This is a genomic window from Leptospira bourretii (genome assembly GCF_004770145.1).
GTDB classification, from domain to species: Bacteria; Spirochaetota; Leptospiria; order Leptospirales; family Leptospiraceae; genus Leptospira_A; species Leptospira_A bourretii.
Map to the genome: position 1 here is coordinate 57,672 of NZ_RQFW01000001.1, position 56,547 is coordinate 114,218.

General features: G+C 38.5%; 64 protein-coding genes (2 of these 64 running past the window's edge). 29 read left to right on the forward strand and 35 right to left on the reverse strand.

The window, feature by feature from the left end; genetic code table 11:
• On the forward strand, positions 1-1,127 hold the 3' portion of the coding sequence (locus tag EHQ47_RS00260) for a M61 family metallopeptidase (protein ID WP_135776289.1). 652 nt of this gene lie to the left of the window's left edge; 1,127 of the gene's 1,779 nt are visible here — the last part of the coding sequence; the start codon falls outside the window, past its left edge; its stop codon occupies positions 1,125-1,127.
• Positions 1,128-2,087 (forward strand): magnesium transporter CorA family protein, encoded by a 960-nt coding sequence (locus EHQ47_RS00265; RefSeq protein ID WP_135776290.1) that lies wholly within the window; start codon positions 1,128-1,130, stop codon positions 2,085-2,087.
• A 3-nt stretch (positions 2,088-2,090) separates the two neighbouring features.
• On the opposite strand, the gene EHQ47_RS00270 is transcribed toward EHQ47_RS00265, so the two are convergent.
• Genes EHQ47_RS00270 through efp form a run of 5 tightly spaced genes read right to left on the reverse strand, consistent with a single transcriptional unit; the run spans position 2,091 to position 6,585 of the window.
• A complete protein-coding gene (locus EHQ47_RS00270; protein ID WP_135749306.1) occupies positions 2,091-3,914 on the reverse strand; it encodes a hypothetical protein in 1,824 nt (607 codons plus the stop codon).
• 7 nt (positions 3,915-3,921) lie between these two features.
• On the reverse strand, positions 3,922-4,659 hold the full coding sequence (locus EHQ47_RS00275; RefSeq protein WP_135749307.1) for an SDR family NAD(P)-dependent oxidoreductase: 738 nt from the start codon (positions 4,657-4,659) through the stop codon (positions 3,922-3,924).
• A 5-nt stretch (positions 4,660-4,664) separates the two neighbouring features.
• Complete coding sequence (locus EHQ47_RS00280) at positions 4,665-5,399, reverse strand: SDR family oxidoreductase (RefSeq protein WP_135749308.1); 735 nt, start codon at positions 5,397-5,399, stop codon at positions 4,665-4,667.
• Positions 5,396-6,016, reverse strand: coding sequence for a methylthioribulose 1-phosphate dehydratase (mtnB, locus tag EHQ47_RS00285; protein ID WP_135749309.1), 621 nt, complete (start codon positions 6,014-6,016; stop codon positions 5,396-5,398). The genes EHQ47_RS00280 and mtnB overlap by 4 nt, the downstream gene beginning before the upstream one ends.
• 2 nt (positions 6,017-6,018) lie before the next feature.
• A complete protein-coding gene (gene efp / locus EHQ47_RS00290; RefSeq protein WP_135694383.1) occupies positions 6,019-6,585 on the reverse strand; it encodes an elongation factor P in 567 nt (188 codons plus the stop codon).
• 68 nt (positions 6,586-6,653) lie between these two features.
• Here efp and EHQ47_RS00295 point away from each other — a divergent pair, with 68 nt between their 5' ends.
• From EHQ47_RS00295 to EHQ47_RS00310, 4 genes are all read left to right on the forward strand, one after another.
• Positions 6,654-7,718: a KamA family radical SAM protein gene (locus EHQ47_RS00295; RefSeq protein ID WP_135776291.1), complete on the forward strand. Its 1,065-nt coding sequence runs from the start codon at positions 6,654-6,656 to the stop codon at positions 7,716-7,718.
• Entirely contained in the window at positions 7,702-8,250 is a 549-nt protein-coding gene (locus EHQ47_RS00300; protein WP_135776292.1) for a hypothetical protein, read from the forward strand. The genes EHQ47_RS00295 and EHQ47_RS00300 overlap by 17 nt, the downstream gene beginning before the upstream one ends.
• A gap of 87 nt (positions 8,251-8,337) precedes the next feature.
• Positions 8,338-8,544, forward strand: a complete 207-nt coding sequence (locus EHQ47_RS00305; RefSeq protein WP_004787999.1) for a hypothetical protein — start codon at positions 8,338-8,340, stop codon at positions 8,542-8,544.
• Between the two features lie 3 nt (positions 8,545-8,547).
• Positions 8,548-9,333, forward strand: coding sequence for a hypothetical protein (locus EHQ47_RS00310; protein ID WP_135694378.1), 786 nt, complete (start codon positions 8,548-8,550; stop codon positions 9,331-9,333).
• A 54-nt stretch (positions 9,334-9,387) separates the two neighbouring features.
• Here EHQ47_RS00310 and msrB read toward each other — a convergent pair whose 3' ends face one another.
• Positions 9,388-9,933 carry a peptide-methionine (R)-S-oxide reductase MsrB gene (gene msrB / locus EHQ47_RS00315; protein WP_135776293.1) on the reverse strand — a complete coding sequence of 182 codons (546 nt, stop codon included), beginning with the start codon at positions 9,931-9,933 and terminating at the stop codon, positions 9,388-9,390.
• A gap of 71 nt (positions 9,934-10,004) precedes the next feature.
• On the opposite strand from msrB, the gene EHQ47_RS00320 reads away from it, so the two are divergent.
• Together EHQ47_RS00320 and EHQ47_RS00325 are read left to right on the forward strand one after the other, a co-directional pair.
• A complete protein-coding gene (locus EHQ47_RS00320) occupies positions 10,005-11,666 on the forward strand; it encodes an ATP-binding response regulator (RefSeq protein ID WP_135776294.1) in 1,662 nt (553 codons plus the stop codon).
• Between the two features lie 58 nt (positions 11,667-11,724).
• Positions 11,725-13,308 (forward strand): DEAD/DEAH box helicase, encoded by a 1,584-nt coding sequence (locus EHQ47_RS00325; RefSeq protein ID WP_135776295.1) that lies wholly within the window; start codon positions 11,725-11,727, stop codon positions 13,306-13,308.
• Here the strand turns inward: EHQ47_RS00325 and EHQ47_RS00330 are convergent.
• From EHQ47_RS00330 to EHQ47_RS00340, 3 genes are read right to left on the reverse strand one after another with little or no spacing between them, the layout of a single operon-like run.
• Positions 13,287-14,357, reverse strand: coding sequence for an SAM-dependent methyltransferase (locus tag EHQ47_RS00330; protein ID WP_135776296.1), 1,071 nt, complete (start codon positions 14,355-14,357; stop codon positions 13,287-13,289). The genes EHQ47_RS00325 and EHQ47_RS00330 overlap by 22 nt on opposite strands.
• A 13-nt stretch (positions 14,358-14,370) precedes the next feature.
• Positions 14,371-15,192, reverse strand: coding sequence for a DUF1295 domain-containing protein (locus tag EHQ47_RS00335; RefSeq protein ID WP_135749316.1), 822 nt, complete (start codon positions 15,190-15,192; stop codon positions 14,371-14,373).
• A 39-nt stretch (positions 15,193-15,231) separates the two neighbouring features.
• Positions 15,232-16,041, reverse strand: a complete 810-nt coding sequence (locus tag EHQ47_RS00340) for an SDR family NAD(P)-dependent oxidoreductase (protein ID WP_135776297.1) — start codon at positions 16,039-16,041, stop codon at positions 15,232-15,234.
• 92 nt (positions 16,042-16,133) lie between these two features.
• Between EHQ47_RS00340 and EHQ47_RS00345 the strand changes: the two genes are divergently transcribed.
• Positions 16,134-17,156 (forward strand): zinc-dependent alcohol dehydrogenase family protein, encoded by a 1,023-nt coding sequence (locus EHQ47_RS00345; protein WP_135749318.1) that lies wholly within the window; start codon positions 16,134-16,136, stop codon positions 17,154-17,156.
• Between the two features lie 305 nt (positions 17,157-17,461).
• Positions 17,462-19,216 carry an alginate export family protein gene (locus EHQ47_RS00350; RefSeq protein ID WP_135776299.1) on the forward strand — a complete coding sequence of 585 codons (1,755 nt, stop codon included), beginning with the start codon at positions 17,462-17,464 and terminating at the stop codon, positions 19,214-19,216.
• Positions 19,217-19,407: 191 nt separating this feature from the next.
• Here the strand turns inward: EHQ47_RS00350 and EHQ47_RS00355 are convergent, their stop codons facing one another.
• From EHQ47_RS00355 to EHQ47_RS19780, 8 genes are all read right to left on the reverse strand, one after another.
• Positions 19,408-20,391: a BtrH N-terminal domain-containing protein gene (locus EHQ47_RS00355; RefSeq protein ID WP_135749320.1), complete on the reverse strand. Its 984-nt coding sequence runs from the start codon at positions 20,389-20,391 to the stop codon at positions 19,408-19,410.
• A gap of 12 nt (positions 20,392-20,403) precedes the next feature.
• Positions 20,404-20,718 carry a hypothetical protein gene (locus EHQ47_RS00360; RefSeq protein WP_135749321.1) on the reverse strand — a complete coding sequence of 105 codons (315 nt, stop codon included), beginning with the start codon at positions 20,716-20,718 and terminating at the stop codon, positions 20,404-20,406.
• Positions 20,715-21,107, reverse strand: a complete 393-nt coding sequence (locus EHQ47_RS00365) for a hypothetical protein (RefSeq protein ID WP_244290152.1) — start codon at positions 21,105-21,107, stop codon at positions 20,715-20,717. The genes EHQ47_RS00360 and EHQ47_RS00365 overlap by 4 nt, the downstream gene beginning before the upstream one ends.
• Positions 21,104-21,493 (reverse strand): hypothetical protein, encoded by a 390-nt coding sequence (locus EHQ47_RS19770; protein ID WP_135749322.1) that lies wholly within the window; start codon positions 21,491-21,493, stop codon positions 21,104-21,106. The genes EHQ47_RS00365 and EHQ47_RS19770 overlap by 4 nt, the downstream gene beginning before the upstream one ends.
• Positions 21,494-21,555: 62 nt before the next feature.
• A complete protein-coding gene (locus tag EHQ47_RS00375) occupies positions 21,556-22,368 on the reverse strand; it encodes a ZIP family metal transporter (RefSeq protein ID WP_135749323.1) in 813 nt (270 codons plus the stop codon).
• Complete coding sequence (locus EHQ47_RS00380; RefSeq protein WP_135749324.1) at positions 22,369-22,959, reverse strand: DUF6935 domain-containing protein; 591 nt, start codon at positions 22,957-22,959, stop codon at positions 22,369-22,371.
• An 81-nt stretch (positions 22,960-23,040) separates the two neighbouring features.
• Positions 23,041-23,292, reverse strand: coding sequence for a hypothetical protein (locus tag EHQ47_RS19775; RefSeq protein ID WP_244290153.1), 252 nt, complete (start codon positions 23,290-23,292; stop codon positions 23,041-23,043).
• A gap of 27 nt (positions 23,293-23,319) precedes the next feature.
• A complete protein-coding gene (locus EHQ47_RS19780) occupies positions 23,320-23,496 on the reverse strand; it encodes a hypothetical protein (RefSeq protein WP_244290154.1) in 177 nt (58 codons plus the stop codon).
• Between the two features lie 152 nt (positions 23,497-23,648).
• On the opposite strand from EHQ47_RS19780, the gene EHQ47_RS19785 reads away from it, so the two are divergent.
• Both EHQ47_RS19785 and EHQ47_RS00390 read left to right on the forward strand, forming a co-directional pair.
• A complete protein-coding gene (locus EHQ47_RS19785; protein ID WP_244290155.1) occupies positions 23,649-23,984 on the forward strand; it encodes a hypothetical protein in 336 nt (111 codons plus the stop codon).
• Between the two features lie 53 nt (positions 23,985-24,037).
• Positions 24,038-24,427 carry an LA_2478/LA_2722/LA_4182 family protein gene (locus tag EHQ47_RS00390; protein ID WP_135749325.1) on the forward strand — a complete coding sequence of 130 codons (390 nt, stop codon included), beginning with the start codon at positions 24,038-24,040 and terminating at the stop codon, positions 24,425-24,427.
• Between the two features lie 2 nt (positions 24,428-24,429).
• Here the strand turns inward: EHQ47_RS00390 and EHQ47_RS00395 are convergent, their stop codons facing one another.
• Complete coding sequence (locus EHQ47_RS00395) at positions 24,430-25,401, reverse strand: amino acid--tRNA ligase-related protein (RefSeq protein WP_135749326.1); 972 nt, start codon at positions 25,399-25,401, stop codon at positions 24,430-24,432.
• Between EHQ47_RS00395 and EHQ47_RS00400 the strand changes: the two genes are divergently transcribed.
• Positions 25,373-25,774: a hypothetical protein gene (locus EHQ47_RS00400; RefSeq protein WP_238839242.1), complete on the forward strand. Its 402-nt coding sequence runs from the start codon at positions 25,373-25,375 to the stop codon at positions 25,772-25,774. The genes EHQ47_RS00395 and EHQ47_RS00400 overlap by 29 nt on opposite strands.
• On the opposite strand, the gene EHQ47_RS00405 is transcribed toward EHQ47_RS00400, so the two are convergent.
• Positions 25,743-26,159, reverse strand: coding sequence for a DUF4279 domain-containing protein (locus EHQ47_RS00405; RefSeq protein ID WP_135749327.1), 417 nt, complete (start codon positions 26,157-26,159; stop codon positions 25,743-25,745). The two genes, EHQ47_RS00400 and EHQ47_RS00405, sit on opposite strands and share 32 nt — an antisense overlap.
• A gap of 58 nt (positions 26,160-26,217) precedes the next feature.
• On the opposite strand from EHQ47_RS00405, the gene EHQ47_RS00410 reads away from it, so the two are divergent.
• From EHQ47_RS00410 to EHQ47_RS00430, 5 genes are all read left to right on the forward strand, one after another.
• Entirely contained in the window at positions 26,218-26,943 is a 726-nt protein-coding gene (locus tag EHQ47_RS00410) for a response regulator transcription factor (protein WP_004788085.1), read from the forward strand.
• Between the two features lie 10 nt (positions 26,944-26,953).
• The gene (locus EHQ47_RS00415; RefSeq protein ID WP_135749328.1) at positions 26,954-27,238 is read left to right on the forward strand and encodes a DUF883 family protein; all 285 of its coding nucleotides are present in this window, start codon (positions 26,954-26,956) and stop codon (positions 27,236-27,238) included.
• Positions 27,239-27,574: an LBF_4227 family protein gene (locus EHQ47_RS00420; protein ID WP_135776300.1), complete on the forward strand. Its 336-nt coding sequence runs from the start codon at positions 27,239-27,241 to the stop codon at positions 27,572-27,574.
• A gap of 4 nt (positions 27,575-27,578) precedes the next feature.
• Positions 27,579-27,824, forward strand: coding sequence for a hypothetical protein (locus EHQ47_RS00425; protein WP_135776301.1), 246 nt, complete (start codon positions 27,579-27,581; stop codon positions 27,822-27,824).
• A 302-nt stretch (positions 27,825-28,126) separates the two neighbouring features.
• On the forward strand, positions 28,127-28,654 hold the full coding sequence (locus EHQ47_RS00430; protein WP_135776302.1) for a Uma2 family endonuclease: 528 nt from the start codon (positions 28,127-28,129) through the stop codon (positions 28,652-28,654).
• Between the two features lie 115 nt (positions 28,655-28,769).
• Here the strand turns inward: EHQ47_RS00430 and EHQ47_RS00435 are convergent, their stop codons facing one another.
• Both EHQ47_RS00435 and EHQ47_RS00440 read right to left on the reverse strand, forming a co-directional pair.
• A complete protein-coding gene (locus tag EHQ47_RS00435) occupies positions 28,770-29,390 on the reverse strand; it encodes a hypothetical protein (RefSeq protein WP_244290156.1) in 621 nt (206 codons plus the stop codon).
• Positions 29,387-29,620, reverse strand: coding sequence for a type II toxin-antitoxin system Phd/YefM family antitoxin (locus EHQ47_RS00440; protein ID WP_135776303.1), 234 nt, complete (start codon positions 29,618-29,620; stop codon positions 29,387-29,389). Before EHQ47_RS00440 ends, EHQ47_RS00435 begins: the two co-directional genes overlap by 4 nt.
• A 133-nt stretch (positions 29,621-29,753) precedes the next feature.
• On the opposite strand from EHQ47_RS00440, the gene EHQ47_RS00445 reads away from it, so the two are divergent.
• The 4 genes from EHQ47_RS00445 to EHQ47_RS00460 all read left to right on the forward strand — a co-directional run bounded on the left by EHQ47_RS00445 (position 29,754) and on the right by EHQ47_RS00460 (position 31,662).
• Complete coding sequence (locus EHQ47_RS00445; protein WP_004788034.1) at positions 29,754-30,077, forward strand: ArsR/SmtB family transcription factor; 324 nt, start codon at positions 29,754-29,756, stop codon at positions 30,075-30,077.
• A 4-nt stretch (positions 30,078-30,081) separates the two neighbouring features.
• On the forward strand, positions 30,082-30,549 hold the full coding sequence (locus tag EHQ47_RS00450) for an SRPBCC family protein (protein WP_135776304.1): 468 nt from the start codon (positions 30,082-30,084) through the stop codon (positions 30,547-30,549).
• 48 nt (positions 30,550-30,597) lie between these two features.
• A complete protein-coding gene (locus EHQ47_RS00455; RefSeq protein ID WP_135776305.1) occupies positions 30,598-31,194 on the forward strand; it encodes a YdeI/OmpD-associated family protein in 597 nt (198 codons plus the stop codon).
• Between the two features lie 96 nt (positions 31,195-31,290).
• Complete coding sequence (locus EHQ47_RS00460) at positions 31,291-31,662, forward strand: DoxX family protein (protein ID WP_135749333.1); 372 nt, start codon at positions 31,291-31,293, stop codon at positions 31,660-31,662.
• A 118-nt stretch (positions 31,663-31,780) separates the two neighbouring features.
• On the opposite strand, the gene pnuC is transcribed toward EHQ47_RS00460, so the two are convergent.
• From pnuC to queA, 8 genes are all read right to left on the reverse strand, one after another.
• Positions 31,781-32,437 carry a nicotinamide riboside transporter PnuC gene (pnuC, locus tag EHQ47_RS00465; protein WP_135776306.1) on the reverse strand — a complete coding sequence of 219 codons (657 nt, stop codon included), beginning with the start codon at positions 32,435-32,437 and terminating at the stop codon, positions 31,781-31,783.
• A gap of 15 nt (positions 32,438-32,452) precedes the next feature.
• Positions 32,453-34,606 carry a hypothetical protein gene (locus tag EHQ47_RS00470; protein ID WP_135749927.1) on the reverse strand — a complete coding sequence of 718 codons (2,154 nt, stop codon included), beginning with the start codon at positions 34,604-34,606 and terminating at the stop codon, positions 32,453-32,455.
• Positions 34,607-34,656: 50 nt separating this feature from the next.
• Positions 34,657-35,334, reverse strand: coding sequence for a class I SAM-dependent methyltransferase (locus tag EHQ47_RS00475; protein ID WP_135749336.1), 678 nt, complete (start codon positions 35,332-35,334; stop codon positions 34,657-34,659).
• A complete protein-coding gene (locus EHQ47_RS00480) occupies positions 35,334-36,488 on the reverse strand; it encodes a hypothetical protein (RefSeq protein WP_135776307.1) in 1,155 nt (384 codons plus the stop codon). The genes EHQ47_RS00475 and EHQ47_RS00480 overlap by 1 nt, the downstream gene beginning before the upstream one ends.
• Before the next feature lie 58 nt (positions 36,489-36,546).
• On the reverse strand, positions 36,547-38,802 hold the full coding sequence (locus tag EHQ47_RS00485; protein WP_135749338.1) for an aconitate hydratase: 2,256 nt from the start codon (positions 38,800-38,802) through the stop codon (positions 36,547-36,549).
• A gap of 111 nt (positions 38,803-38,913) precedes the next feature.
• Positions 38,914-39,444: a FlgO family outer membrane protein gene (locus EHQ47_RS00490; RefSeq protein WP_135749446.1), complete on the reverse strand. Its 531-nt coding sequence runs from the start codon at positions 39,442-39,444 to the stop codon at positions 38,914-38,916.
• Positions 39,404-40,423 (reverse strand): hypothetical protein, encoded by a 1,020-nt coding sequence (locus tag EHQ47_RS00495; protein WP_135776308.1) that lies wholly within the window; start codon positions 40,421-40,423, stop codon positions 39,404-39,406. The genes EHQ47_RS00490 and EHQ47_RS00495 overlap by 41 nt, the downstream gene beginning before the upstream one ends.
• A 52-nt stretch (positions 40,424-40,475) precedes the next feature.
• On the reverse strand, positions 40,476-41,516 hold the full coding sequence (gene queA, locus EHQ47_RS00500; protein WP_135749340.1) for a tRNA preQ1(34) S-adenosylmethionine ribosyltransferase-isomerase QueA: 1,041 nt from the start codon (positions 41,514-41,516) through the stop codon (positions 40,476-40,478).
• A gap of 63 nt (positions 41,517-41,579) precedes the next feature.
• Between queA and EHQ47_RS00505 the strand changes: the two genes are divergently transcribed.
• The 7 genes from EHQ47_RS00505 to EHQ47_RS00535 are packed head-to-tail and all read left to right on the forward strand — an operon-like array spanning position 41,580 to position 48,808.
• Positions 41,580-42,875 (forward strand): glycosyltransferase family 87 protein, encoded by a 1,296-nt coding sequence (locus EHQ47_RS00505; RefSeq protein WP_135776309.1) that lies wholly within the window; start codon positions 41,580-41,582, stop codon positions 42,873-42,875.
• Between the two features lie 22 nt (positions 42,876-42,897).
• Positions 42,898-43,941 carry a glycosyltransferase family 4 protein gene (locus tag EHQ47_RS00510; RefSeq protein WP_135776388.1) on the forward strand — a complete coding sequence of 348 codons (1,044 nt, stop codon included), beginning with the start codon at positions 42,898-42,900 and terminating at the stop codon, positions 43,939-43,941.
• On the forward strand, positions 43,938-44,525 hold the full coding sequence (locus EHQ47_RS00515; protein WP_135749342.1) for an LIMLP_18675 family protein: 588 nt from the start codon (positions 43,938-43,940) through the stop codon (positions 44,523-44,525). Before EHQ47_RS00510 ends, EHQ47_RS00515 begins: the two co-directional genes overlap by 4 nt.
• Positions 44,526-44,540: 15 nt before the next feature.
• Positions 44,541-45,827, forward strand: a complete 1,287-nt coding sequence (locus tag EHQ47_RS00520) for a hypothetical protein (RefSeq protein ID WP_135776310.1) — start codon at positions 44,541-44,543, stop codon at positions 45,825-45,827.
• An 11-nt stretch (positions 45,828-45,838) separates the two neighbouring features.
• Entirely contained in the window at positions 45,839-47,335 is a 1,497-nt protein-coding gene (locus tag EHQ47_RS00525; protein WP_135749344.1) for an MBOAT family O-acyltransferase, read from the forward strand.
• Positions 47,336-47,337: 2 nt separating this feature from the next.
• Complete coding sequence (locus EHQ47_RS00530) at positions 47,338-48,483, forward strand: hypothetical protein (protein ID WP_135776311.1); 1,146 nt, start codon at positions 47,338-47,340, stop codon at positions 48,481-48,483.
• A complete protein-coding gene (locus tag EHQ47_RS00535) occupies positions 48,470-48,808 on the forward strand; it encodes a nucleotide pyrophosphohydrolase (RefSeq protein ID WP_135776312.1) in 339 nt (112 codons plus the stop codon). The genes EHQ47_RS00530 and EHQ47_RS00535 overlap by 14 nt, the downstream gene beginning before the upstream one ends.
• Here EHQ47_RS00535 and EHQ47_RS00540 read toward each other — a convergent pair.
• The 6 genes in view from EHQ47_RS00540 to EHQ47_RS00565 are tightly spaced (at most 7 nt apart) and all read right to left on the reverse strand, a layout consistent with a single transcriptional unit that may run on beyond the window.
• Complete coding sequence (locus EHQ47_RS00540) at positions 48,805-49,521, reverse strand: hypothetical protein (protein ID WP_135776313.1); 717 nt, start codon at positions 49,519-49,521, stop codon at positions 48,805-48,807. The two genes, EHQ47_RS00535 and EHQ47_RS00540, sit on opposite strands and share 4 nt — an antisense overlap.
• 7 nt (positions 49,522-49,528) lie before the next feature.
• Complete coding sequence (locus EHQ47_RS00545; RefSeq protein ID WP_135749348.1) at positions 49,529-51,283, reverse strand: Kelch repeat-containing protein; 1,755 nt, start codon at positions 51,281-51,283, stop codon at positions 49,529-49,531.
• Complete coding sequence (locus tag EHQ47_RS00550) at positions 51,276-53,129, reverse strand: Kelch repeat-containing protein (protein ID WP_135776314.1); 1,854 nt, start codon at positions 53,127-53,129, stop codon at positions 51,276-51,278. The genes EHQ47_RS00545 and EHQ47_RS00550 overlap by 8 nt, the downstream gene beginning before the upstream one ends.
• Positions 53,116-54,630: a Kelch repeat-containing protein gene (locus tag EHQ47_RS00555; protein ID WP_135749350.1), complete on the reverse strand. Its 1,515-nt coding sequence runs from the start codon at positions 54,628-54,630 to the stop codon at positions 53,116-53,118. The genes EHQ47_RS00550 and EHQ47_RS00555 overlap by 14 nt, the downstream gene beginning before the upstream one ends.
• A complete protein-coding gene (locus tag EHQ47_RS00560) occupies positions 54,614-55,915 on the reverse strand; it encodes a caspase family protein (RefSeq protein WP_135776315.1) in 1,302 nt (433 codons plus the stop codon). Before EHQ47_RS00560 ends, EHQ47_RS00555 begins: the two co-directional genes overlap by 17 nt.
• Positions 55,916-55,920: 5 nt before the next feature.
• On the reverse strand, positions 55,921-56,547 hold the 3' portion of the coding sequence (locus tag EHQ47_RS00565; protein WP_135749352.1) for a methyl-accepting chemotaxis protein. It continues 954 nt past the right edge of the window; 627 of the gene's 1,581 nt are visible here — the last part of the coding sequence; its start codon lies off the right edge, out of view — the gene reads right to left on this strand; the stop codon is at positions 55,921-55,923.

A 56,547-nucleotide genomic window follows, 5' to 3' on the forward strand; every position in this document is an offset into this window, starting at 1 on the left:
TAGCCGATGACTTAAAACGAATTACAGAAACACAAATTGAATGGATGATGGAAAGCCCAAATCCATATTATCTTTTTGTATTAAACTTAAGTTTGCCTGCTTATGGAGGTCTGGAACATAGAGCATCCAGCATCAATTATTTTAATCCCGAACTGATCACCGATGAAGAAGAGTATAAAAGACTACTAGAACTTTTGTCCCACGAATACTTTCATCTTTGGAATATCAAACGAATTCGGCCCATTGCCCTTGGCCCCTTTGATTATCAAAAACCCAACCTCACTCGTGAGTTGTGGATTGCCGAAGGGTTTACAAGTTTTTATGACGTTTATTTTCTTTTCCATTCAGGATTTCTTTCTAAGGAAGAATATATTTCTAAACTCCAATCGGATATTTTTGCTTTGGAAGACAACGACGCAGATTCTTGGATGAGTTTAGAAGAATCATCTTTCACAGCATGGACAAAGTATTACAAACGAAATGGGAATAGCCATAACATCACAGTCTCTTATTACACAAAGGGTGGTGTCCTTGCCTTATGTATGAATCTTTTTTTATTGCAAGAATCCAAAGAAAAGAAAACCATCCGTCATGTTTTCCATAAACTCAATGAAGTATTTGTCAAAACGAAACAGAGAGGCTTCACCAAACAAGAGTTTTTTGACACAGTAAAAGATGTAACAGGAGTGGATTTAAAAACAGAATTTAACGAATATTTGGAATATCCAAAACCAATTCCAGTCGATCTGTATTTGGACATCATTGGAATACGAAGAATTCAGACTGATCTTGTTGGAGACACAGGATTCAAAACCAAAGAAAAAAATGGGAATTTATACATTCAGAAACTCCTCCACAAATCAGATATGGACTCGCTGAATCTAATGTTAGATGATGAAATCCTTGCCATCAATGGGAAAAGGGCAACACAAACCACCCTGCAAAACTTGGAAAAAAATCTACGGCCTGGAGAAAAATTTCATGTCATCCTTTCCCGCGCAGGGAAAATCAAAGAATCTATGATCACAGCTTCCGGATATTATAAAACCAGAAAATTTGTGTTCGCAGAAGACTGCACGGATGACAGAAAAGAACTAAGAGAATTTTTCTTAAGGAATATTGTTTAAATGCCCGCACTTTTTAATTATATTTTAACTCCTTCTAGTAAAGAAGAAGTACTTCTCGATAGGCCTCTTCCTCTCTCCCATAGACATCCCAAACATTGGATTCATATTACAGCAGAAAATGAAGAAAAACTTATGTTTCTCTTTCAGAAACATGATATCCATCAATTGACCATTGAAGATATTTTAAATCCATCCAGTCGGATCAAACTGGAGATTTTTCCCAACTATATTTTTTTTGTATTTCGTGGATTCCATTTTGAGAGGAACCAACTCACCCAAAAGAATTTTAACTTTATTTTAACCCCAAACCAAATCATTTCTTTGACCCTTGATTATCGAGATAGTATTGGCGATATCATTGACCAATGGAAAGTGAATAACAAAATTTTGGCTCGTGGCTATGAATTTGTCGTACACAAAATTTTAGATATTGAAACTGATCATACGTTAGCCATCACTCAAAAAATCGAAGAACGAATCGAACATTTTGAAGATCAAATTTTTGGTAATTCAAAATCATTAGATATCAGTAATGTTTATAGTTTGAGGGCAAGTCTTCTTTCGATCAAAAAAGGGATGTTACAAAACGAAGAAGTATTAGAAGACTTAGAAAAAATCAAAAATAGTTTTTTTAGCGATGAAGCCGATGCTTTTTTTCGGGATGTGCGAGACCACTCATTACGCATTTTAGAACTTGTAGATAGTAACATTGAATCTATTTCCTCAGCACTTGAAGCCCATATTGCTATTTCTACTCGCAAAACCAATGAGATCATGAAGATACTCACCATCATGACTGCCATCATGTTACCGATGTCACTCGTTGCAGGAATTTACGGAATGAATTTCCGCCATATTCCTACTCTCGAATGGGAATATGGGTTTCTTACCGCACTGGGATCAATGGGGTTTTTAGGAATTCTAATGTTACTTTATTTTCGAATCAAACGTTGGTATTAACTTTCAAATGAGTCCACGAATTTGGACAAGGATTTCTGGATCTTCCACTGGTGGTTCCAACTCACCTCTTGTCCACTGATTGAATAGTTCCTTCAAACGTTTGTTAAGCGAATCAAATTCTGGTGAGTTTGGAAAAAGAATGATGGAGTTTGATTTCACCGATTTCCCAGTAGTAGATATAAAAGCAAAATCTGGGATCATTTTTTCCAAGGTTTCTGCTGAAAATGCAGGATAATTGGACCCTAACCAGTCCACTGAAGGTAAACAATTTTTTTCGAAATAAGCATCGCTTAATGCAGAAACCAACGCTCGTTTGAGTTGTTGTTTTCGTTCCTTTTCAATTCGTTCTTCTCGTTCTCGAAGTTTCTTTTTAAAGAAATTTTCTCTACGTTTTTGATATAAAAACTGACGATCCATTTGAGAGTAAGTAAGGATTGATTTTGCTTTCGCATAACCAGAATTAACGATTGGTGACACACCCAAAAAGTAAAAAAGTTTATAGAACCAAGGAATGTATTTAAAATACACGGATTGTAAATTTTTCCCGTATGTTTTTACAAAATCATCATCCTTAAATAACGGTTTTAACTCTTTTTCGTTTAATTCGATGATGGCTTTGAGATATAAAATATGTTCGGTCGTAAAACGATAGTTTTGGAAAATCAGCTGATTGATGTCTTTGATATTGTTTTGGTTATTATTCACAAAAACAGCGATTTTTGCGTCTTGGTCATGCCATTCCGCTGAGAGAACTTTGGGATTTTTTCTAAGTAAATCTATGATAATGGTATCATGTTCGTTATCTTTTTCTAAATTGATGCGGAGTAACCTTGAATCAAAATCGAATTGGCTATCCAACATCTTCATATACACTTTCAGGAGTCGGTCGACTTCCCGCTTTTTTTCTATTTCAGCGTACTTCGCTGCCATCTCGGCAACTTTTCGTAAGTTGTGAACCAATGGATAAAATCCATTTTCTTTTAGGATTTCCTTAAACCCATACAACATTTCAATTTTGGATCGGATTAAATCAATTTCGTTGGGTTCTACATTCCCACCACTCACTGGTGTTGCAATCAGGATTCGATCAAAGGCCAATCTGATTTCTGTATCAAAAGCTTTTGCCAAAGGTTCCACTTTGGTCATTAAATACTCATTTGCAATATGTAGAAAATTGGCAGCTTCTATCTCAGGGACTGAATAAAAACCCACATGAGGAAGAACAATGGTTTTGGGATCTGCTTCTAATTCGTCAATGATGAGGCCACGAGAGCGTTTCAACATTTCAGCTGACGGTTGTAAGGGGAACTGTTTTGGTTCCAAGATTCGATCCAATTCATCACCAGACCCATCTTCCTCTTTATAGTCGATGTCTGCCAATTTGTTTAGAACATTACGCCATGTATCTTCTGTTAGAATTCGTTTGGCTTGGATGTATTGGTATAAATGTTCAGTAGACCTTGCTATGAGTAATTTGTATGGCTCTTCCAGAGGCATTCCACCAGGAAGTCCTACAAGAAAATTTACAAATCGTAATTCACCCACATCAGAATCATATTTGATTTCAAAAAGTTGAGTGGTAAGGCCATAGTCAATGAGTTGCCACATAGCATCAAGTGCCGTCTCACGATCCATTTTTAGTTTTTCAAAATTGGAGTCGGTTGGTCGGAATAAATGTCCGGCTTCAATATTTTCTCTGGAACTTTGGATTTCTACCGTCTTCATAATCGACAGAGCTTCTTTTTGTAAGATGATCCCGGAAGACCTTCCTAAGGTTTCCTTAGTCGTCAGCTGTAAAAAATGATCATGCGGAATTGATATTCTCATATTTTTGTTAAATGGCGGTGAGTCCGCCATCGACAGTCCAATTGGATCCAGAGATATAACCGGATTCTTTTTGAAGAAGGAAATTGACCACACGGGCAATTTCCGAAGGTTCCGCAATTCTCCTAACAGGTGTTTTATCGATAATTTTAGCCCAATGATCGCTGACTTGGTCTTCTTGGATCCCCATATTTGTATCGACATATCCTGGACTTAGGGCATTGGCAGTGATTCCAAACTTTCCCCACTCATCAGCAACCGAACGGATAAATCCAACTAACCCATGTTTGGAGGAAGAATAAGCAACCGAATTGGCCGAACCGACTATGGATAAGGAAGAAGCGATCGCAACAATCCTTCCAAAATTTTGTTTTTGAAAGATTGGCAAAAGAAACTTGGATAATAGAAATAAACTATTTAAATTGATTCGGAAAATAGACTCCCATTCTTCGATAGAGACATCAGTGATGGGGTGATAGGGTCCACCAAATCCTGCATTGTGTACGAGCCCATAAAGATCACCAGCACCAGAACTCTCTTCTATGATTTTTTTGAGACTTCTTTCCACCACAAAAGGAGTTTCTGCTAAATCCACTTCACGGTAAGTCTCTTGGAGGATGGGAGATTTTGGCCTGACCTTGTCGAGATTCCAGACAGAAAACCCCGCAAGGACAAGGGTACGAACGATTTCTCTTCCAATCCCTCCACTGCCACCGGTCACGAGTACAATCGATTCCTTAAATTCCATGGGAACTATAAGATTCCTTTTCTTGGGGTAATGGATAAGTCATCTACAAAGACAGATTTAGGCAAGTGGGAAATACTCCACAAATACTCGGAAATGTCCGAAATCGAAACCATATCATTCTTGTCAAACTGGGGTCTCGTGTCCCAAATATCCGTGGCAACGGCACCAAGGCTTACATGGACCACCTTCGTTCCAAACGGTTTCCACTCTTCCCGAAGAGCACGAGCGATTCCAAGAACCGCATGTTTGGAAGCACAATAGGCCACGGATTCGGGGAATCCTTGTTTTCCTGCAGTGGATCCTAAAAATACAAAGGTAGAATTTTGAAACAAAGGCAAATGGGAAGCAAAGGCCTTTGCAAGTAAAATCAGAGAATGAACATTCAATTGAAAATGCGAGGCAAGGACCTTTTCTTCTAAACCAGCAATTGGGCCAAAAACCCCATCACCCAAGGCAAAATAAACAACGAGATTTGTATTCTGCAAAGAGGTTGCGTCTATCTTTGTTTGTGATCCATATTTAGAAGTTAAGGATACTTGAAATCTTTCTAAGTCATTTGGATTTTTGGCATCCAAAACAAAAGTCCCATGATCCTTGTCAGGAAATTCTGAAAGATCCAAACTTCCCTTTCTAGAAAAACCAAAAAGAGCAACCGATGGATCTTCTAAAAAACGTTTGTGAAGCCCTTGCCCAATTCCGGAACCAATTCCAAAAATATAAACATGGGCATCCTGCTTCATATCCGTCTTGCCATCACTTGCAAAAGAAAATGTACCGCTTCTAAATGTTTGTTTGCTTCTGCCACAGACTTTCCCCAAACCGTGGGACCGTGTCCTTCAATGAGGAGAAAGGGAACTTGCGGTTTTCCTTTGGTTTCAAAGTAACGTTTGATTTCCGAAGCAATGGTCGGAACGTGAGTGTGGTTATAAAAAACAGGAAACTTGAGGTTTGGTTTTTCGTCCCAAATCCCAAAGGCTTTGATGATTTCAATCGGAGGGAGTGGGACGTCTCGAAAACCTTCTTCTTTCCCAATTCCAAATTCTAACAAATTAGAATCCAAAGTATGGACATGGAGGGCAGCCCCCGCATCGTCCATTTTAGAATATGCCACCTGATGGATGCTAGTTTCTGCTGAGGGTTTTAGTCCTTCATTTGCAGAAACCAAAGATCCATCTTTGACGGCTACACAAACAAAATCTTTGTCTGTGAGTTCTCCCTTATGTTTTCCAGAAGCCGTGATCCAAAAATTATCTCCATCGCGAGCGGAGAGATTCCCAGCAGTGGCATACATCCACTGCCTTTCATAATAGGTATGGGAAAGTTTGGTCAGTTCCGTTAAGGAAGGGTGAGAATCCAAATCTATTTGTTCACGCGCTCCACGTAAGTCAAATCTCGGAGGTCAATTTTAACAGTGTCCCCTTGTTTGATAAAGATAGGAACTTGGACTTCTCCACCAGTTTCCACTGTCACTCGTTTGAGTGCCAGACCAGTGGTATCTCCTTTGAGACCATCCTCTGCATAAGTTACTTCCAATATAGCAAAGTTAGGAGGTGTGACCCCAATTGGTTTGTCATTATAAAATGATACTTCTACTGGAGTTTCTTCTTTCATAAAAGGAAGGATGTCTTCCACATAATCTTTAGAAACTGGGATTTGTTCGTAATCGTTGACGTCCATAAAAATGATTTGGTCACCGTCTGCATAACAGTACTGCATTTTACGGCGTTCCAAATCCACACTTTCTAATTTTTCAGCGGCTTTGAAGGTTCTTTCAATGGAAGAATCACGGACAATGTTTTTTAGTTTGGTACGGATGAATGCAGAACCCTTTCCTGGGTTCACAAACTCGGTTTTGACGACGGAATAAAGCTCGTTTTCAATCTTGAGGATCATTCCTTTTTTTACTTCTGTAATGCCTAAGTTCATAATTTCGTTACTCGTAAACAAAATCCGAGGGACTTGGCCATGTGTCAACCGAAGTATGGTCATAAGCGATGACTTGGTCCGATTGGAAATGGCAATTACAAAACCGAATCACTACTTTGGCTGATTTGGAAGAAAAACTGACTCTTACCGAAGAAGAGAGGGAAAGTTTTGCACCGGCCCTAGCCGATTTTAGTTTTGCTGTCACTCCTTATTATTTAAAACAAATCGATAAAGACAATCCCCATTGTCCGATCCGTAAACAGGTCATCCCTCGTGCGGGAGAATTGAAAAAAAATCCCAATGAAGTGGAAGACCCGCTCGCAGAAGAAAGATATATGCCCGTCAAAGGGGTGACCCACCGTTATCCTGACCGTGCCATCTGGTACATTTCGCATGTATGTGCCGTTTATTGCCGATTTTGTACAAGAAAAAGAAAAGTATCTGACCCAGAAGAAACTCCCAATCGAAACGAATGGGAAAAGGCTCTCGCATACTTTCGCGGACATTCGGAACTTCGTGAGATCATTTTGTCTGGCGGAGATCCCCTCACTCTTTCCGATTCTTCCCTTGATTATCTTTTAGGGGAATTAAAATCCATCCCTCACCTCAACCAAGTGAGGATTCACTCCCGCCACCCAGTCACCATGCCCATGCGATTGACTGAGGAACTTGCGGCTGTGTTTGCCAAACATTTCCCTCTGTATATGGTGACCCATTTCAATCATCCAAATGAAATCACAGAAGAAACTAAAATGTATGTTATGCGAATGATAAAAACGGGGCATATTTCGATTTTTAACCAATCGGTTTTGTTATCTGGAATCAACGATGACGAAAAAATTTTATCAGAACTGAACTATAAACTAATCTCCATCGGAATCAAACCTTATTACCTCCACCAATGTGATGAGGTGTTTGGGAGTTCCGATTTTGTTGTACCCATCGAACGAGGGATTGAAATCTATCGAAAATTGCGAGGTTACCATTCTGGAATCACAATCCCTAGTTATGTAAAAGACCTCACTGGGGGTGGCGGCAAAGTCCTTCTTTCTCCAGACTATCTACAAAAGAAAACAAAAGATGGGTATCTTTTCCAAAATTATTTAGGAGATGAATATGAAGTCGGCCATTAAAATCATTTTTATTTTTTCATTAATGATTATGGTGGGCTGCCAATCGGAGAAACAAATCCTTTTGGAAAATAAAGAAGAACCTTTAAAACAAAAACCCGAACCGAAAAAATCTAACCTAACAAAAGAACTACGCCTCACCTATCATGCCGTTTGGGTGGCAAAAGAAAATTTTGAACTCCTCAAGTCTGGATCAATTTTTGGAACAGGAAATAGTTACGAAATTCGTTTGGAGACGGATGGGAAAATCCAATGGATTCGATTGTCCTCCACCGATAGAGAAAACCAGTCCCAATTTCCTTACTTCTACAAAGACGAAGTTCAAAATCCCGATGTTTCCTATTTTGTTTGGGGGAATAAAAAATGCAGTGTCCTCGTGTTTTCTCTTCCCGAGGGAAAGCGGTATGCTCGTTGGGAAGGCATCCACAACGGATTTTTACTCGTTTTTGAGACCACTACGCTCAGTGAAATCAGCGCCAAAGAGCTGGCAAAAGAACTCCACCTGTTGGTGCAACAATCTCTAGAACTATACTAGGCCTTTTATTTTTGGCAAAGCCCTGTTTTTTTCAAAAAAAAGATTAGGCAAATAGGCAGTGGCCGTTAGGCTTTGGGGAGAAGTTTTATGTGGTTAAAATTAGGTGAATCGGAAGTTATCAATTTGGATTACGTTGCCTCCATCAAAAAAAATCCCAACCAACCTTCCATTGAAATCATTTACCAAGATCTCAATAATGTAAAATCCTTACCTTTTCCTGGCAAAGAAGAACGTGACCGTGCCTTCAAAGCCATTTTAGAAAACCTTTCCCGAATGAAATTATACTTTGAATGAACTATGGAATTTGAAGCACTAAACCCCAACCTCTATGCACAAGTTTTGGATGAATTAGAAATCATCCCGTCGACAAAACCCTACCAAATTCTTTTTTATGGATCCAGAGAACGGGGGGATTTCCATCCCGATTCTGATCTCAATTTTTATTTGGTGGCCCATTCCACAGACCAAATGAAGTCACAGTTCATTGATTCCATCTCCCGCGCCTTACAGAAATTAGAAGATGTGGCTCCCGTGAATATGATTGCAGGAGATGCGGATTCTCTTCGACACAGGATTAAAATTTCTGAACCTGGAAGTTTGCAACTGATGGAAGCCTCTTCTGTATTTTATGGAGAAGGTCTATTCGAAGATTTAAAAACCGATTGGGAAAAATGGAAACAAAGAGAGATCCCCAAATCGGATCTCATTGCTTATTTAGAGAAGAGAATTCGATTTTTCAAACAACAGGTCACAAGAAATATCAAGGATGAAATCTCCCAATTAGAAAGGATCACCACTCTCACCTTACACATTTGGGCCTTACAAAATATCCATGACCTAACTCATATTGAACTTTTAAAAATGGACACTCCCGACCAAGTGGCTCCCTTATTCACCAATCTTTACAGAAAGGAAATGGAGGATTCAATCTGGGAACTATTGGAATTACAAACAAAGGTTCGTAAATTGAAAGTGGATGTGCGTTGGAAACGAGATGTCTCCAGAGAAGACATCCATGAAACCAAATACAAACTCATTTCCTTACGCAAAGACGAAGAGTTTATGATGAACCTTTGGGCATAAAAAACTAAGGTGATTTGTTTTTGGCAGACCACATCTAAATGATTCTGCCATGCGTTATTTGTTTTTTTCTAGTTCCGTAAACTCCGAAAGAAAAGAACCGTATCCTCTTTCTTTCAGTTTGTCTTTGGGAATAAACTCCATAGAGGCCGAATTCATACAATAGCGTTTGTTTGTTGGTGCTGGCCCATCATCAAACACATGGCCCAAATGAGAATTTGCCTTTTTAGATCGCACTTCCGTTCGAATCATCCCATAAGAATTGTCTTGTATTTCGATTACGTTTTCTTTTACGAGTGGTTTTGTAAAACTGGGCCAGCCCGTCCCCGATTCAAATTTATCCTTGGAACTAAACAGTGGCTCTTTGGAAACAATGTCCACATAGATGCCAGGCTTATGGTTGTCCCAATATTCATTCTGGAAGGGGGTTTCTGTTTCGTCCTCTTGGGTCACTCGGTATTGTAAATCGGTCAATTTTTTTCTTAGGGCTGGGTCATTAGGTTTTTTAGGAGTGTGAGAAGAAGTTTCCATACAAAAGGAAAGAAACAACAAACCAAATGCCAAAGGGAAAAAAAGGAAACCGCGTAAGAGGGAGAGATTCATAGGAATTAGACTAAAACGAAAAACAAAATTTTACTTTCCTTTAGGCGAAATTAAATTCGTCTAAACTTCGTATGCTGATTGCTCCTTTACCAAAAAATGAGGCAGCACGCCTTTTGGCTTTAAAAGGGCTAGAAATCCTCGATACACCAGAAGAGGAGATGTTTGATGAAATCACACAACTTGCTTCCCTGATTTGTAATGCTCCCATTTCTCTTGTCAGCCTGATCGATGAAACAAGACAATGGTTCAAATCCCATCATGGGCTGAACTCACGAGAAACTCCTAGGTCGCTTGCATTTTGTTCCCATGCCATTTTAGGGGATGATTTATTTTTGATACCCAACGCAAAGGAAGATGTACGTTTCCAAAACAACCCTCTGGTTGACGAAGCACCCAATGTTATTTTTTATGCAGGGATTCCCTTGGCTTTAGATGACCAAATCAAACTAGGAACACTTTGTGTCATTGATAACAAACCGAGAGAACTGAACCCAGAACAAATCCAAATGTTGAAGTTACTTGGGAAACAAACGGTTCGTTTGTTACAAATGCGTAAAGACAGGGACAGATTAGAAATTGAAAAACGGTCTGCCGAAAGAGCCACAGCCGCAAAACGAGATTTTATCGCCGCCATTAGCCATGACATCCGAAACCCATTGAATTCACTTCTTGGGATGTCCGAAATGATTCGAGATACAGAAATTAATCCAACTGTTCTTAGTTATGTGGATCATATCAAAAATGCCGGAGAAGTAATTTTACATTTAGTTAATGATACCATTGAACTTTCAAGATTAGAGGAAAGAGCAAGTTCCTTAAATAATGAGTGGTTCCATTTGGGACAATGTTTATCAATATTTAACTTATTTTTTATCCAGGAAACAAAACGAAAAAAAATTGAATTTAAGTTGAATAACAATGCTTCCGATCAAACTTTTCTTTTATCTGACAAACGAAAATTAGAAAAGATCATTTGGAATTTAACTGCCAATGCGGTTAAATTTACTTCTAAGGGAAGTGTACAATGTTTTGTTGATTTAGAAAACAAAACAGAATCGAATGCTATTTTACATATCCATATCAAAGATACAGGCCCCGGAATTTCTCCCGAAGTAAAAAATAAACTCTTTCAGAAATACAATGAATTTTTGCCTGAAGGATGCGAAATTTCTGGATCGGGACTTGGATTGTCGATCGTAAAACTCTCCTTAGAAGAGTTAGGTGGGAGTATAGAAGTAGAATCAGAACTTGGCAAAGGTTCCAGTTTCAATGTTCAAGTTCCTGTTGTTTGGAAAAAAGAAGAGAATCAAAATCTCACTTCTGAAAATAAACCAAAACAGGAAACTACTCTTCCCGAGTTTCATAAAACTATCAAAGTGTTGATTGCCGATGACAATGAACTGAATCGAAAAGTCCTCAGAAGTTACCTCAAATCCCTTCCAACAGAAATCACCGAAACAAATAACGGAATAGATACACAAAGAGAACTTGACCATTCCCAATTTGACATTGCCTTTTTGGACATTGAGATGCCTGGAAAACATGGAACCGAAATTGCAAAATCCCTCTCCGGGAAAACGAACCGCCCTGTTCTTTTCGCATGCACAGGGCTTTGTATGCCGGAAGAAAAAAACCTGATTTTGGCTTCGGGTTTTGATTATTTTATGCCCAAACCCTACTTAAAAGAAGAATTGTACCTCCACCTTAGGGAAATTGCAAAAAAGAGGCCTTGACCTTTCAGGTATTTTTCCCTTTCTTTTTTAGGCCATTTTTTTATTGTATCCTATTTCCATGACTAAGAATGACACCGAAGTTGGAAATGACTTCCAATCCTTCGGATTACGTCCTGAAATACTACAAGGAATCACTGAAGCAGGCTTCGAATCACCAAGCCCTATCCAAAAACAAGCGATTCCGCTCGTATTGGAAGGAAAAGATTTAATCGCACAAGCGCAGACCGGTACCGGAAAAACTGCAGCTTACGGACTCCCCTGTTTGAACCGAATCCAAGTGAATGATGGCATGCAAGTGCTTGTCCTCACTCCGACTCGTGAACTTGCTCTGCAAGTATCTGATGAATTGTTTAAATTGGGAAAACATTTAGGAATCAAAACCACCACTATTTACGGTGGAAGTTCCTATTCTAAACAAATCACACAAGTGGCCAAAGGTGCCCAAGTTGCCGTTGCAACTCCAGGAAGACTTCTCGACCTATTGAAAGGAAAGGAACTTAAAAATTTCAAACCTTCGATGGTGATTTTGGATGAAGCAGATGAAATGCTCGATATGGGCTTTATGGATGATATTGAATCCATCTTTAACCTACTGCCAACCAAAAGACAAACTTTACTTTTCTCCGCAACTATGCCGGAGCCGATTAAAAAGTTGGCAAGTAAGTACCAAACGCACCCCGCTCATGTAAAAATTGCAGCAACAGAAAAATCTTCGAAGAACATCGAACAAGTGTACTACGTGATTGATGAAGCTGAACGTGAAATTGCTGTTGTACGAATTTTGGATTATGAAAACCCATACAAGGCAATCATTTTCACAAAAACTAAAAAAGAAGCAGATGATTTAAAAGCAACCCTTGGTTTCAAAGGATACCCTGTAGAAGCACTCCACGGAGATCTAAACCAAAAACAAAGAGAACAAGTTTTAAAAAGCCTACACGATGGCAGAGTCAAAATCCTTGTAGCAACTGACGTTGCGGCACGTGGTCTTGATGTAAAAGATTTGTCTCTTGTGATCAACTACCACCTTCCTTTTGATAGCGAAAGTTATACACATAGAATTGGTCGTACAGGTCGCGCTGGAAAATCAGGAAAGGCAGTGACTCTTGTAACAACAAGAGAATCTCGTGCCCTTATCCGACTCAAAGGAACTTCTGGAACCAATCTGACCATTGCTGCTCTTCCTACCAAAAAGGAAGTACTTGCAAGAAGAGAAGAAGACTTTTTAAACAAAGTGGTAGAAACAGAAATCCATGCGGATGCAGAAGAAGTTTTGGAAAAACTTTTGAAGTTAGACGACAAACGTTCTTTATCTTTAAAACTTCTTTCCACCATGCTTGATAAGACCAAAATCAGCGGACCGGAAAAAATCGGAAAAACACCTGCGGAATGGAGTGAAATGCCTCCTGGTGGTGGATCTGGTGGTAGACGACGTCGTGATGATGGCGGTGGATCCGGCGGCGGTCGCAGTGGTTACCGTGGTGGAAGATCCAATAGTGACAGAGGGGAAAGGAGCGAACGCGGAGAACGCAGTGAGCGAGGTGGGGATTCCCGCCGTACTAGCGCACCCTCTTCTAAAAAAGAAGGTGGCGTTTACGTTAAGGCTGCTGGGAAAAAAACTCAGCGTTTTCGAAACAAGTAGTGGCTGACAAACCACTCTTCCCCGTTTCGATAACCCCATAACTCGGCACAGGCGAGAAAGAAAACTTTCCAATACACAAACCATTTGGTTTTTTCTTTTTCGCCGTAAGTACTGGCAAGGATAGGCAAAAGTTTATCCTTGTTTTCTATCATATTATCATACCAAGCCTCAGAAGTTCTCGCATAATGAGATCCATTCACAACCCAGTGATTTTCGATGAGAAAATCTTTTTGGAAGTATAAAAACAAATCATCCGAAGGCATCTGCCCACCAGTAAAGAAGTACTTCGCCATCCAATCGGTTTCATCAATGACTTCGAATGGATAGGCAAACTCTTTATGAGTGAAGATATGTACAAAAAACTTTCCATCTGCCACAAGAAATTTTGATAGTTTTTCAAATAGTTTCTCATAGTTTTTCATATGTTCTAACATCTCGACAGAAACAATCCGATCAAACTTGTCTTTGGTGGTAAAATCGTTCATGTCTTTTGTGATGATGGTGAGATTTTTTAAACCCCGCTCTTTGGCACGTTTGTCTATGAACTCTTTTTGTGTACGAGAATTGGAAACACCTGTGACCTTAGATTTCGGAAATTTTTCTGCAATGTAGAGAGAGATGCTCCCCCATCCACAACCTAAGTCGAGAACTCTCATTCCGTTTTTAATCTCTGCCCGCTCCACAGTGATTCGTAACATTTCTTCTTCTGATTCCGCAAAACTTGTATCGAGAGTTGGCCAATATCCAGATGAGTATTTCATCCTTGGTCCCATGACATAGGTAAAAAAATCACTAGGGACTTCATAGTGTTGTTCGTTAGCTGCCTCTGTATGTACGGCAATCGGTGAATTTTTTAACTCGTTTACATAATTCATTTTATGTTGGAGTTGGGAAGTGGCATTTTCTTTTCGCTCTTGTTTGATTCGCAGGTTCAAAAGTTGTCGGATGCGAAACCGAATGAGCCAATCAGGAAAAATATCCTTTTCCAATAGTGAGTTGATGTTAAAAGAAGAGCCCTCTTCTTTCTTTGAAGAATCCGTAAAATTCATGTTTTATCCTTTATTATTTTTGTTTGGGAAACCAAGGGAAAAATGCATTTGTGGTGCGCATGTATTCGCGAAAAACATCACCTTTAGAAAGAAGCGAATATTTTTCTGCAAACGGAACACCGGAAACAAATCGTAACAATACAAACATAAAAACTGGAGTAAAGAGTGATAATAGGGCATCTGGCGCCGAAAGAATCGGAATGATCCCAATCCCCACCCAAATCACCCATTCAAAAAAATAATTGGGATGCCTAGTGTATTTCCAAAGACCAATGTTGCAAACCTTACCTTTGTTTTTTGGATCGGCCACAAACCGATGAAGATCACGATCGGAAATTCCTTCCCCAATCACTCCTACAAAAAATAAAATCCAACCGATGAGAACCATTAAATATCCGTTAGGTCCCATCATCCCAGAGTTTGGGAATAGATTCCACTTAGCGGCAAAGTAAAAAGGGAAGGAAAGTAGCAGGGCCAAAAATCCTTGTAATATAAATACATTGGTAAACATCTTTTGGTGGACTTTCTCACCATAGTCCTTTCGGAATCCGGCATATCGTTTGTCTTCTGGATGGTTTGTACGAATGCGAGTGAAGTATAGAAAACCTGATAAACGAAGGGCCCAGATCCAAACGGGAACAAGCACTGCCCATTTTGCATATACAGTCCCCTTCCCAAAAAAGACAAGTACACTGGCTATCCCTGCGATGACAAGTCCCCAACCCACATCAATGACTGCATAGTTGTCTCTCGACTTCCCCCAAAACCACATGAGACTCATAAAGAAAAAAGTAAATATAACAGCCGCTAAATACGAAAATAATAAATTTTCCAAAGGATAGATCCTCTCCCTATACCTTGGTTTAGACAGAGTTCAATGTGGTTTGAAGTCCTCATAAAGTTTTTTATAAAGAATTTTTTCTAAAAATTTCGGAGAGAAAAATCGCATCCATTCCAAAAACTTTCCGGACAAATTGAAAGTCACAAGCCTTGCTTCTTTGTCTTTGGCCACAGACATCAAAACACGAGCTACTTCTTTTGCACTTTTCCGTTTTCCTTTGGCGGGAGCTTCCGATAAAACTCCTCCACTCGCATCAAGACCTGATGTTCTTAAAGCAGTGTCCGTATAAGGTACACAAACAAGAGAGACACCAAGTCCCGACTCTAGATTTTCGATCCGAAGGGATTCGAGTGCTGCATGGAGAGCCGACTTGGAGGCGGAATACGCGGCACGACCCGGCACTCCATAAAGTGCGGAGACTGTGGATGTAGTGACAATATTTCCTTTGGCAGATAAAAGAAGGGAAAGAAGGCCTCGGATGAATTGGATGGGACCAAAAAAATTCGTAGCAAAGGTTTTCCGATACACATCCATCGAAAGGGAATCAAAACGACCGTGAGCCGTAATCCCTGCGTTGTTGAATAATACATCCACTTTTGAAACTTTTTTTTGGATCCACTCTGTAGCATCCAATACAGAAGTGGGATCTGCAAGGTCACAAGCCACTCGGTGAATGATGGCACCTTCGTGTTTGTTTTTGGGTTCGGTGATTTCTGCAGCTCGCCTTGCCACAAGAACTAGTTCACATGGGAATTGAGCCAATTCTTCATACAATGCTTTTCCAATTCCACTTGTCGCTCCAGTGATCACTACCACCCTATCGTTCCAAAAAACTTTTTTCATAACGCCTCTTTCCTCTGATTCCCACTCGACAAAGGATAAGGACACAGGAGGATCTGACGAGTGAATTTTGATTCTAAATCGAACGAGGGAATATGTTAAACAAAGTATGGGAAATCCAAGGATCATTCGGATTAGAAAACCTAAAACAAACAACAAGGGATCTTTCTGAATCACTGGCTCCCAAAGAAGTTCTTGTTCGCCTAACAGCGACTTCGCTCAACTATCGTGATTATTTAATGGTGATTGGAACTTACAACCCCAGACAAAAACTCCCCCTCGTCCCTTGTTCGGATGGAGCCGGTATTGTGGAAGCTGTGGGATCAGAGGTCAGTCTTTGGAAAAAGGGAGACCGAGTCCTTCCGATCTTTGCCCAGAAGTGGATGGATGGGGCACCAAATATGGACAACCTTCGTTCGACCCTCGGTGGTCCACATGACGGCTGTTTAGCGAATTATGGAAAATTCCAAGAAGAAGGACTTGTCGCCACACCAAGCCATTTAACAGACAAAGAAGCTGCCACCTTAGGTTGTGCTGGCCTCACTGCATACAATGCCGTTGTGAATTTTGGAGGGATTGAACCAGGATCTGATGTCCTATGTCTCGGAACAGGTGGTGTTTCTTTATTTGCTCTACAATTTGCAAAAATGATGGGAGCTCGGGTCATCATTACTTCCTCTAGTGATGAAAAATTGGAACGTGCCAAAAACCTCGGTGCTGACGAAACCATCAACTATGCAACCAAATCCAATTGGGAACGAGATGTCCGAAAAGCGACAAAAATGGCAGGAGCCGATCTCATCATTGAAGTGGGTGGTGCCGGCACCATGCAAAAATCCATGATGAGTGTCAAACCGTACGGAACCATTGCTCTGATTGGTGTCCTTGCTGGTGGAGAATCGAGCCTTTCTCTCTACCCGATTCTTATGCAAGGAGTCAAAGTGCAAGGTGTGATTGTGGGAAGCCGCGCTGATTTTGAAAAAATGAACCGAGCCATCGAACAGAACAAAATGAAACCAGTTGTGGACAAAGTGTTCGGTTGGGAGGAAGTCCCGCAAGCGTTGGAGTATTTACAAACAGGGAAACATTTTGGAAAAGTCGTGGTGAGTTGGGAATAAAGAAGAAGGGAAAGTCTCAAACAAGGGAACTGTTTTCTACAAAATAGAAAACTCTAAACCAGATTGAATTTCCGTACATTCCTTACGCAATTTTTCAAAATAACAATCAAATCCCTTATTCTATAAGCTGATTGTTCTAGAAGGGCAAATCTTGTATCTTTCCTGTGCTCCAAGAAAAGATACAATTTGTCCAATATTTTAGGCACTCTTCACATTTTTTACTACTTTTGATTCAAAACGTACGATTCTTGCATTCCCGCTTCGCATAGGAGAAGACCGTAATTTCGGTCTTTCAGAAAAAACAGATGCGAAGATTAGTGATGATCCAATTCTCTTTTTGGTTATTTTTGGGGTACGAAGTTTTTGGCCAAACCACAACGCCGGCGGCGGAGACTCCCACAACTCAAAACCAATTGCAAAAAGCAAACTCGGAAGTTTCACCCAAAGAAGAACCGCCAAAACCGACTCCTCCACCCTCTTGGTCCGATGGATTTACGGCGGGTGCCCTTGTCCGTGTTCGTCCAGAAATGAAGTATAACTTTGATTTCAATCGTAACACCAATGACAATGTAGACTTCACTGGCCAGAAAATCCAATTTTGGGTTCAAAAGGAATTCACAAAAGATGTCATTGCAAAAATCACATTTCAAGATGCAAGGTTATGGGGTGCAGAAAAAGGATCCCTCACCGGTCTTTCCACTGCCAACGATGGAACCAGGCAAAGCACTGATGTGCGCGAAGCCTATATAGAAGTTAAAAATAATTTGGGCCTTCCCCTCCATATCCAAGCAGGTCGTCAAATTTTACGATATGGTGACGAACGTTTGGTGGGATCACTCGATTGGACAAACGTTGGTAGAAGTTTTGATGGTCTCCGAATCAAATGGGAGGACAAGTATATATCTTCCCATATATTTGTTACCTCAGTCAGCGAACGTCATTCCGATATTGCAGGCAACACAACTTCCTTCGGCGTCAAAAACCAATACAATACTTATATGGATTGTCCCTACAATGGAACAAAACCTTGTACGGCAAAACTGGATGCCCAAAGACAGGAGTTAGGGGATTCTTATTTCACTGGTTTTTACAATACACTAAAACCCTCTGACTATCTACACATTGATTTGTATTATTTAGGATTACAAAAAGAGTATTTACGAACCAACCAGTCTCTCATCCTCACCACAGGAGAAACGGGAACGCCTGAATCACGAGCTGGTAGATGGGACGTTCTCCATACCTATGGAATCAGGCTTACCAACAAAACCCAAACCGGTAAAAAATCCCTACAAGCTTTTGATTATTCCTTTGAATATGCAGTGCAAACAGGAACCACGGGTAAATCCATCAGGCCTAGATGGGACGACCATAAAACAGACGTTACATTGTTTGATCCACTAACAAATACAAACTACAACCGAAGTATTTACTCAGAAAAAGAAAGATACAAAACCTATGCTTTTGGTGCCGACTTAGGTTATACAGTTGGCAAAATGAGAGTTGGTGTTGCCTATGATGTGGGAAGCGGAGATCCCAACCGAACAGATGGGTCCATCGCCAGTTTCCAAAACCTATTTCACACCAATCACTTATTTTATGGAATGGCTGACCAAGTGAGTTGGGTCAATATGAAATCAAAATCTGTAAACGCCAGTTATAACCTAGGGACCTATGGATCTTTCCGTATCGATTATTTTGCGATCGAAAAACACAAACTCCAAGACAGTTGGTATGACATCGCTGGTGTAGCCAAATCAGGTGCCAGTACAGAATCCATAACAAACAATCAATACGATACAAGCCAAGTCCTTACTGAAAACGGAACTGGAAACAATCGCCCCGTTTCAATGCTTGGGAAAAGTTTGTTTCGTGAACTCGACTTTAAATACAATGTCCCGTATCAAAACCTAATTTTAGAATGCGGGTATAGTATGATTTATGCGGGGGATGCCATCCAAAACAAAGTGAATGACCGCACCATAAATTCCCAAGCGTATACAAACCAATTCAATAAAAATGCACAGTTTGCTTATCTTATGGTAACGGCCCAGTTTTAGAATAAGGTTTAAAAAAGAAGAGTCAATTTTTCGGGCTCCAAAGATAGATTGTTTTTCTCTTTCTTTGGCGCCTCGCCATTGTTATCTGAAAGGATGATTATTTGTTAAATGCGACCGCGCTTTACGCTCCAATCTTTCGCAATTGCGAAAGGATTTCCGCTGCAATCGCTGGCGAAAGAGTTTGTTCGATCCTATTTTAATTTCGATAATTCCTTCATTGTATTATATTCTAAATCAGCAACTGAATGGAGAAGAACTTTAATTTCACTGAGCAAAAGCTTTTCTCCCCTTTTTCCTAAAGAATCAAACAAGGAGGCAATTTTTGTCCAGTGGTCTGCAATCTCTTTGAATTGGAGAAAAGAATTTTTAAAGATAGGATCTTTTGTTAACTCATACGATTCTAAAAGAAAGTCTCTATACAAATTACGAAAAATAGCACCGCCAGTACCTGCTTTTTCCATCATCAAGGCAGTGGTTTCAAAATCTCTTTGGATGTCTTTAGAAGTGAGAAACCATTTCTCCAAATAGGATGCTAGTTTTCTAATCCCTTTATAGGATACGTTCGTAATAGGAGGATTTAAGTATTCACGTGCATTGTTTTTTGCCGCAAGGATCACAACCTTTTCCAAGTTAGCCTGTTTTTTCCAGGGACCAATGGTATAAAAAAGATTTTTGGAAGCCATTGCCCCTTTTTCGCTTCTTGCCAATTCTAAACTTTTTAAGGAAGTTTGTACCTTGGTCCCTTGCTGTTTTGTATCCACCAAATAAGCGTTTGTCTCATCATAGCCATAAAGAGCAGCATAATGACCCGCAAAATGAAAGGGTTTCGAAAAATATTCCAAGTGGAAACAATCCAATTTCAAACCAACAGGTATTCCCGAATCTACAAGATCCCGAACCGATGACCAGGCCTTTTGTTTCGATGTTGTTTCCCTAATCTCTAACTTTAGATTTAGATTTTTAGTTATATTTTCTGTAAGTCCGTCTGGTTTGATTCTCCCACCAATAAAGGGAAAATCCATCGACTTCATATTCCAAAAGATAAAACTAAGACCTTCTCCAATCCCAAATAACAAGGGTTCCGAAAGTTCGATCCCAATTTGTTTTAAAAGAGTACCCGTCGTTGTAGTTTCACAGTGAACTCCCACAAAGGGAGAAAATTTATCTAAAACCATAGATTATGGTGATTACCAGCGTTGTAATGGTTTTGCATAAGCCACTAAAATATTTCCGCTGAGTTTGTTCTCTAGTCTCTGGCAAAGCGAAAAGGCTGTCGATTCCAAATTGGCATATTTAAAAGTAGTACATAAGCCCTGCCGTTTCGCCAATGTACCTGTTTTGTAAATTGCCAAAAAAGCATTTAGCTGTTCCTCAATGAATATACATTCTTTTTCTATGTCAGGACCAGGGACCACTAAATCTGAAAGATCATACGAATTGAATTCAAAGTCTGGAATCCAATGATAAAGACTAGTATTTGTTAGAAAGGAATTGGATTTCACTCCACAACCAGTCCTTCAATGATGATTGTCCTTTGAGAATACAATGCACGATTGGAAGCCAAAAGAAATTGTGCACCTGTCGTCACAGTCCGGATGATCGAATCTATAACATTCTCTTTTGAATAAATTCTAAGATTAAAAATTTTCTTCGCATTTGGAAGTTGGTTTCTAATAATTTCATCAAGGTCTAATGTATCAATAGGTTGAGTATCAAAGAGATACCAAGAAAGTTTTGTTTCGATGGAAAAATGCCGAAATTTTTCATTGTCGCCAAGTTCATTAGAAAAACTTACAGGAATTTTTGTATCATTGATTTCGTACTGATAAGAAGCACAGCCGATCATAAAAAGAAAAATAAAGACGACGCCAACATTACTCAACATTTTCATTTTAAATCACTCCTGGTGGTTTGCGAATAGATATTGCCTTTGATATGGAGGGTATACGGCCGAACAATTCCAATAGTTAGCAGATCATAAATCCCATCTGAAAAAGTATATTCTTCGGAAATTTTTAGATCCCCAATATTGGCATTCGGATACTTTAAATAAACTTCGTTCAAAAGTTCATCTAAAGATTTATCCCTAATATTGGAAAGCCCCCAAAACATATAAACACGAGTATAAGAAATATTAAAAGAGTCCTTTACAGTGTAACCTTCACTAGAAGAGAAACTGTTTAGACGAACCTTGTTCTTACCCCAAGTTTGATAATAAGCAGTGTTAGCACAATTTAGCAAAACCATACTTGAAATGATTAAAAAAATGTTTTTCATAACTTGCTCCTAAATTTAGCATTTAAATAAGAATTGCAAGCAAACTTTTGCTAAATGATCATTTAACCAAGACCAACATCAAGAGCCATCATGAGAACAAATCCAAACATAGCACCAAGAGTTGACATTTCCGTTTCTTTTCCTGTATGAGATTCGGGGATGAGTTCCTCTATGACGACAAAAATCATTGCCCCCGCAGCAAACGATAAAGCAAGAGGCAAAATACTTTCTACATAAAAAACAAGGGCTGCACCAAGAAGGCCGCCAATTGGTTCTACAAATCCAGAAAGTTGTCCATACCAAAAACTTTTACGTGCACTAAATCCCTCACGTAACAATGGGATGGAAACAGCAGCACCTTCTGGAATATTTTGAATTCCAATCCCAAAAGCAACTACAACTGCTGCCATCAGTGCCTCATAAGTGAATCCATCACCAAGCGCACCAAAGGCGACTCCAACAGCCAAACCTTCAGGGATGTTGTGAAGTGTAATTGCTAAAATAAGAAGTAAACTCCTTTGGAAAGAGGACTTCCCACCTTCCAGACGATTTTCTTCCAATCCTACATGAAGATGAGGAAGGAGCTTATGTAATAAATATAAAGACAAACCACCTGATAAAAAACCAAAACTGACATAGAGCCATGCAGGGTTTCCGGCACGTTCCGAAAGTTCAATTGATGGCAATAGAAGAGACCAAAAACTCGCCGCAATCATAATGCCTGAAGCAAAACCAAGCATAGCATTAAAAACGGGCCTTGGCACCGTGCGAAAGAAAAAAACAAATCCAGCACCAAAGGCAGTACAAAACCAAGTAAACCCAGTGGCAAGTAATGCCAAAACCACTGGATGAAATGACAATAGAGAATCTAACATCTATTTGGCTGACATCATTCCAACAAATAAAGAACTCATTTCTTTTGCACGCCAAAGCCCATCGGAATCTTTTTCCATAGTCACTGGCCGAAAACTAGAAGCACCTCGAGTAGCCACAAAAAGTTTAATTTTGCCTGAGGATTCCTCACCCGAATAGGGGTTTGTATATGTTTCTACAGTGAGTGGCAAACTTGCTGTGTATCCATTGGATGGTTCTGCTCCTTTCCAATAACCATTGGATAACATTTTGTATTTATCCAATTGACCAAGAAGATATTTATCACCATTCCCTAAATCCATTCCATCCACAGCAGAAGGTTTCGTAGACTTTTGTCTATTTTTAGAAAGAACTGAAAGAGTCACAGCTTTCGTTCCCAGTTCTTGGTTTTTCCCATAAAGAGAAATCGCAAGGATAAGGATGGCGGCTCCCCCTTCCGGTGTGGTGGCAACCGAGGATTGAAGGGATTTGAATTCTTCAAGCGATGCCGGTTCGGATGGGAAAACAACTGGACTCCGGGAAGTTAAGTTTTGGGCAAAGGCCTGACCTGTTAGGAAGAAAAGGAGAAATACCAAAATAGGAAGTTTTTTCATAATCGTAGAATGTAGGGAATTTACCGATATTAATCAATTTATTTTCGATTGGCTTTTTAAAAAAAAGAAGACAGGGATTAATTACCAATAAATATGTGTTAGCAGATTATAAACTAACAAAGCGTTAAATTTAAAATTTAAAACCATTCCAATCATCTGGTTATTATTAACTTTCAGCTCCACATTCAATTGTGGAACAGAAAAAAAAGAAGACCAATCAACCGCACTAATCCCTTTATTAGCTTTAGGTTCTTCCGGTGGTAGTGGTGGGAAAGCGGCAGGAGAAAGATGCATTGTAGATACAGAATGTGCGGCAAAATTATTTTGTGCCAACGCATATAATATTAATACTCCTTATATTTACAATCTTTGTACTGCAGTACCAGCAGTTTCAGGAACTATTTCAGGTAACGGGACAGGATTATCAGCTACACTCACATCCTCTTCACCCGTTGCTGATTTTTCTGTGACCATCAACACCCCAGGAAAATACACTTTTTCTGTAACTTCAACCGATATTTCATCTTCTGTTGTCAAACCTGAAATAAATGTCTACCCTCAGTCAGGTAGAACGGCACTTCTACAAGCAACTAGAAATTTTAGCAATAACCATCAAATTAACGCATACAATTTTTCAACTCCAGGTACTTACAGGGTAAGAATATCAACTTACTATTATTCTGGATCGTTTGGCGGCGGAATTCGCCTTTTCGCAGCAAACAATGTTGTTGCTTCAGGCGGAGGAAGGCACACATACTTATAGTGGCAAAAATCGCTGTGATGATTATGCAGTGAACAGTTTACTTCTTAATACTTATTGCACAACTTATTTGGGAACTGGAGTCATCAGTGCTAATTCATGCGCAGTTCAAAATGCAGCAAAAACTTTAATTGGTAGATGTACAAAAGGAGTCATTCGTGGTTCAACTTACGGAAACGGCATGGTCACCAGAAATTACTACGATACCAGCTTACTTTCAGAAGTAACTTTTGATTGTGATGTTGATAATGGTGTCCAACTTTAAAAATTAGTTAAAAAAAACTTTACGAAAGCCTTTTGTTAAAGGAAGGTTTTCGTATGAAAAAAATTTCCATTTTTTTACTAATACTTACCCCTCTCCTAATCACCGCACAAACATTAAAAGATGCGAAAGAATTCCAAGCACTCTCTAAAAAAATGTGTGCCAAAACTTCTGAGTGTATGAAAGAAAAGTTAAAAGATCTTCCTGCTGATCAAAGAAAGATGGTCGAATCTCAATTTGTGAATGGGAATGTCTGTGAATCTAGGTACAAAAATTACGTGGTAGAAGGCCAAAAACCGGCAAACAACCAACCCACAAAGAAACTCACTAAACAAGATTTGGAAGACATGAAAAAATGTGCCAAAGACATGGCTGCGTTTTCTTGTGCTGACTTAGAAGATGGAAAGGTCCCGGAATCTTGCGAAAAATTCCAAGAAGAAGATTAAACTTAAACTTCTATCCAATACGGGCTAATATCACCTAGCCCGTGTTTACCGATAAGTCTCAAAATCAATCGATCCATTCCAATAGAAATTCCGGCGCAATCAGGAAATCCATTCTCCAAAGATCCAAGAAAATCCTCATCCATCGGGAATACTTCCTTCCCTAATTTGGAACGTAACTCTTGTTCTTCGGCAAAACGTTTCCTTTGTTCTTTTACATCGCTAAGTTCATAAAAAGCGTTTGCGAGTTCTAGTCCGTCCCAATAAATTTCAAATCGTTTTGCCACCCCATCCACAACTTTCGCAAGTGCTGCACATTCTGGGGGATAGTCATATAAAAAAACAATTCCTTCCCCTAACTTTGGTTCAACCAAATTGAGAAAAACTAAAAAAAAGAGATCTTCATACGGCCACTGGATGATCTCCGAAATAGGTGAAGAAGAGAGTTTTTTTGACTCTATCGTTTGTAATAAATCTTTTTTTAAAAACCCATGACCAACATTTTTAAGAAAAACCTCCTCCACTGATAAATGGCGAATCCATTCAGAACTTGATAATTTTTTTTGGTCTTCTTCTTTTCCAAAAACTAAAATCAATTCCCTTAAAAACGTTTCGATATATTGTCTCAAAAAAGAATCATCCATACCTTTGGCATAAAGCTCTAACATCAAAAATTCTTTAGAATGGAACCCGCTGCCCATCTCTCCGGATCGGTAAGTATGTGCCAATTCAAAGATACGAGTCATCCCTTTGGCCATCATTTGTTTCAAACAGTATTCAGGAGAAGTGATGAGATATCCTTTTTCTCGTCCACTGGGAGAACGTACTTCAAATGGATCGAGATATGGTTCCATCCCCACAATAGGTTTTAAGGTAGGAGTATCCACTTCTAAAAAACCATCTCTCCATAAAATCTCACGAACCTTTCGCAATACTTGGGATCGAAAAATGAGTGTATCTTTTGAGAGTGAAACCATACCATTACCTCCAATGGCAAAAAAAACGAAATACCTCACTGTACGTGAAGTTCAGAATGCGTATGAAATTGTCATTTTGTCTAAGAACGTACATCCCGAATTGGAAGAAGAATTGGATTCGGTCATGCACATGTTGTTTTTCCAAACTAGATCACATATCCAGATGGACCTTTCAAACTTGCCTTACCTTCCCCTAACACTCCTTACTAAACTCTTAAATATTGCCCGTGACCTTCGTTTGAAAAAACGAGTCCTTGTCCTACTTGGATTACCTTTGTCCGGTTATATTTACTTAAAACGATTTGGCCTAATCCGACTTGTATTCCCGAGTGAGGCCATTCTTAGGGAGTCCCATCGAGTTCCCAGGGGATAATTTCTAAATTCACACCCATTTCACCTAACAAAAGCATAGTCCTTTTGTCGAGTACCACACCTTTTGTGAATTCAGACGCAAACTCAACCGAAACGTAAATGGTCGACTCGTAACTTTCAGTGAATTCTTTTAGGTTCTTACGAACAGGTGCTAAGGTTTTAAGCAAATTCCAAATATGATCGATGACGGGAAATTCAGGCCCTAACTTAGAATTGAGCTGCCAATGACTTGGAATTGTCATATTTTCTATGTCTTTTACATCGGCTCCGTGGTAATAGTCCGGTTGGATGCCCAATTTCTCAGTGACTTCCAATGGGCGTAACTTTGGCCCAGAGAGGGCGAACATTGCCCACGATTTTGCTTCTCTTTGCGTTCCTGATTCCATTTTTTACTTTTTTTTTCTACTACAAGAACCAAATTGAGAAAGAACTCAAGGGAAAAACATGAAAAATATTTTGGTAATTGAGGACGATCCGGACATCGGGAACCTAATCCGGAAATCTCTCGATTCTGCTCACTACACAACCTCCGTTTTTGAAAATGGCGAAGACGGTTTGAAATTTTACAAATCCAATCATCCTGATTTAGTGATTCTGGATCTCTCTCTACCGGATATTGATGGTATGGAAATTTGCCGTAGCATCCGAAAATCCGATGAAAGCACTCCAATTTTTATCCTTTCCGCAAGGACAGAAGAAATTGATCGAATCATGGGACTTGAGTTAGGTGCTGATGACTACATCACAAAACCTTTTTCGGTTCGTGAACTTAAAACCCGAGTGGATGTTTTCTTTCGTAGATGGGATAAAAAAATTGGGATCAAACCAAATGTGGGCCAAGCAGGAGAAATCATTCGCGGTGCACTTAAAATTGATTCCATCCGTCGTCGGGTCACTCTGAACGAAAACATCATCAATATTTCTAGAAAGGAATTTGACATCTTACAACTATTAGCTGGATCACCGGGAAAAGTTTTTTCTCGCGAAATGATTTTAGAATCAGTTTGGGGAGTGGAATGGGATGGATTCGAAAGGATGATCGACAGTCATATCAAACGCATTCGTTCTAAACTAGAAAAAAACTCTGCACAACCAGAATGGATCGAAACCATTTGGGGAATCGGATATCGTTTCACTGACAACTTTGAGAACATAGTCGTTCCAGAATGAACTATAGAATATGGAAGAAGTGAAAAGAGACAAATCCCTCATCGACGAAATTAAGTTGTATGAGAAAAAAGCCAAAGAAATTGAACAAAGAGCCAAGGAGAAGTATATGGAACAAGTAAGCGACATCAAACAAAAGTTAGGTAAAGCAAGTGAAGAGGCTTCTATCAAAGCAAAAGAAGTCATCGACAACGTAGGGTCTTATGTAAAGGAACATCCACAAAAAGCCGCAATCATTGGTTTTGGTGTGGGTCTTGGACTCGGACTTGCTCTTGGCCTAATTTTTAAGAAGAAATAATTGGACGAGAAACATACAAAACATCGCAAAAAAGGCGGAATCAAATCCGCCTTCGAAGATTTAGTCGCTAAGGTTGTTGCCTATGGCGAAGTGATGGTGATTTACATTCAAAAGAACCTCCAATTTTATATTAAAAATTTGGTGCTTTCTTCTGTTTGGGTTTTCACTTCTATCTTTCTTATTTTTTTGGGACTTGCGTACATTTCGTACGGACTTTTTTTAAGCATCCAAAAGTTTTTAGCCGCTGGGGATCCCATCCTTGCCAGTTTAGGAACAGGGTTTGGATTTTTAATTTTTGCAATTTTGTTTTTATCACTCGTTCTCAAGAAAAAATAATCCCATGCGATTCAATCCACTAACAGACCATGAACGTTATTTAGACAAAGATCCCAAGGACATGTCACTCACCGAACTTCGGATGTTACTCAAAATCAAACGTATGGATTTACAATTGGGTTGGAATGAATTTGAAGGCAAAATCAAATTCTGGCAACGAGTGGTTCGCTCTGTCCGTGAATCAGGAATGGTCGACCAAATGAAAGAAGGAATCCAATCCTACTTACAAAATAAAACTCCCAAAGAATAGTTTTGGGCGCCTCGAATCTTTTCCTCAAACCAACCTCCTAAATCAAAACGACCGGGCGTACTGCGGGGTCCGCATTCGCTCCCGTCCTCGGAGGCGACTCGCCTCCTCTGACCAAGCCCTTCGTTTGCCCTGGCGAGGGATGGAATTTGATACCACTCTTAACCTTATGAAAACGGAAGGAATTGACATTGATGAAGGAAAAATCAAACCAATTTAACTTAATAATAACTATTAAAATCAGATAAGAAAGAATTCAGTTTTCCCACCTTGACATCCTTTCAAAACTTTGGTAGTGTTTGTAAATGGCTGTTACGACCCGAAAGTCTGAATTTGACCTCACTCAAATTTTAAACGGAGTTTCTTTCGTGACACCTAGTCCACTCGGTTTCCACCAACAAATTCTAGGGAAATTGTTTTTCCAATTTCAACTTTATTTACAAAAAGAAAACTTAGGTGAAATTTTCACCTCTCCCCTCGACGTGATTTTAGAAAGCGATGTGAATGTAGTCCAACCCGATCTTATTTATATCAAAAAAGAAAATCTTTCCATCTTCCATCCAAATGGTCACATCAATGGGATCCCCGACCTACTCGTAGAAATTATATCTCCAGGTTCTATTACGCGAGATACTGTGGATAAGTTTGCCATCTATGAAAAATATGGTGTCCCCGAGTATTGGCTTGTTTTCCCAGAACAGAAAGTGATTGAAGTATTTACACTAAAGGCCGGGAAGTATTCTCTATTTTGTAGTACGGAAAATACAAATGGGAAAATTACTTCCACTGTTTTTCATGATTGGGAATTGATGATAGAACAATTGTATCAGTAAACACTATTTGTATTCCAACGATATTTTTAAGTCCTTTACTCATCACATAACAGCAAAAATATTTTACTCACTATTATAGCTTTTACAAGCCTCGGAAAACGATACAGAAAATAACCTAATACACAGGGACTGGATCCCAATAACGACATTGAATCTGTTCGCTATGTCGATGTTTTTTTCTATCCCTTCTCTGCGCCCAATAGCACCTACTGTCCTCTATACTCTCTGGCCATAATTCGCTATTCTTCCAATTTTTCTTACCATAAATATTGGAAAACTTACCAGGCATCCAAGGGCTGTTTCTATCCGCTTTTTCATTAATTTTATGATCTACTATATATTGTTGCACAATTCCATTATTATCAAAGAATACATGGAAATATAAATAATCCATGCCTATATATCCACCATTCGGCAGAGGTGCAGTTACGTAATTTACATAGGCGATAATCTTTTTCATTTCAAATTTACGTCCCATGATTTCTTTAATGATTGGCTTTCTAAATGTCATTCTTAACCAAGGCCTAGGATACATCCCTAGTAGTTCTTGTTCTGTTGTCTTTCCAATCACTGGCAATTTGTTTGGATCATATTGGAATTTCTCCGGTCCGTGAAAAAAGTCATCGGCGAAATCAGGATCATCTTTCGATAATAATTCACATGAAAGTAGAGAAAGTATTATAAGAATCGATAATAACTTTACTAAATATGTATGCGTATCGAATAAATACTTCAAGAGATAAAACCTGAAATTTCCTCATTGGAAAGAGGTTCAAAAAATTCTTTTGATATTTTTGTTTTCCCTTGGTAGATTCCTATCTCTCGATTCTTCTTTTTATCAGAAGTAATTCGCACTAACTTCACAACTGGATTTCCCGCCTTGGAGATCACCACTTCCTTACCCTCAATTGCCTGGATGATGAGCTTCGAAAGATTGGATTTCGCATCATGGATGTTATACTCCATACCGAAAGATTAGCTAATCTAACGGACTAAATCAATCGAAAACAAACAAAGATTTTCGAAAATCTACCCACCCCCAGTCAAAAAAAGTGTTGCCAAATGACTACATATCATTGATTAGTCAAATGGCTACACAATGGATTTACGAAGAGATGTTTTTCAGGCAATTGCAGATCCCACAAGGCGGGCCATCCTCCTCCTTGTTGCCACCCAGTCCATGACGGCGGGAGCCATTGCTTCCCAGTTTGATACCAAAAGACCTACTGTTTCCAAACACTTACAAATTTTAACTGAATGTGAATTGTTAAAAAAAGAACCTAACGGTCGTGAGATGTATTACCACCTAAACCCAAACAAAATGAAAGAAATAGCAAACTTCATTGAACCTTTCCAAAAACTTTGGGATGACCGTTTTAACAAATTGGAATCGGTAATGAAAAACTATAAAACGAAAGGATAGGAATATGGAACTCAAAACAAAAATTTATGCGGAAGATGGAAAACAAGAGTTAAGAATCGAACGGATCTTCGATTTACCTGCCTCCTTAGTTTATAAAGCTCACACAGTACCAGAACTCATAGAACAATGGATGGGAAACAAAGTTCTTCAGTTTGAAGCAAAAAACCATGGAAGTTGGATTTATGAAACAAAAAATCCAGAAGGAATTGTTTTGTTTCGGGCCAATGGAGTTTTCCTGAATATGATCGAAAATGAAAGTTTTGTCCGAACCTTTGAAATGGAAAACACAGATTTTCCGGTTCAACTGGAGTTTTTTGAGTTTCAAAATATTTCGGAGAACCAATCAAAACTCAAAATGCACATCCTCTACAAATCGGTAGAACAAAGGGACCAAATTTTAAAGATGCCATTTGCAATGGGAATCAACATGGCACACAATCAGTTGGAACAAGTTCTTAGTGAGAAAGTTTGATTCGTAACTTCCTTGAAAAAGATATGAAGTGAATTGGGACCATCTAAAATGAAACAAACAAATCCAAAAAAGAATCAAATCGATTTATATTTCCAAAAAATCAAAAACTGGAAACAGGAATTTCAAATCTTAAGATCAATTGCACTAGAAATGGATTTACAAGAAGAAATCAAATGGGGGCAACCTTGTTATACTTTGAATGGACAAAACATATTCCTGATCCATGGATTCAAAGAATACTTCGCGATTTTATTCTTCAAAGGTGCCTTACTCAAAGATCCGAAAAAAATACTCATCCAACAAACTAAAAATGTTCAATCAGCAAGACAAATCCGATTCCAAAGTGTTTCTGAAATCACAAAGTTAAAAACCATCATCAAATCTTATATCAAAGAAGCCATACAACTGGAACAATCAGGGAAAAAAGTTGTTATGAAAAAAACTTCGGAGTTTGAAGTCCCAGAAGAGTTTTTAAAACAATTAGAAGAAGATCCAAAGTTACAGACTGCTTTTGAATCTTTAACTCCAGGCAGACAAAGAGCCTACCTACTTCATTTTTCAGGTGCAAAAAAATCTGAAACCAGAAAAGAAAGAATCGAAAAACAAATGCCAAATATTCTAAAAGGCAAAGGTTTAAACGACTAAAGTTAAACTTAAATTGCAAAAAACTTTTTCCTTATCACATGGCTTACAAAAGAAAACAGGTAAACAAGGATTATATATTAATTTAGGAGAAATCAGATGTCAGAAAAAACAAAAAAAATAGCTTATTGGTTCTTTACCCTTTGGTTGTCACTCGGTATGGTATCTACAGCGATTGTACAACTAATCAAACTTCCCGAAGAAGTAGAAAAAATCAACCAGTTGGGTTACCCTACTTATTTTCTTACGCTTCTTGGGGTTTGGAAACTACTTGGTGTTGTGGCAGTCTTATCACCAAAATTTGTTTTGTTGAAAGAATGGGCTTATGCGGGTTTTTTCTTTGCCATGTCAGGAGCTGCCATTTCCCATATTGCTTGTGGCCATCCATTTGGAGAAATTTTTCCTTCCCTTTTACTACTAACACTAACCGTTGTTTCCTGGTATTTGCGCCCGACCAATCGCCGAACATAAGATTAGATTTATATCAGAAAACTTTTTCAACCGATTTTTCTTTGGTTCCATTCTGCTAATCATCGGGATTGGACCAAAGAACAAAGTTTTTTATTTTTTTGTATTTTTATCCCCGCCACTAAATAACATTTTGATTTTGTTTCAGTTCTTTGTACCAATGGTGGCATCCATAAAAAGCAATGAGTAAAAACACAATGTATTCCAGAGTCACAAAGGGAATTTCCTTTAAGGAATAAATGGCGATACAAACCACATCAACAAACACCCATAAAAACCAAGACTCCAACTTTCTTTTAGCAAGTAAAAAGTTAGCAACGATACTTCCCACAGTGGTAAACGCATCCCAATACAAAAACTCAGGTGGTTTTACAAAAATACTGGGCAACCAGAATGGCAGCCGGCTTGTGATTTTCCCCAAGATATAAGTCCCCAAAAGAATCACAAAAACAAGAACCAAGTTTTTTGATGTGCCTAAAGATCGGATTTTTACATAAGCACCAGTTCTTTTACGCCAAACAATCCAACCATAAACACTCGATCCAAAAAAATAGATTTGTAATAACATATCCGAATACAATTGGATTTGGAAGAATAAAAAGAAAAAACAAATAGAAGTTAAAATCCCAAAAGGCCAAGTAAGGATATGATTTTTAGATGCTAAGTATACACAAAGAAGGCCGGTGGTTGTACCAAGAAGTTCTAAGAAACTAATCGGGTTACCGAATAAAGAGACAATGGGATACTCAATTGAAAAGTAGAAAGAAAGATTCTCCATTTACAAAGAAAAGTTTTAATAACCATTTTCTTCAAATCCAAATAATCGGATTTGGCTCAGATTTCCTCCACTTTTGGGAATATCACCACAATGATAAGGGCCAATGGAATATGCCTTTCTTAAAATTCCATGACCTTGGTAGGCTCCTAGATTTGGAGTGAATAGACAATCCTCGTTCGATTCACAAAGTCCGTTTTCATTTCCTTTTGCATCACCAATGATTTCACGTGCATTCCGAAGATGATATATTCCGCATTCATTGGATCCAAGATATTTTGAACCCCTTACTAAATTCTGACAATCCGTCTCTGAATTCGCGATTCCCCCAACAATATGTAATAGCGGGCGAGAACTGTCTGGACAAACATTTATATTCCGAAAATAAGTATCAGTTCTTTTTAAGGACCAATCAAAAATTCGACAATTGATTGAACAAATTCCCCTTATGCCATCTGTAAAAACTCCTGATGCATCATAATTAGTAAATGAACGATATATGTTTTGAAATTTTACGTAACTACTACTTCGTAAATTAGCAGAAATAAAACCAGAATTATCATTGGGATTTACCGTATCATCTTGGAAGATAAATCCAACAAAACTATTCTCATAGGGAATATTGTTTGCAAAATTATAATCAGAGGACCCGGCAGGTAACCCATTCAATGCAAAACCTACATTTGTTCCACTTAGAATATTATTACCTAATCCACCAGAAAACCGTACATTTCCCGTTATGTGATGATTGTTGACAGATGAATTTTCAATTGCGTAATTACTAGCTCTAAATATACCAATGTTTTCGAGAAGCATTTTGAAATCTGAGCTACCAGAACTGATCAAACCAATTCCAGAAACCATATTCACCAGAATTTGATTTGAAATGGTTAATCCGGAAATTTTCGCAGGTAAGGTTTCGAATGCAGTGATCGTCGCATTTGTTGAACTATTGGCTACGACCATATCTTTCAATACACTCCCGCCTATATTCGAACTTGTTGTAGAAATACTAACTCCATCGTCAGTAGAAGAATAAAGCACTGCATCTAAAAAACTGTTGTTCCAAATATGATTGTTCGTTCCTCCTGAAGATAAACTAATAACAGCGCCATCGATGTCTCCCGCAGTGAATGATGAAAATGTATTGTTCTGAATCAAACTTCCTGCAGTCATCCCAGCAGATGATAAGCTAAAAATATTTCCACTATTTTGTGTTGAAACTCGGGTCGACTGGTATAATCCTTGCGACCCTTGTATGGAGAATGTGGTTCCGCCCACTGCAGCTACCAAATTGGGAGACCACATAAATCGATTGGTTTCTGTCACTAAAACCAGTGGATTTACTGTGGGAAGAGATCCAAATTCACCTTCTAGATACTGAAAGTTCCCACTGAAGCGGAAGAACGGTGAAGAAGCCGCTAGAGACAAACTTGTATTTGACCTGAATATAATTCCCGTTCGATGGGATTGAATGTCGGAAGCACCTAACGAAGCTGTTGATTGGTCTAATAAATAAAGAGTCCCTACACTGGCATTCAATGTCCCACCTGCTAGTGGATAGGAAAGAATTGGATTGGTCCATGCGGAAGCTGATGGCGTTTTCCCAACCAACTGGTTTGTATGAAAAACAGAAACGGAAATGGGCCCGAAATGGTAACTCCCATTTTCAGAAACAACAAGATCTCCCAAATACTTTCCGGGTTTGATAGAAGTTGCAACAAAAACTAAACCGCCACCAGTTCTCTCAAAACATGTAAATTGCAAAGTACCTGTATTATCTTCCGCAAAATATCCATCACAGGATGCGGAATTGAATATTCCACCAGTGCCCTCTACAGATAACATTAAACCTGCATGCAAACAGGCACTATATCCACCTAACTCCGTACCTGTGCAGGTTGTATTTGATGCATCGATAGCAGAACTACCATCATTTTTTATATAATCTAAGATTTGTGTACGGCCGTCATAATAATGTTTGATTGGAGAAAGTTGTAAATCAACGTTTATTCCGCAATGCGGGGATCTTAAATTCGCGACTATTTTGAAGAGCAAAGTATCCAAAAAAGTTGATGATCGACTGTCGCATCCATTACCAAATTCACTTCGGCTACATTGGATCCCTCCGAAAAAAATACAAAAGGCTGTTAATCTTAATAGCCAACGCATATCTTTCCAATTTACCAAATTGGAAATAAATTGACAAACCTTTTTACCGACTAAATTCTAAAGAAATCTTCCTTAAACCCCTTCTCGCCTAACCATTTACTTTGCAAAAGGTTATATCCTACAATTTCAAAATCACGAGAAATCCATTTCCTATATTTTTTTTTCGAACGAGAAAAAGCATATGGATCAGTGAAATTCATTTCTTCTTTCATTACCGAATAGTCTTCATTCGTTGGAACTGTAAAATATAGATAATTGCAATACTTAGCCATTTTTTCCAAAACATCTGGAATCATCGAATCGGGAAGGTATTGGATGACTGAATTACAAATTCCAAGCTCCACCGGTTCCTTTTCTAACTTAGGAAGTTTAAAAGTTTCTAAGGATTCATGGTAAAGATGGAATTTATCAGAACGTTTGACCCAGTCTTTTTTCTTTAGATCTTCATAGGCATCTTTGGAGGCGTCCACTGCATACACTTTTACCGGAGAAAAAGTTTTTACCATCTCTCTGAGTAAAATGGCTCTTCCGAAACCGAAGTCGGCCATTTTGTAAACCGGAATTTCCATTAATTGAAAGAGTGCTTTTAAGTATTCCGCATGTTGTTTGGCATTGTAAGATCCATCTACGTCTAACCCATTCCCGTAAATATCAGTCCAATAGGTACCATCAAACTCTTTCCCATTTTTTCCAAAGCCGAAGTTTTGTTTTTTTAAAAAACCCTTCATTAGAACTGAACTCCTAAACTTTGGAGCTCTCGAATCATTTCTTTGATGTATTTTGGTTCCCTAATGAGTTGGTCCACTTCCTTTTCAAAAGCCTTAGTTACCATAATGTTATCTTTTTTCACTCTGTTTAAATAAACCTCAAGAGATTCTTTTGTAATTTTTTTCTCTGGAAAATCTGCCATTAGGGGATGAGAAAAAAATCTTTGTCTGATAGAATCTTCTAATTCTCGAATTTTGGATTTGATGATTCCAACAAAACGTTTGATGGATGAATCATGAAATGAAACATCTGTTTGTTGGTTGGGTAAAAGTTCATCTACTTGCAGTTTGATTTCTAAAATTTCTGCAATATTCATATTGTCTCTTGCACCAGAGAGTTTAGTCATTAGTTTAGATTTACGTTCCCTTAGAATTGGATCTTGTTCTTTGTCAGGGTGAATGAGTTTTGCTAAGTTTTTAAACAAGGTGTTAATGTCTGTGCTAAGCAATCGTTCCGCTTCCAATTGTTTTTTTTCTTTTTCACTTTGTGCTTTTGATTTTTTGCGTTCCCCAGAATGCGAACGGGAACCTCTGAAGTATTCAGCACGATACTCTTCATATTTTTCCCGAAATTCTCTATACTTTTCTTCGTGCGATTCTTTTTCCTCTTCAGAATCAAACTCGGTGCGGTTCAAATCATCCAAATCAATTTCAACACCAAACTTTTGTTTGATTTTCGATTCCATTTGACTCTTATACCGAAGTCTTTCCATTCGTTCAAATTTAGTTTCTAACTGATCCCGGTAATTTCCATAAAAAGAAGAATCTTCCATCATGGAATCGTTACAAATATCCAAAAGATAACGCCGCAGGAATTCTCTTTGCATTTTGCCAAAAGAAAGTTTTTCCTCAAGAAGGATGGCACACATGAGATCGAAACGTTCTTTTTCTAACTTTTTTTGTTTTTCCAATTGAGGTAAAACATCTTGCAGATATGTTTCGTTGACTAGTTGAAACAATGGCTCAATTTCTTTGGAACGCTCCAAAGTTTCTTTATGTTTTTTTAGAGCATCATTGAACTCTTTTTGCGCTTTGGTTTGGTTAGAAGAAAAACCCGTCCAAATCAACGTTTCTTCTGGATTGGCTAGAGTAGATTTAGACTTTTGTTTTGGCATTCCAAGGTGGGAAATCGCCAGATGAGTTCCACCTGGCGACCATTCGAAAGATTCGTTACTACGCTTTCATCAAATTCAAAGCAGCACCTGCTTTGAACCATTCGATTTGTTGCGCATTGTAAGTATGGTTCACAGAAATTTCATCTTTTTTCCCATCCTTATGATTGAGAACAAGAGTGAGTGGTTTCCCTTCTGCAAAACTTGTGAGTCCTACAATATCAATCACATCATCTTCTTGGATTTTATCGTAGTCATCTTTGTTTGCAAAAGTCAAAGCCAACATCCCTTGTTTTTTCAAGTTGGTTTCGTGAATCCGAGCAAACGATTTTACAAGAACCGCTCTCACACCTAAATGCCTTGGTTCCATCGCAGCATGTTCCCTAGAAGAACCTTCTCCATAGTTTTCGTCACCTACCACAATGGATCCAATCCCTTGTGCTTTGTAAGCTCTTTGGGTTTGCGGAACCGGTTCGTAGTTTCCGGTAAGTTGGTTTTTCACTTCATTGGTTTTACTATTGAAGATGTTCGTAGCACCAATGAGAAGGTTATTGGAGATATTATCCAAGTGACCACGGAACTTAAGCCAAGGACCCGCCATTGAAATATGGTCTGTTGTACATTTTCCTTTGGCTTTGATGAGTAGTTTTAGACCTTTGAGATCTGTTCCTTCCCAAGCTTTGAATGGAGCAAGAAGTTGTAATCTTGTGGATGTTGGATCAACAATCACTTGGACCCCTGATCCATCTGCCGCCGGTGCCACAAAACCTGCATCCTCAACCGCAAAACCTTTATTAGGGAGTTCTTCCCCAGTAGGTGGGTCCAATTTTACTTGTTCCCCTTTTTCGTTGGTTAAAGTGTCGGTGAGCGGATTGAACCCTAAGTCTCCCGCAATGGCAAGAGCCGTTGTGATTTCTGGAGAAGCCACAAAAGCATAAGTGTTTGGGTTTCCATCTTGGCGGGCTTGGAAGTTACGATTGAAGGAGTGAACAATGGTGTTCTTTTCCTTTTTTTCTGCACCCACACGAGACCACATTCCAATACAAGGCCCACAAGCATTAGAGAAAACTTTAGCTCCAATTTTATGGAAGGAATCAATGAACCCGTCTCTTTGGATCGTATAACGAACTAGTTCCGATCCTGGAGTGATGGTAAACTCAGCTTTGGTTTTAAGACCTTTTGCTGCCACTTGTTTGGCAAGGGAGGCAGCTCTTGAGATATCTTCATAAGAGGAGTTAGTGCAAGATCCGATAAGACCCACTTCCACCTTGAGTGGCCAACCATTTTTTGCCGCTTCTTCTTTCATTTTAGAAATAGGAGTCGCAAGGTCTGGAGTGAATGGACCATTTACATAAGGCTCTAAGGTGTTGAGATCAATTTCAATCACTTGGTCAAAGTATTTGGAAGGATCGGCATACACTTCTGGGTCAGCTGTTAAGTGAGCTTTGTATTTGTTAGCAAGATCTGCCACATCACTTCTGTTAGTGGATCTTAAGTAACGTTCCATGGATTCATCGTAACCAAAAGTAGAAGTGGTTGCACCAATTTCTGCTCCCATGTTACAGATTGTACCTTTTCCCGTACAAGAGAGGGCTTCCGCACCTGGTCCAAAGTATTCTACGATCGCACCAGTTCCACCTTTTACAGTGAGAATTCCTGCTACTTTTAAGATTACATCTTTTGCTGATGTCCAACCATTTAGCTTTCCAGTGAGTTTGACACCAATGGCTTTTGGCCACTTGAGTTCCCAAGCAAGACCTGCCATCACATCACAAGCGTCAGCTCCACCAACGCCGATGGCGACCATTCCCAGTCCCCCAGCGTTTACTGTATGGGAGTCGGTTCCGATCATCATCCCACCTGGGAAAGCATAGTTTTCTAAAACCACTTGGTGGATGATACCAGCACCTGGTTTCCAAAAACCAATTCCATACTTATTAGAAACGGAGGATAAAAAATCATAAACTTCTTTGTTTTCTTTGACAGCAATACCAAGATCCACACCGGATTCGTCTTTTGCCGTGATTAAGTGGTCACAGTGAACGGTGGAGGGAACCGCTACTTTTTTACGACCAGCTTGCATAAATTGGAGAAGCGCCATTTGCGCTGTTGCATCTTGCATCGCCACACGGTCTGGTGCAAAGTCAACGTAGTCGACACCGCGACCAAAACTCTTTGTTGGATTTCCATCCCAAAGGTGGTTGTATAAAATCTTTTCTGTAAGTGTGAGGGGTCGACCCACTACCTTCCTGGCTTGTGCGATGGCCGCTTCCATTTTGGAATAACGCGCCGCAATCATTTCTATATCAAATGCCATCTGAACCTCTTATACCTATCAGACCGCAGGAAAAAAGGGAATCAATCGAAAATTAAACTACAAGTAGTAAAATCAGTAAATTTGGGTCACTTGTGAGAACCAGTATCTTTTTTAGCCGTCAATACGGACATAAACTTCATCCGCTTTGAGGATGAGACCTGATTTGATTTCGATTAGTCTGGTATTGACAAAAACTCCGTCTTGGTATGGTGTCACAATTCCCGTGATGATGACATCCAGTTTCAAAACATCGCCTATTTTCCGCAAGGTGGCCGTGTCAGTGGGAACATCCAAACCAAGTCCAGCTTCTTTTAAAACCTTTTCATTGGCCAAGCGGTCTAGGATTTGGAATCTATCTTTTTTTACAAGTTCAGTGGTTAGTTTTTCTGCAAGGATTTCGCCGTAGGGACTTTTTTTACCTTCATGGTCTAAAAAAGTTAAAACAACAAGCCTTTGTGGTTGGAAATAAAATCCTTTTTCTGAGAGAGATAGGGCCAGTTGTTCGAGAGGGGGAACGGTTTTTTTCTGGGGTTTGGACTCTCTTTCTTCTCCCAAATAACAAGCGCTAAAGCTAAATAAAATCAAAACAAAAACTATTTTTTTAAAACGCAAGTTCCATCCCAAGTGAGGTAACATATTCATAAAACGATTTTCCATTAAACCCATTCCCGTACATAAAACCACCGGGAACCCCAATTAGCATACCGTCTTTATAAAACTGGTTCTGAAAATTAAGAAAAAAAGTAGTTTTTAATTTTCCAGGATTTTTACCACGGAAACTGGCAGCAAAAGTCTCAGGAGAACGTCCATTTTGGTCTTTTATTTGCAACCAAGGGTCGTTAAAGACATTAAAAATTTGATTCCCAACATAAAGAGAATAGTTCTTAGAAGAACCCAGAAAAAAGATAAAACCGAGAGAGGCAATGTCTTGGGCCGGCGAAAATCCCGTTTGCCCATTGGCATAGGTTCCGGGTTTTGCATTTACATAATTATATTTAACATTTAGTTGGACTTTATCACTGCCAAAAAAAAAAGAAAACTTTCCACCTTCCGCACCATAGGCCGTTACTGGATTTTCCGTTTTCACTTGATAGACAGAGGTTTGTACTTTGAGAAACTGTGCCGGTGAAAAACTTCCCTGGTATTCATAGAGTTGTTTGGGATCAACCAACAATCTCCTATTGGTATCCATCTGACGAAAGATCATGGTTGCAGAAGGATGAATTGGTGCCACAGGAATTGGTTGCGCTAATGATGGTTCACCACTTTGTTTTGCATCCCAGACATTAATAGAGGGAGGAGAAAGATCAAACTCCAATTTGTTTCCGGAATTGGAGTTTGGATTTCCTTCGAGAGGATTGTTTCCATTTTTTTCAGATCTTGTTAGGAATCCCAAAGAAAGAGATTTTAGATGATTCGAATATTCTAAATTACCGAGAGTTCCTTTTTTTAAGTTTATTTTGACAGGAGTTGTACGCAAATATTCTTCCCCTAACTCTAATGAGTGGGGAGGCTCTAATTCTCTGACGGCAGACTCTTTGATAGGAGCGATCAAAACAACTCCAAGAAGACCTAAACCAGAGAAAAGGGAAACATATACCGAAGATTTCGGGGAGTACATAAAGAAACTGTAGAAACATATTTCCCAATTTCCAAAGAATGTAAATCTATTTTTAAAATAAGAACATTGAATCCCCATAGGAATAAAAACGAAACCCGTTCTTCAATGCATACCGATAAGAATCCAACACAAGTTGAGTCGTAGCAAAGGCGCTGACAAGAAGGAGGAGACTCGACTTGGGCAAATGAAAGTTCGTAATCAAACCTTGCACAGAATCAATCTTGTCACCTGGCGACAAAAAGATGTCAGTTTGACTTGATCCTACCTTATATTTCTGTAGTTGAGAATCAAAAACAGTTTCTAAAACACGGAGTGTTGTGGTTCCGACAGCGATAATCCGCCTTCCCTCTTTTCTTGCATCGTTTAACTTAGTTGCTGTGGATTCAGAAACTAAGTATTTCTCACTGTGTAGAGTTTTAGTCTGCCATTGTTCGGTGGTCAAAGGACGAAATGTCCCATAACCAATTTGTAGTTCCACTGGCAAAAACTCGGCACCAAGTGTTCGGAAAGTATTTTTTAACTCTTCGGTGAAATGAAGGCCAGCGGTAGGTGCCGCAACCGATCCTGATCGATTGGCAAAAATCGTTTGGTATCTCAGCTTGTCTTCTTCTGTTACATTCCGTTTGAGATAAGGTGGGATTGGAATATTTCCAAAAATTTCAAAATCGGAATCAGAAATTGTCAACTCGGAGCCTAGAAAAGAAAGTTCTTCTTTCGGGCCTTGGTAAACAAACTGATAGTTGGGAAAACCCACTGGCGATAACCTATCACCTAACTTTAGCTTTGCCCTATTTTTTAATATACACAACCAAGTTTGGTTTTGATTGTCTTGTGGTTCTAAAAAAATCGATTCATGGATTCTACCTGATTCCACTTGTAGAAACACACGCCGATAAGATACTTTTGTCTCATTGTATACAAAAATATCACCTGGCCGAACCAAGGTTGTGATGTCTCGAAACAAAGGTGCTTCCCAAAATTTTGATTGGGCACGATCCACCACAAGGAGACGCGACTCGTCCCTATTTTCTAAGGGAAATTTAGCAATCTGCTCTTCAGGAAGGTGGAAATCGAATTCGTTTAAAAAATCCATCTATAGATAGCCTTGGGAAAACCTTGTCAATTAACCAGAAATATTGGGAATGGTAGGAGAACTATGTGGAAATTTTTCGAAACCGTTGAGAAACGTGGAAAATGGATTCTGAGCCTCTTACTTTTGGTTCTCCTTGTCCTCTCCGTTTCCAGGTCCAAACAAAAGTCGGATTTTTTAGATTATTACCATGCGGCGGAACGCTGGGAAACAGGTGAAAATCTCTACAGGTTTGATGTTGCTTTTGAACTCCAAACCAAAATCAAATCAATGGAAGATCTTTTCCGACCAGAAAATCTCCATTTGCTTTCGGCTCTCCAAAACGAAACCGCAACCTATATCTACCCTCCTTTGTTTTCTTTTTTACTCATTCCATTTACCTATCTCAGTGAACCAGGGGCTGCCCTTGTCTTTGAAATTCTGAGTTGGATCTCTTTGTTTGGAATCCTTTACTTATTATTCCAAAATAAAGAACTAAACCTAAGACACTCCAAATATCCTTTTTTGATTCTTATTGCCTCCCTGATTTTCAATTTTAGATTTTTAGAAAGCCATATCCAAAATAACCAGGTGGGACTTCTTCTCATCCTACTCATCTTCGTTGCAATTACGATACGATCTCATTGGTTGAGTGGTTTTTTATTGGCCCTTGCCGTTAGCATCAAAATCACTCCTCTTGTTTTTTTATTTGTTTTTGTCTACGAAAAACAATACAAACGAATCTTTTGGTTTTTAGTTGGTATGATTGTTTGGAATGCAATTCCTCTTTTGTATCATTGGGATTATACCATTCAGATGACATCAGAATGGCTCCGCGAAATTTTAGGAAATGCGTTCAGTAATCCCCTGCTTCGTTCTTGGAAAAACAACCAATCCTTAAGTTCTACTTTGGCTAAATATTTTGTGTCTGGTGCAGATATGATCAACCAACCAACTTACTCGATGCCATTTGTAAATCTGTCCTTACCCACTTTAAAATTAATTCAACTTGTGTTTATGATTCTATTTGGAGTTCCACTATTGTTACTATGGAGAAAGAAAAACAAAAAATGGGAAATTGTTTCTCTTTTGTTTTTAGTTTCTGCACTCTTTAGTGGAATTAGCTGGGTTCATAGCTTTGTAATTTGTTTAATTCCCGTTTATTTTATTTTGAATCAAGTAGTAACAAACAAAATAGATAACAAAAAGGAATTATACATTCTGTTTGTGATCCTAAGTTTACCACTGATTGCCCATCGAACCTTTGTTGGAACAAAATTAGAAGCAACACTATCTATGTTCTCTATCTTATTTTATACAACTAGTTTCTTATACTTCTACATCGTAAGGTTTGCATTCCATGAAACAGAAAATCGGCATTGATGCGAGGCCCCTTGCTTATGGAATGACGGGGAATTCAAGATACTTGGCAGAAGTATTAAAAATCATTCTGCCGAAACATAAAGAAAAAGAATTCTTTTTATATACGAACAAACCCATTCATCCCGTTTTTCGGGATTTATTAGGTCCAAATACAAAAGAAGTCCTAGAACCTAAAAAAATTCCAGGACCAATCTATTTGAATTTTATCCTTCCAAAACGTTTAAAGAAAGATGGAATTGAAGTTTTTTGGGGCACCATTCAAATGTTACCGTTTCGGAAACTTCCCATTCCAAGTTATGTAAATTACCATGACCTAAACTTTATCTCAGCCCCAGAGACAATGGCGAAATGGAATTACATACAACATAAACTTTTGTCACCGATCACTATGAAACATGCGGACAAAATTTTTTGTTTATCTAAAAACACAAAAGAAGAAATTACCGCATTCAATCCAACTTACGAAAAAAAATGTATAGTTGTTTATCCGGGTGTATCCAAACAAAAAACGGGAAAAGTAAAAACTAATTTTCCTAAAGATTTCTTCCTAACAGTAGGAACTTTAGAACCAAGAAAAAATATCAATCGCCTGGTAGACGCATTTTTAGAATTCAAAAAGAAACACCCAAAAGATAAAAATTTTTTACTCATTCTTGGCCGAAGGGGATGGGGAGAAGAAGGTGAATTGTTATACCAAAAACTAAATGACCCAGAAATTCAAAAACAAGGCATTCAGTTTTTGGAAAAACCTGACGACTCCACTTTGGCAGAAGCATTTAAACAATGTAAGGCGTTTTTCTTTCCTTCTTTACACGAAGGATTCGGATTACCTCTTTTGGAAGCCATGTTAGAAGACAAACGATGTGTTGCATCTGATATTCCCGTTTTTAAAGAGATATTATCTGAAAAATGTGACCTTTTTGTCCCACCGAAACAAACAGAGGTTTGGACTCAAACCTTCGAACTAATGTCAGGACCTAAAAAAGTCAGGTCTCCAAAATTTCCCGCCAAACAATGGACATGGGAAGAAACAGCTAAAAAAATAGAAGAGGTAATTTTTTTATGAAATTTCTAAACAAATGGATATCAAAATGGAAAGAAATCCAAAGCAAAAGGGAAACTGCTTATTTTGGAACTTCGTTATATGATGAATTAACGATAAATCCTATCCCATCTCTTTTATTGATCACAGCAGTCGTTCTGTTTTTTGTTTATAGCCTTCCATACGCGTTTTATCTAGGAAAGTTTTTTTTCTGGTTCGTCGGAGTGTTAGAAATCACAAAAGTTTTAAAAATTCCTTTTTTAGACGAACTAAGATATTATCATTATCTTTCCGCATTTGTCTATTTTTACATAACCATATCTCTACTAATCGACGTTAGCCGCCTTTTAAACAAATGGAACAAAAGAACGGTTTTTGTAAAAAATGAAATTTGGCAAATCCAAAGGTTTGGATTCGGAAAAAAGCTAATCAAAGTCAACTTTGGAACCAATGAAATTCAATTGGGATATGAGCATGGTGGGTTTAGCGATTACTTTGGTTGCAATCGAATGATTTGGGAAAAGGACGGGAAAACCTTACTTACCACTCCGTTCTTTTTCCCTTACAAAAAAAATAAAATCATCGTGAATCGAGTTTTGAATCGTTAAACCGGAATCTGATTCTTGAAAAAGTTATTCATTCTACTTTTATTACTTTTCCTTTTTTTGTTCCATCTTAGATACCTGTCTCGGGCCTTTGACTGGGATTCTTGTGTCTATGCACTTAATATCCAAAAGGATCGAGTAGAATCTGCTTTTTTTAACCCACACCATTTAGGTTTTGAATCATCAGGTCTACTCTATTGGAAAATGATTCGTTCTATATATCCAACAACGGACATTATGTTCTTTTTAAGATTGCGGATTCTCAGTTTTTCATTATTTTTTTTAGGGCTTTTTATTTGGGTTTATTACAAATTATATAAAGATCTACTTCTTGGAATCATCCTAGCTCTTGTCATCCAAGTTAGCCAAGCGTTTTGGTTCTATAGTTTGCATAACGACACACCACTCATTCATTCTTGTTTGATGGCTCTTCTATTTTTATATACAATTTATTATCTTAGGGAAGGGTTACAAACAAAACATCTCATCATTTTATGGTTCATCCAACTCTTTAGTATCTACTTTCATCAATCGAATGTCATTCATTTTGGAATGGTACCTATGGCAGTGTTTCTTTCGCCAAACAGAAGTTTTGGTAAAAAACTTAGAACCATCTTTCTGTACCTGACCTGTTTAGGAATGGCAACGATTCTATCTTATTTGTTTGTTGGATTTATCATTTTAAAACGAGGCCTTGGACCAATCGATGAAAAACATTTTTCCTTTTGGATGTTCCTTTATGCGGCCATCAATCGCTGGGGGACTAGCCTTGGAGAAGAAAAAAATTATGTTCTCTACTTCTATCGAGGGATAGGAGATGCCTTCCTTGTATTCCAGAACGTCATTCCTAAATTTCGTGTGAACCTATTTAACTTCCAGAACCCCAAACACCTCCCCTACAATTTAAATCTTTTATTCTGGATTTTTAGTTTGTGTCTGGGAATTTTGAATTTCCGTACTATGTGGGCCCGATACAAACAAGAACTATTGGTAATGTTGTTTTGGATCATTCCATCCATCGGATTTTACACATGGTGGGAAGGGTATTTTTTTGAATTTTGGGTCGGGACTACGATCGCACTTTGGATCCTTAACTCTTATACTTTGCAATCCCTATCCATACCTATGTTACCAAAGTTTTCTAAGGCCATCCTTCATACCATCTATCTTGTTTTATTTCTATTTTACTTCAGTACAAATTTTACCTTCTCCACACTTCCTAGATCCATTGGTCCAAAATTTGGATATACCGAAGGAATCCAAGGACCTGTTGAGAAGTTAGCCGAAGAATCAATTTACCGTTAGGAACCAAACAAATGTTATTTAACTCTTTTGAATTTTTAGTTTTCTTTTTTGTAACGATCATTGTAGGAAACATTCTAAAGAATCGCTGGCAAAAACTCTTTTTTTTACTTACCAGTTATTACTTTTACATGGCTTGGCAACCTTCTTCCATATCCTGCACAGGCATGGCAACTGAAGGGTTAAAGTTTTATACCGATAGACTCTATTGTGATTTTAAAATTAATCCGTATGTTTTTATTTTAATTTTTTCAACCATCATCGACTACTTTGCAGCAAGATTGATTGAAGAAAAACAAGATGGCGATAGTGCCAGAGGATGGTTACTGGTATTATCTCTTGTAGTAAATATTGGAACCCTTGGCTTTTTCAAATACACTGATTTTTTACTCGGAGTGATCAATGACATCCATCTTTTGGGATCTTATCAATTCCCTAAACAAAACATCATTCTTCCTGTAGGAATTTCTTTTTATACATTTCAGTCGATGAGTTATACCATCGATGTTTATAATCGTAAAATTGAAGCAAGAAAATCATTTTTAGATTTTGCCCTATATGTTGCGTTTTTCCCGCAACTGGTTGCAGGTCCAATTGTCCGTGCAGAAACTTTTTTCCGCGACTTAGACTTTCGTCTAGGGGTATACAAAGAAAACATTGATGCCGCTTTTGCACTAATTTTGATTGGCTTCACAAGAAAAATTGTTTTTGCTGACAACCTAGCACGCGTTGTCGATTCAACCTTTGCAAATTACCAGAACTTAAACTCTATTGAAATTTGGACTGGAGCTTTGGCATTTGGTTGGCAAATCTATTTTGACTTTGCCGGTTATACAGATATCGCTATCGGAGTGGCCAGATTATTTGGATTCCAATTTAATCCAAACTTCAACTTTCCTATGTCTTGTCGAAACATTGCAGACCATTGGTCCAGGTGGCATATTTCATTTTCAACTTGGATCAGAGACTACATCTATATTCCGTTAGGCGGATCGAGAGTAAGCGTAATCATGTATATCCGAAATATTATGATCACCTGGTTATTTGCTGGATTATGGCACGGAGCAGCTTACCACTATGTGGGATGGGGAATTTGGCAGGGCACAATGTTACTTTCACATAAATTCTACGGAGATACGAAAGTTGCAAAATTTTTGAACAACAAAGGTGGAAGAGTGTACGACCTTTTGGCCCGTATTTTCACCATGTTCTGTTTGGCATTTGGTTTTATTATGTTTCGAGCAGAAACAATGGAAAAAGCCATTCCGATGATGAAAGCACTTGTTTTTTTGAATGATTCTGTTGCCCCTCTCACTCGTTGGTCAAATTACCGATTCGGGATTTTACTTGTGATTTGTTTCACTGCAAGTTATGTTTTTTCAAAAAGACAAATTCCTACCCTTCTCACAGGAAGTTGGTTAAAATACACAACCTTTGTTATTGTAAACGTATTATTATTATTACTTTTTGGAGTCACTGAAAGTCAGAACTTTCTCTACTTTCAATTTTAATTATGAGCTTACTAAAAGAAACCATTTCGTTTTTTACCGATAAAAAGATTCTTTTATCCTTATTTATTTTAATCGCATTGGAATGTATTCTTCAGGTTGGCTTTTATAAACCTTTTTTAAAGAAAAATTCCTATGCTTCTAATATCAACCGTGTAACAGAACATGTAGTATCGAAAAGAGATGTGTTGGATCCTGACATTTTAATTGTGGGAACTTCTGTTGCATTTGAAGGAATAAGCATTCGGATTCTGAATGAAGAACTTCAAAAGTCTGGATGGAAAACGCAATCCATTGCCGTTCGTGGTTCGGAGTTGGTTGTCCAACATCGAATTCTGGAAGAATACTTAGATAAATTTCCAAATGTAAAAATTATCCTCCACGTGATGGAACCTGGAATGCCTTGGGTAGATAGAAAATATATTGTTGATCCCACAATGGCAATGTTATCTGAACTTGGAAATTTTAAAGCCATCCCAACAGTTTTAAATTTTGAATATGACCTAACTTTTTCGAACTATTTATTTCTCACCTTTAAATCTGTCGCTTATCGCAAAGATCTATCTGATTTTGTAATTAACTTTAACGAAAGACTAAAGACAATCTCAAGAAGAAATAAAAATCCTAACTTGAATGCTTGGGATTATGAAAACGACCATCCTGAATCCATTGACGAATACCAATTAAAAAGTGTGGACGATTGTTTGAATCGATTGGCACTCCATCTTCCTCTTGAAATCCCTAAGGCGTCGAATCCTGACCATAGACGTATGTTATTTGAAACTTGTGGAATTGCAAGTATAGTCCCACAAGAATCCAACGCAACAGAGGATACAAAACGATATTTTAGAAGATTAAAAAAAATGTATGATTATATCGCAAATCGAGACATCCATATCATCAATGTCTTTGCACCATACTCAAATGTAATCAGAAAAGTAAACAATGAAGGTAGAATGAAAGTTTGGCATGATGGCCTTTCAGAAGCATTGGCACCTCACCAAACTTTGGATGAAATGGATCTCCAAGACTCTCTTGGTGAAACAAATGGAAAATATTGTTTTGACCTGATCCATTTAAACGAAGCCGGTATGAAAGAGTTTACCAAAATTCTTGCGAAGGAATTGGAGAAAAAAATTGGAAAACGCTGATATTACCTTAAACCAATTACAATCGGAGGTAAACGATTGGATTCAAACAATTGGAGTAAGATACTTTTCTGAACTTACAAACTTAGCAATTCTTATGGAAGAAGTGGGAGAACTGTCCAGACTTATGGCAAGAAAGTTTGGAGACCAGTCCTTCAAATCTGGTGAATCAGCAGACACCATTCCAAATGAAATTGGTGATATCTTATTTGTATTAACATGTTTAGCAAACCAAATGGGGATCTCACTCCAAGATGTGATTCAAACCACCATCCAGAAAAACACAAAACGCGACTTAAATCGCCACAAAAACAATCCTAAACTTTAACCATTGGTTTCAGTGGGTATTCCCGCTTCCCTTCGAATTGCATTCCAATAAGCAGAAAGATGAGCAGGATGCGAATTCATATCTGAAATACAATAGTCAAACTTAGTTCTAAAAATTGGATTTGTTTCTAAAGCTGATTCATATTGCGGATATTCAAAATACATTTTTTGGAAAAATTGTTTTTGGCCTTCAAAATCATAATCCTTACGAAAAAACATATAAGCATGGGCTAAATCATGCAAAAGGTGCTCAAAAGCATCCCTTTTTCCTTCTACCAAACTTCCGCTAATCGCGTCATCCCAACTAATTGTTGAATAACGATAACCTAAACTTTGTGATTCTAACATTTCCAGCGAACTTGGATTATAATTGATAAGACGGATATCCCATTCACCTATATGCCATTTCCATAGTGCAAATCGTACGGTATCGGGCATTCCATAGAATCGAACAACTTCCAAAAATTCTTTAGATTCGTTGCGGTTCGGTAACGGTTTCCCCATCCGCAGAAAAGGATGTCGTTTGACCCTTCTTTCTAAATAAAGTAACACTAATTGAAAAGTAAGTAAACTGTCGGATATATGACCTGCTTCCCAATCCGTCTTTAAAGAAAGTAAGTTTGGTCCAATGAGCTCTGCTTCTTTTTTTAATTCAAGCTCTGGAATACAAATTTTTTTAAAGGATCCGTAAATGCGACCGTTATCATGTGGCATATAAACTTTAATTTGATAAACCGTAGTAATCGGTTCCTAAATTAGCGATTCCCCCGGTTTCTCCACCAAGAAAAAACAAAGTGCCATCTGAAAACTTGACACCACTATGTTTTGAAACGCTATACTTGGCCATTCCCATATCGAAGAAATTATTACTCTTCGCATAATCAAGTTTTTCTATAATTCGACTTGGCTCACTTGTGTTATAACGATAGGCACCACCATAAAATAGAATCCCACCATCGGGTAATTCTGATGCGATGCTCCACTCTCTACGAAATTTAGAATTTGCAACTGTAAATATTTGATTCCGAGAATAATCGTATAACATAGTCGAGTTGTTTAGATTTGATAACTGTGCTCCATAAATCAGAACATTTCCATCTGTTAGTTTCATACATTTCAAAGCACCAACAGGAACAGGTAACGTGGGGCCCCAGGAAAATGTTTGTGTGTTTGGATCAAAGAACTCCGTTGTGTCTTTCGGAGCAAATATCCCATCGGTTCCACCGATCACAAATACACGACCATCATCAAGTAAAACAGAACAAGAAAACGATCTTGCTGTCATCATTCGATTGGCTACCGCTGTAAAGACACCAGTAGCTGGATCATAAATTTCTGCCGTATTCAAAGAGGTAAAATAATTTGGTGCCACTGGAACAAAGTCTCGAATCCCACCTAAAACGATTACTTTTCCATCTTGGAGTTTCACAATATTATGTAGATGTCGAGGTTCATTCATATTTCCAGTAGGTGTGATTGTTGCAGCATCAGTATCAAATACATAGCTTGAACTGAGGGCATAAGCATTTGCTAGTTGGATCCCTCCAGTAATCAGAAGGTTTTTTCCATCCAACATCACACCACGTTCACCCCGGGCAATCACAGGCAAACTTGGATTCGTGAGTGTAAAACCAGAAGAACCTTTTCGAAGAATTTCTGCAGTAGACGATCCTCCATAAATGGCAATCACATCTTCATTTGCATTTTTAAAGGCATCAAACTCAAATCTGCCAAAATGCAAATTAGGGCCCGAGACAAGACCAATGAACTGGACCGTCAAACTATTTGAAACTACATTCGATGCATTATCTTTTGAATTCAAAAACTGCAAAGTCAAAGAACCTGGGTTATTAGAAGAAAAGTTGGTCTCAAAGTACACTCTGTATGTAGTTTCATTAATTTTTTGTACAGATCTAAGGACAACTGAGGAAGCAAGAGGGCCACTCAGTATGGGAGGACCAAAATGTTCCAAAGGTTCTGAACTAACAAAATCCCAATATCTAGGTGAAAAAAATGTATAGTCGGTGATTGGAATGTATCCGGAGAGAGAAACAGTAGGAACTTTGGTATCAATGACTATGGAGAGTTTATCATCCTCTAAAGTTTCACCTGAGTTAGAAACAACACCTGACAAAACCAATTCATACTGACCATCATCAGTCAATGGATCAAACTTCACAAAAAGCCGATCCCTATCTATCTTCGTAAAACTAATATTCGAAAAAACACCTTGGTTTGCTTCTGCGAGATAAACCGTATCTATGTTTGCAAGCTCTCGATTGCATTGTAACAAAACCTGATCGACACTGCCGAGAGATTTAGCATTAGCACTATCTGAACAACTAAAAGGTGTTGAATATAAAAATGCACTTAAAAAGAGACCACTCGTGGATTTCGGATCATATACATTTTGATACTCTGCTGGAAACATACATCCAATAGAAAAAAGAAACGAAAGGACAAACATCTTATTCAAAGCTGTATTCCTCCGTATTTCCAATAATATCACCGATCCGACCACCAAGAATCATTCCACCGCCGGTCGACGAATAACGGATTTCACATCCTTCCCAACGAGCATTCAAAGACCGACTAGTCATATAAAAACGATTGATTGATTCTGACCAAGACTCTGTATCATGGATGGAGTCGAATGTAGAACCATTGACTGTGCGATACTCCAAACCACCTGCTACAATGAGTTGGTCTTTGCCATATGGAAAAACAAAGGAAGATCCCCACTCTCTTCCAAATAAAAGGTTTTTATGGTCTCGAATTGTATCGTTCGCAGGGTTATAAATTTGTGCTCGAAGGACAGGTTGGCTTGTATCAAATCTTGAATTGATCCCACCAAGAATTAAAATTTCACCATTTGTCAAACCATGCACAAAATGATTAAATCTTTTATATAGTTTTGCAGATGAATTTGTCAAAGTTTTCGAATTAATATCGTATAAGGCGATAGAATCCAAAGCATATGCATTAAAATCATTTGGCATTGGTCCCGTTACATCAGAACGTTCACCACCGAAAATCACCACCTTACCCGAAGAATGCGACAAAATCTGTGCATGTTTACCACGAGGATCCGCTAAATTTCCAATGGTTTCAACAGTCATGGTAGCTGGATGATTGGTGATATGAACCAATTCTACCATTGCAATAGATTGGAATGGTTTAAATGGACTGAGTCCGCCCACAACCAAAACATCACCATTGGGAAGCAAAGTCATCTTATGTAACTGGCGGGGAGTTGTTAGAGATGGACCTTCTATCCAAACATTGGTTACTGGATCATAAATTTCTGTCGATGCTAAACTTCCATTCGATGGGTCGCCAACCTTACCACCAAACCCACCTGATACGAACAATCTGCCATCTTGTAATTTGACAACGTCGAATTCTTGGCGGCGGTAGACCATGTCAGGAGCAGGCAAAAATAGTTTAGTAACCGAGTTATAAAACTCAGAATGGCTGAGTGTTCCATTCCCGTTGATCAAAACATCTTTTTTTGCCCTTCCACCCAAAACAAGTCTTCTTCCATCATCAAGCTCAATCCCAACGCAAGACCTTCTCGCAACGTTTAGGTTGGGGCCACTTTTGAATGCAAACACATTCACAGGGACCATCACAGTTCCCTGTGAATTGGAAGCCTTATCATTAACTCCACTAAAAGAAATTGTAAGGATTCCCCCATTTGAATTTGGATCTCCAGCAAACAACAAACGAATGTTACGTTCAGATACAATAATATCTGATACAACAAGGGTATTTTTTGCAGTTCCTGATAAAGTAACCTGAGAAAGTTTTCCTTCCCAGACAATTTCTTCATTAGAAATGATATCCAAAAAACCAGATTGTAATTCAGAGATATCGATTGCATTTCCAGTGCGGAGCTCAAGTACCGGTGGTTGGGAATCTATTTCGAATTCAAAGTTTGCTGGATTCACTAGAAGTGATTCGTTCAAATAATAATCTTTTAAATTAACACTGAACTTACCGGAAGTAATTCCTGGTTTCATACGAACTTCATATAAGTATCGGCTACGAGGGATCACCTGAGATATGGGATTCACTCCTACACCAGAAATTGGCAAACGTAATCCATCTACCTTCGAAGTAAAATCGTGATTTGTAGAAATATAAATAGTCCCACCGGGTTGCACCCGATTGGTTGAAAATTCCAAGTTGACTACAGATTCTGCACCTAACAAAAACAAACCTAAATTTGTTGGTGAGTTTGGATCAAAAGTATTTTTTCCCGAACTGAGTTGGCAAGAAACCAAAAATAAGGGAAGCAGAATGAACTTAATCTTTCCCATACAACTCAACCCTTGTATCCGTCAAAGCAGAATCTCCGAATATGATGATACCTCTATTTGTTTGAATTGCAGTATGTTCTGAACGTGCATTCATCATCGTATCAACAACAAAGTTTTTCTTTTCAATGTGATCATAAAGTTCCAAAATACCGGACTTATAATATGTATCAACACCGCCGGTATACAAAACTTGTGAATCTGAAAACTTTGTAATGGAACTCCCATTTTTCATTCTGCTTGTAAAGCCATTGGTTTGGCTTGTGGAACTAGTTTCATTCCAAGAATCAATACTCCGAGAGCCAACACCACCACCCATTACCCCACCCAAAACCAATCGGTCATTCCCTGGCAAGATCATACTCGTTACATTAGATCTAGCCGTCGAAAAAACAGAAGGCAATGTGCTGAGAACTTGGGAATTCAAATCTAATGTACTAATGGAATTCGAATAAGCAGCAAACGGGTCAGTACGATCCTTACCTCCGAAAAATAGGATCCGCTGTTTGAATGAATCATACTCGGCAAAATGAAATATTGTATTCATCGGAAAGTTCGCCGAAGAATTCAACACGGTTGTGTTTCCATTTTGTATGGAAACATACTCATGATCGTTAGTGATTGCAGTATGATCCGTACCTACCTGGAACTGACCTCCAGAAACCAACAAATCACCGTTACTCAAACATACCATCGAATGTCCATACCTCCGCTTCTGCATCGCAAAAGGAAGTTCTTCCACTGTTTGATTTGTTCCATTGATTTTATAAATTTTATTGCTGAATTGAGTATTGACTGTTGGGGAGCCAACAATTGTTTTCCCTCCGGAAACATACACAGTCCCATCGGAATTAGCACAAATCGCCATCCCCATCAAACTTTGGTTTAAAGGAGGAAACAAAACAGTTGTCCCTGTATCAGGATTCAGAATTTCTACTGTTGCCAAGGTATTCCCCGCAACAGAAACTCCTCCAACCAATAAGATTCTACCATCTAACAAACGCTGTGTTGTAATTTGACCTTTCGCTTCTGAAATGTTCCCGATATAACGTGGATAAGGAAATTTGAATTCCAATATTTTCCCGTTAAATGCATACTCCGTAAGTGATTCAGGTTTTTGAATGTATAGAATGATAGGTTCTCTCCATTCAGACCGAGAAGAAACAGAAAACAATACGCGCACTTTTGATTCGGATAGAGGAAAAACATCTCTAAGAACTAAGTCGTCTTTATAATTTTCTGACACATAAAAGTGTTTTTTGTTAAAATGTGAAGAAACAGGTTTATCTAAATCTAAATCCAAAATCTCTGTTTTTACAAAAGATGGATAGTCATTCGGTTGGTATCTAGTGGTGATTTGTATCCCATCTTGAAATACCAAAGAAGATAAAACAGCGACAGAACCACCCGAAAGTGTTGTCGGATCAAAAAGATTTTGGGATTTGTTTTGGATCTTACATTGGAATAACAATAAGATGAAAACTAATTTAAAAATGCATTGCATATCCTAACTTCCCAACCCGATCAATTCCCATATAACCTTGGTTTTCCCAATTGAAATCAAGCCATACACCTGACTTTTCCTTAGGATTGGGCCCCAAGAGATAAAAATCAAACACATTTGCCGACCAGAGGAAGAGAAGCACTGTCAAAGCCTGCGACAAATTAGCCCTGGACGATTCCATCCGTTGCCTGTAAGGTTCAATTAAATAATAATTGAGAGCCACCGTTTCTGCAATGCGAGGGTTTGGTGGGATTCCTACTGCAGATTCATAGGCTGCCTTGTCCTGTCTATAGGTATTGTACTGATATCCTGCGTACAAAACCCCTAACGCATAGATGGACATATAAATTTTTCCTTTTTCTTCCTGCCCTCGAACATACTGTCCCCAACCGGGGACCAAAAAGGAACGAAATGCATAAGTAGGATTGTAAGGGTTGAATAGAGGTGCATCCGTTAAAGATGTCTCTGGATTGACAGCGTATGTGAGAATGATATCTTCCGATTTCTCAGCATATTCCTTAGTATAAGGTTTTTGTAATTTCTGATTGGTTTTGGACCATTCCTTCAAAGAAGAAATCACATAGTTTGATAATTCGGAATAAGATACTTCCCCGTTGTAATTGGAATCAGCTCTTCCTTCTAATCCATAAATGAGGTACTTTGTAAAAATCCCATACCCTGATTTTGGATCTTCAAAACTAGAATATCCAACTTTTGTGGAATAAAAAACAGAAACAATTTCAGAATCACGAAAACTAACTGCTTCTAAATATTTTTTTCCTTCTTCCCCTTTTCCATCTTCCGGATTACGACAGGCATCAATAAAAAAGACAACTCTTTTCAACTTATAATTTCGAGTCATTTCGAGAAGTTGTTCAACCGCAATCCCTGACTCAAACGGATTTGAAGGATTTGCATCTTCCGGGAGTAAATATACTTTATCGTTATAATCCACTACACCATGACCCGAAAAATAAAAGATAAACAAATCATCTGGATTTGTTTCTTTCAATAGCGCTTCAAAGTTTGTTAGAATATTGTATTTCGTTGGAGTAGAATTAACGGAACCTTCTTGCACTAAAGTTTGAATGCGGTTATAAGAACCATAACTAAATAGAATTTTAGTCATTCCCAAAGCATCGTTTTTTGCGGTTTTTAGGTCACCTAAAGTCAAATTCCTATATTCACTGACTCCTACAACAAACCCAAATCTTTTGGGTATGCCCTCAGCGGAAACTATAGAAGGAGTAGTCAAAAATAAGAATATTAGAATTTTTGATTTCATCAATATTATTGCTCGGCAGCTAAATCAGCGGCTTGTTTTTCCAAACTTAAAGTGTTTTCGCCAACTTTTCTAGCATTTATCACAACTTCCCTATTGATTTCTTCCATTTTTTGAACAACAGCGATCATCTGGTCTTTATCGCGATTTAGAACTTTTGATTCTGAATCCAACTCTCTTGAGATCGATTCGATTAAATCCAATGATTCCAGAACTTCGTTGTTGATGTCTTTTTGAGAATTGATTTTATTCGTTGCTGTTCGAATCACTCCGCTCAAAAGCTCATATTTGGATTGAAGTGTTTCTGTTTGTTTCAAGGAAACAGAAGCAAGTTCAGTCCCTTCCTGAATGAACCGATTGGAATTGGTAATGATCTTTTTAATTTTAGTGGCGTTTTCATTAGAATTTTCCGCTAATTTTGCGACTTCTTGTGCAACAACAGCAAATCCTCTTCCATGTTCACCTGCTCTTGCAGCTTCAATTGAGGCATTCAACGCAAGTAAGTTTGTACGATCTGCAATTTCTGCCATAATATCGTTCACTTCGCTCACTTCCTTTTGGGATTCGTTTACCGACCGAAGTCTCTCTTCTAAGTTCTGAACGGTTTGTGAAAGTACATTACTCCGGTCTTGAAA

What these genes read in the sequence shown, in the direction of transcription:
- EHQ47_RS00445 (WP_004788034.1), top strand. Translation starts at nt 29,754, where the DNA reads ATGGATTTACGAAGAGATGTTTTTCAGGCAATTGCAGATCCCACAAGG.
- EHQ47_RS00380 (WP_135749324.1), bottom strand. Translation starts at nt 22,959, where the DNA reads ATGAAAAAACTTCCTATTTTGGTATTTCTCCTTTTCTTCCTAACAGGT.
- EHQ47_RS00430 (WP_135776302.1), top strand. Translation starts at nt 28,127, where the DNA reads ATGGCTGTTACGACCCGAAAGTCTGAATTTGACCTCACTCAAATTTTA.
- EHQ47_RS00480 (WP_135776307.1), bottom strand. Translation starts at nt 36,488, where the DNA reads ATGCCAAAACAAAAGTCTAAATCTACTCTAGCCAATCCAGAAGAAACG.
- EHQ47_RS00325 (WP_135776295.1), top strand. Translation starts at nt 11,725, where the DNA reads ATGACTAAGAATGACACCGAAGTTGGAAATGACTTCCAATCCTTCGGA.
- EHQ47_RS00425 (WP_135776301.1), top strand. Translation starts at nt 27,579, where the DNA reads ATGCGATTCAATCCACTAACAGACCATGAACGTTATTTAGACAAAGAT.
- EHQ47_RS00355 (WP_135749320.1), bottom strand. Translation starts at nt 20,391, where the DNA reads ATGGTTTTAGATAAATTTTCTCCCTTTGTGGGAGTTCACTGTGAAACT.
- EHQ47_RS00265 (WP_135776290.1), top strand. Translation starts at nt 1,128, where the DNA reads ATGCCCGCACTTTTTAATTATATTTTAACTCCTTCTAGTAAAGAAGAA.
- pnuC (WP_135776306.1), bottom strand. Translation starts at nt 32,437, where the DNA reads ATGGAGAATCTTTCTTTCTACTTTTCAATTGAGTATCCCATTGTCTCT.
- EHQ47_RS00295 (WP_135776291.1), top strand. Translation starts at nt 6,654, where the DNA reads ATGACTTGGTCCGATTGGAAATGGCAATTACAAAACCGAATCACTACT.
- EHQ47_RS00490 (WP_135749446.1), bottom strand. Translation starts at nt 39,444, where the DNA reads ATGAATATGTTACCTCACTTGGGATGGAACTTGCGTTTTAAAAAAATA.
- EHQ47_RS00540 (WP_135776313.1), bottom strand. Translation starts at nt 49,521, where the DNA reads ATGCCACATGATAACGGTCGCATTTACGGATCCTTTAAAAAAATTTGT.
- msrB (WP_135776293.1), bottom strand. Translation starts at nt 9,933, where the DNA reads ATGAATCTCTCCCTCTTACGCGGTTTCCTTTTTTTCCCTTTGGCATTT.
- EHQ47_RS00350 (WP_135776299.1), top strand. Translation starts at nt 17,462, where the DNA reads ATGCGAAGATTAGTGATGATCCAATTCTCTTTTTGGTTATTTTTGGGG.
- EHQ47_RS00270 (WP_135749306.1), bottom strand. Translation starts at nt 3,914, where the DNA reads ATGAGAATATCAATTCCGCATGATCATTTTTTACAGCTGACGACTAAG.
- EHQ47_RS00310 (WP_135694378.1), top strand. Translation starts at nt 8,548, where the DNA reads ATGGAATTTGAAGCACTAAACCCCAACCTCTATGCACAAGTTTTGGAT.
- queA (WP_135749340.1), bottom strand. Translation starts at nt 41,516, where the DNA reads ATGGATTTTTTAAACGAATTCGATTTCCACCTTCCTGAAGAGCAGATT.
- EHQ47_RS00405 (WP_135749327.1), bottom strand. Translation starts at nt 26,159, where the DNA reads ATGGAATCAGGAACGCAAAGAGAAGCAAAATCGTGGGCAATGTTCGCC.
- EHQ47_RS00530 (WP_135776311.1), top strand. Translation starts at nt 47,338, where the DNA reads ATGAGCTTACTAAAAGAAACCATTTCGTTTTTTACCGATAAAAAGATT.
- EHQ47_RS00470 (WP_135749927.1), bottom strand. Translation starts at nt 34,606, where the DNA reads ATGCGTTGGCTATTAAGATTAACAGCCTTTTGTATTTTTTTCGGAGGG.
- EHQ47_RS00300 (WP_135776292.1), top strand. Translation starts at nt 7,702, where the DNA reads ATGAAGTCGGCCATTAAAATCATTTTTATTTTTTCATTAATGATTATG.
- EHQ47_RS00330 (WP_135776296.1), bottom strand. Translation starts at nt 14,357, where the DNA reads ATGAATTTTACGGATTCTTCAAAGAAAGAAGAGGGCTCTTCTTTTAAC.
- EHQ47_RS00410 (WP_004788085.1), top strand. Translation starts at nt 26,218, where the DNA reads ATGAAAAATATTTTGGTAATTGAGGACGATCCGGACATCGGGAACCTA.
- EHQ47_RS00550 (WP_135776314.1), bottom strand. Translation starts at nt 53,129, where the DNA reads ATGGGAAAGATTAAGTTCATTCTGCTTCCCTTATTTTTGGTTTCTTGC.
- EHQ47_RS00515 (WP_135749342.1), top strand. Translation starts at nt 43,938, where the DNA reads ATGAAATTTCTAAACAAATGGATATCAAAATGGAAAGAAATCCAAAGC.
- EHQ47_RS00365 (WP_244290152.1), bottom strand. Translation starts at nt 21,107, where the DNA reads ATGAAAATGTTGAGTAATGTTGGCGTCGTCTTTATTTTTCTTTTTATG.
- EHQ47_RS00280 (WP_135749308.1), bottom strand. Translation starts at nt 5,399, where the DNA reads ATGAAGCAGGATGCCCATGTTTATATTTTTGGAATTGGTTCCGGAATT.
- EHQ47_RS00505 (WP_135776309.1), top strand. Translation starts at nt 41,580, where the DNA reads ATGTGGAAATTTTTCGAAACCGTTGAGAAACGTGGAAAATGGATTCTG.
- EHQ47_RS00560 (WP_135776315.1), bottom strand. Translation starts at nt 55,915, where the DNA reads ATGAAATCAAAAATTCTAATATTCTTATTTTTGACTACTCCTTCTATA.
- EHQ47_RS00305 (WP_004787999.1), top strand. Translation starts at nt 8,338, where the DNA reads ATGTGGTTAAAATTAGGTGAATCGGAAGTTATCAATTTGGATTACGTT.
- EHQ47_RS00275 (WP_135749307.1), bottom strand. Translation starts at nt 4,659, where the DNA reads ATGGAATTTAAGGAATCGATTGTACTCGTGACCGGTGGCAGTGGAGGG.
- EHQ47_RS00440 (WP_135776303.1), bottom strand. Translation starts at nt 29,620, where the DNA reads ATGGAGTATAACATCCATGATGCGAAATCCAATCTTTCGAAGCTCATC.
- efp (WP_135694383.1), bottom strand. Translation starts at nt 6,585, where the DNA reads ATGAACTTAGGCATTACAGAAGTAAAAAAAGGAATGATCCTCAAGATT.
- EHQ47_RS00460 (WP_135749333.1), top strand. Translation starts at nt 31,291, where the DNA reads ATGTCAGAAAAAACAAAAAAAATAGCTTATTGGTTCTTTACCCTTTGG.
- EHQ47_RS00455 (WP_135776305.1), top strand. Translation starts at nt 30,598, where the DNA reads ATGAAACAAACAAATCCAAAAAAGAATCAAATCGATTTATATTTCCAA.
- EHQ47_RS00390 (WP_135749325.1), top strand. Translation starts at nt 24,038, where the DNA reads ATGAAAAAAATTTCCATTTTTTTACTAATACTTACCCCTCTCCTAATC.
- EHQ47_RS00450 (WP_135776304.1), top strand. Translation starts at nt 30,082, where the DNA reads ATGGAACTCAAAACAAAAATTTATGCGGAAGATGGAAAACAAGAGTTA.
- EHQ47_RS00485 (WP_135749338.1), bottom strand. Translation starts at nt 38,802, where the DNA reads ATGGCATTTGATATAGAAATGATTGCGGCGCGTTATTCCAAAATGGAA.
- EHQ47_RS00400 (WP_238839242.1), top strand. Translation starts at nt 25,373, where the DNA reads ATGAGTGTATCTTTTGAGAGTGAAACCATACCATTACCTCCAATGGCA.
- EHQ47_RS00345 (WP_135749318.1), top strand. Translation starts at nt 16,134, where the DNA reads ATGTTAAACAAAGTATGGGAAATCCAAGGATCATTCGGATTAGAAAAC.
- EHQ47_RS00320 (WP_135776294.1), top strand. Translation starts at nt 10,005, where the DNA reads ATGCTGATTGCTCCTTTACCAAAAAATGAGGCAGCACGCCTTTTGGCT.
- EHQ47_RS00340 (WP_135776297.1), bottom strand. Translation starts at nt 16,041, where the DNA reads ATGAAAAAAGTTTTTTGGAACGATAGGGTGGTAGTGATCACTGGAGCG.
- EHQ47_RS00475 (WP_135749336.1), bottom strand. Translation starts at nt 35,334, where the DNA reads ATGAAGGGTTTTTTAAAAAAACAAAACTTCGGCTTTGGAAAAAATGGG.
- EHQ47_RS00495 (WP_135776308.1), bottom strand. Translation starts at nt 40,423, where the DNA reads ATGTACTCCCCGAAATCTTCGGTATATGTTTCCCTTTTCTCTGGTTTA.
- EHQ47_RS00525 (WP_135749344.1), top strand. Translation starts at nt 45,839, where the DNA reads ATGTTATTTAACTCTTTTGAATTTTTAGTTTTCTTTTTTGTAACGATC.
- EHQ47_RS19770 (WP_135749322.1), bottom strand. Translation starts at nt 21,493, where the DNA reads ATGAAAAACATTTTTTTAATCATTTCAAGTATGGTTTTGCTAAATTGT.
- EHQ47_RS00510 (WP_135776388.1), top strand. Translation starts at nt 42,898, where the DNA reads ATGACGGGGAATTCAAGATACTTGGCAGAAGTATTAAAAATCATTCTG.
- EHQ47_RS00555 (WP_135749350.1), bottom strand. Translation starts at nt 54,630, where the DNA reads ATGCAATGCATTTTTAAATTAGTTTTCATCTTATTGTTATTCCAATGT.
- EHQ47_RS00395 (WP_135749326.1), bottom strand. Translation starts at nt 25,401, where the DNA reads ATGGTTTCACTCTCAAAAGATACACTCATTTTTCGATCCCAAGTATTG.
- EHQ47_RS00415 (WP_135749328.1), top strand. Translation starts at nt 26,954, where the DNA reads ATGGAAGAAGTGAAAAGAGACAAATCCCTCATCGACGAAATTAAGTTG.
- EHQ47_RS00375 (WP_135749323.1), bottom strand. Translation starts at nt 22,368, where the DNA reads ATGTTAGATTCTCTATTGTCATTTCATCCAGTGGTTTTGGCATTACTT.